This is a genomic window from uncultured Tateyamaria sp. (assembly GCF_947496075.1).
GTDB lineage: Bacteria > Pseudomonadota > Alphaproteobacteria > Rhodobacterales > Rhodobacteraceae > Tateyamaria.
Genome location: NZ_CANMBJ010000007.1, coordinates 1 through 53,195, shown reverse-complemented (window position 1 = coordinate 53,195; position 53,195 = coordinate 1). Strand labels below are relative to the sequence as shown.

Here is a 53,195-nt window from a genome sequence, read left to right as displayed (position 1 = left end):
AAACCGAATCCCGATACCTATCCCAGACAAATCGCGCATTTTCTGCCGAAGAACGGGTTGATTACCTTTCGCTGCAACTAAGCGATGCAGCAATAAGCGGATTTGTGGATTGTACAAAAGCCGAGGCTCAAGGCGGTGTTGTTCTGACACCGAGAAACCCCACAAACCACGACCTGTCAGTTCGGTTTGATTGGCGCTCGCCGCCGGGTATTTCGAAGGAGACAGCGCTTGAAGTGGAAGTCTTGGGAGGTAGACTGACTGCCGAGCCTCCGGCAAATCTACGCGTAGGTAATGACGCATTCACTAGATTTGTTACTCGGGAAGATGGCCAAGATTTACGAGTAAGGGCAGATGCGGGTGGATACACCGATGACATCTATCTTCCCTATACGCCCAAGCTGGAAACGCGCATCATCCAACATACTCATCGGTGGCCCTTTAATGGAGTTGGGTATCGAGTTGCTGATCAAGGCGATGGGCACGGTGAAAGAGCAAGCCCCTGTATCAATAAAAAAACCAAGAATGGTTTCATCCATCTTCGTTCCATAAATGTGGATTTCCAAGCATGGGGTGGCGGTGTCGTTCTGGATGACAGCGTTCAAAAGACAAGGCGAACATATGCGGAGGTTGTGAATGCAACGGCGGACCAGATTTGCCTAAGCATCAGTGTATATCCCCTCACTCGTCCAGGTGGCGACTCTCGAACCTTCGTATATTTCACAGAGTATGAGCTAGAGTTTAGGTTTATTGATTGACCCTTCCTTCGAGCAGGCAGCCAAAGCGGACCTCGACTTACTTGCAGCGAAGGTCAGCTCCGTCCGCATAGTCGACCTTGAACGTGCCCAGCGCAAGCCCTTGGGGTGGTGTCGCATCGAACATTCGGTAGCGTATTATGGTCGCCAAGCACATTCCACAGAAATTCTGTTCGGGGCCAGTCGCCAAAACACCAGCCCGCCGGGACGGGCTTGTGTCGGACCGGCGCCTTCGACTTGAGCCCGGTCTGGTCAGCAAACTGAATGAGTGACGACTTCGTCCGCGATTTGGTCGTACGATGGAAACGATACTGTGCACTTGCGGCGAATGTCAGGTTTGGCGGGCCGCACCGCAGCGTCGGTATTGGGAGATGAATGGCAGGTTTGGGCCGTCTGGCTCGACAATCAGGGCCTCGAACTTAAGAAGGCTCTGGCAGCGCGATATCTCTCGTTTCGCTCAAGCAATAGGTGCGGAAGAAACGAACCGGACGCTTGCGACCGAGCGACAAACATCTGGTTCGCGGTGGTCAGGTCAGTTTATGACGCAAAAGCCAATTTCGTATGACGTTCGACAACATTGTAGTGGCGGACCGAGGAGGATTCGAACCCCCGACCCCTTGATTCGTAGTCAAGTACTCTATCCAGCTGAGCTATCGGTCCACTGTCGGGCGGTTTAGTCCCGTGGTTCGGGGTTTGCAAGAGCTTATCTCGGCAAAAGTGCACCGCAGGTCAGATGTCATCACCTTTCGGCAATCGGATAGAAAAAACTGTCCCCTTGGGCCCCGTTCGGTCCAACTCAAGTGCACCGCCATGCCCGCGCACCAACTCTTGGGCAATGGCTAGACCAAGCCCTGTACCACCCTTTGCAACACCGCCCTGAAATGGCTGAAACAGATGCTCTTGGGCTTTGGGAGGTAGGCCGGGGCCCGTGTCAGAGATCTCGATCCACCAATTGTCAGCATCCTCGTAGGCGGACACATTAATCTCGCCCGGTTTTCCTGTGGCAATGATGGCTTGTCGCGCGTTGCGCACAAGATTTGATACTACGCGGAACAACTGTTCCGGATCTGCACGAAGCGAGAACAGCGGAGGGATGTTTTCACTCAGCGACAGGTCGTGATCACCGACCGCAAGGCGTTCGCTGTCCAATACGTCCGCCACCAGATCATCGAGAGTGAAGATCATAAGCGTGGGGCTGGGTTCCTCGGCCTTCCCAAACGCCAGCGTACTTTCGCACAGGTGCACAGCTCTTGTCATGGAGTTCACCAGCTTTGGCGCCATGCGCCGTACAAGCGGATCTTCAGACGCCTCGATACGGTCCGTAAAAAGCTGTGCTGAGGTCAAGATGTTACGCAAATCATGGCTGATCTTGGACACGGCACTGCCAAGTTGCGCGAGACGATCCTTTTGGCGCAGGGCCGATATGAGTTCCGTCTGCAGGCTGCGCAGGGCCTCCTCGGCCTCGCGCAGTTCAGTCACACCAGCATTCGGCGTAATGATGCGCCGCGCATCTTCTGGTGCCGCAGCATAGCGTTGCATGTGACCGACGACCCCGCGGATCGGCTTCACAAGGATCGCGCGGACAGCAATGAACAACAGCCCTGCGGTTACAATCGAAATAACGGCAGAAAGAACAAGGATGCGGATGCCATAGTCAATCATGGACGCGCGCAACGGCGCCGTTTCCATTGTGACTTCGATCAGAAGCCCGGCTTCGCGGGTTGGCGCCCCTATCACACGGATGACTTCGTTGTCGGGTTCAAGGATGCGCATCAATGCATCGCGTATCAGAACCGGGGCGGTGCCATCCCGCAGGTCGAAGGTGTCATCGATGGGTTGGGGCATCGGTGATGACAACATCAATTGCCGCACTTCATCCCGCCGCAGAACGACGTTGAAAACACCCGCGTTCACCAGCAATTCTTCTTCGAGATCGCTGTCGATCATGTCGTCAGCCAGCAAGGCAAGCGATGCAATCTGGGCGCGTTCGAGGCGGTTCTGCAGATATTCCTCCCGGAACCGCGCAATAGACGGCACAAAGATCAAAACCTCGGCCAGCATCACGAAGATCGTGGTCAGGATAAGGAAGCGGCCAGAGAGAGAGTTCATCATCGTGCTATGTGCTCAGGGAATAAGGCGTTGTACAAGACCTACCACCCGCTTAACCGTGTTGCTTTCAAAAAGGCGCGGACTGAAATAGGCACCGGCAACGCGTTTGTTGACCTCGCCGATGGTCGGATACGGCGACACCATCGCGGCGACTTGGCTCATCTTCATATTGTTTGCAATCACCAGTGACCACAGGTTGATCAACTCACCTGCCTGATGACCGGCAATGGAGGCACCAACAGGTCGTCCCTTAACCACCATAACCTTGATCAAGCCTTCGGTTTTGCGTTCCGCGATCGCCCGGTCGTTGTGATTGTAGTGAAACCGGACAACTTCCAGCTTGTTGCCGTGTGTCTCGCGCGCCTGCGCCTCGGTTGGCCCGACCTGCGCCAGTTCGGGGTCGGTATATGTCGCCCACGGGATATGTGCGGTCTTGGCTTTGGACGGCAACGCAAACAGCAATGACCGGATGATGACCCCGGCATGATAGCCCGCCACATGTGTAAACTGCAGACCGCCTGCGACGTCCCCAACGGCGTGGACGCGGCGGTTTGTTGTGCGCAAGCTATCGTCAACCTTGATCCCCGTGCGGGTGGTTTCGATCCCGGCGGCCTCAAGGTTTAGCTTGTCCGTGTTCGACTTGCGGCCAACAGCCACCAATACATGCGACCCGGTAAACCTGCGGCCATCCTTGGAGTGAAGCGTTACAGCCCCATCTCCACCCTCGACCCTATCGATCAGGGCACCTTCCGCGATCTCAATCCCTTCACCGCGCAGCTTGGTGAGAACCACGTCGGCCATCTCGGGGTCATCCTTGCCCAGCGCCGTGTCCCCTTCGATCACGGTCACCTTGGACCCGAGACGGCAATGCGCTTGCGCCATTTCCATCCCGATGGGGCCACCGCCGATAATCAGCAGATGTTCAGGGCGTTCGCGCAGTTCCCACAAGGTTTCATTTGTCAGATATGGCACTGTATCAATGCCATCAATCGGCGGCACGAAGGGGCTCGAACCCGTGGCAATGACGATACGACGCGCCTTGATGACCGTGTTGCCCGCCTGCACCTCTTTGTCCGAGATGAAGTGACCAAACTCACGGATAACATGCACACCAAGGCCTTCGAAGCGTTCCTGGCTATCGACCGGTTCGATCTGCGCGATCACCTGGTTCACATGGTCCTTGGCGGCAGCATAGTCGATCTGCGGGACGGCATTGGCGACGCCGTAGTCAGCGCTGTGCTCCTGCCCATATGCCATCTTGCCGCTTGCAATCAGCGCCTTCGATGGGACGCAGCCATAGTTCAGGCAATCACCGCCCATCTTATGTCCTTCGAGCAGGACAACCTTGGCCCCCATCTGGACCGCACCAGCCGCAACGGACAACCCGCCTGACCCGGCCCCGATCACCAGGAGATCAGTCTTGATACGTTTCATGGGTTCAAAGACCTTTCTTACCGGTTACAGCCTTGACAACGACGGGCAACAGGGACAGTGCCGCCAGGCCAAGGATAGGCAACAGGACATGCGGTTCAAATATGATGCCAAAATTCGGCGTCTCTCCGCGAGCGAACACTTCGCCCAGACCGGCCCCGACCGATGTGTATACGACTGATCCCGGGATGATGCCTAGAAAGGTGGAGATGACATAGCGGTGCAGCGGTACCTGCATGAAAGCCGGGATCAGGTTGGCAACAAAGAACGGAACGACCGGCACCAAACGGATCACAAACAGCATGGACCACTGGTTTTCATCAATGCCGTCCTTGATCTTTTTGATGGTCCCTTTGGACGCTTCCATGCGTTGACCCAAGGTTTCTCCGAAGCCGTGGCGCGCCGCCAGAAAGATGATCGACGCTCCAATTGTGGCCGCCGTCACAGTGAATATCGATCCAAAGACCGTCCCAAAAAGAAAACCGCCCGTCAGTGTCGCGATACTTGCACCGGGCAGTGAAAACCCCACAATCAGGATATAGATCGCAACATACACCAACGCCGTCATCAGGTAGTTGCCGTCGCGAAACGCAATCAGCGCCTCACGATTGTCTGCTAGGGTCTGAAAGCTAAGGTAGTCGCGCAAAGTAAAGGCGCCAATCGCAGCAACGATCAGAATGCCGATCAGCGGGAGGTTCCGCATCAGGCTGGATTTGCGTGGTTGGCTCGTGTCGGTCATACCAATTCCTCTGAGGCGCTCTTTGCCTTGCGCCATGCGTTGCGGTGGTTGTGACCTGAAAATGCGCCCGTCGCACCTGTCAAAACAGGGTGTTCACGGCCCGTTGAACGGATATGTCCAATTCCGTGAGGTTTTTTGCCGCTCTTGTGCGTCATTGAAACATAGATCGGCCTGCCCGGACCCTTTTGTTGCAATGATGACGAAATTAGGTGTCCAAAGGGTTTACTTGCCCCCCTCGCCGCTTTAGAGGACGGGCTTCGAATACAGCCCCTCCCGAATCCGCGGGACCCGAGGGCCAACAGACCCGGAGCCAATGCGATGAAACGCACCTACCAACCTTCGAACCTCGTGCGCAAGCGGCGCCACGGTTTCCGTGCCCGCATGGCGACCAAAGCTGGCCGCAAAATCCTCAACGCCCGCCGCGCCCGCGGTCGGAAGTCGCTGAGCGCATAAAGCACGCACCCGAAAGGGATGATCATGACCCCGCCGGAGGCCTTTTCGCCCAGCTTTGACGCTGGCGAAGATATGCCGCCGGCGGGGCCATTGCGTTTGGAGACAATGAAAAAGCGGGCAGATTTTCTGCGCGCTGCCCGAGCCAAGCGCGTCGTGATGCCCGGCTTTATTCTTCAGGTGCGCCCGCGGCATGACGATGGCCCAATCCGAATTGGCTTCACGTGCTCAAAGAAGGTTGGCAATGCGATCGCGCGGAACAGGGCCAAACGCCGCTTGCGCGAAGTGGCGCGGCACGTGCTCAGCAACCGGGGGGCACCTGCAACAGACTATGTGTTTGTTGGACGCGCCACAGAAACAGCCACACGACCTTTTGCTGCGCTTATCGACGACTGCAATGCAGCAGTGGACAAGCTGCAATGAGCCCCCTTGCCTTTTGCGTCTCCCTACCCGTCCGTGCCTATCGCCTGCTCTTTTCCCCGTGGGTTGGCTTCAATTGCCGCTACCAGCCTACGTGCAGCGCCTATGCAATGGAAGCGTTGGAAAAACATGGCGCGATCAAAGGAACCTGGATGGCAGCGCGGCGCATCGGGCGGTGCCATCCCTGGGGCGGCGACGGTTACGATCCGGTGCCAGAACGGGACGATCCGTAGGAAAGTGGCCGCTCCGCTGTCCTGGGGGGCGAGGCGGGAGCGGCCTATTTTCCGCCGCGCAATTCGCAGCGGGGTATACACGCCACAAGTTTTGATCTTGAGCGCATCAGTTAGATAGTAACGCCCAGAATGAGTTCCAATACTGTCACTGCTTTTCGAAGGTGATGATGACATCGCCGATGTCGATTCCTGCGCGCTTCATGTACGCACGGTTCAACAAGCGGTCCTCACTCAACAGCCACATCCAGTCATCAAATGTCACACGCAGCGTACCATTCGGAACGGGCAGATCAATCGTGTACTGCCAGTTGAAGGTATCGCCCTTCTCTTGCCCCGTCGCCGTTCCAATCACACCCGGTGCGGTGCCTTCCCAACTGTCCGGTCCTGTTTTTCGCAGCGTCCAAACACGCTGTTCGGTGCTGTTGTCTTCATAGACAAAATCCTCGACCAGAGTGAGCGTCTGTCCATCCCAAGTCCCGTTGATTTCAACAGTGAATCGACGGCGAACAGTGCCGAGAACATCTTGAAACTGGCCGTATGCAGTGACGCGCCCATCAAAGAACTCTTCAAGGTTCAGCTTCCGCTCAGACAAAGCCGCATCATCTATCGACGGCTTACCAGTACAGGCCCCAAGAACCATCAATCCCAAGGCCAAGATTGCCAAGCGCATGACCACACCCCTTTTACATTTTGATATGGATACGCTGCGCAGGCTCTTTTGGTTCACGGTCTGCTTGGTATATGAGGGCGCAATCGCAGCCCAAAGGTGGCCCTATGCTTGACGACAGCGACGACATTCACCCCCTTTTTGCCGGGGCGCCCGCAACAACCGAATTCAAGAAGCTGCGCAAACGGCTCGTGCGGTACGCGCGCGAGGCGATCGAGCAATACGGCATGATCGAACCGGGTGGCAAATGGCTGGTCTGCCTGTCCGGTGGCAAAGACAGCTACACATTGCTGGCCGTTCTCAACGAACTGAAATGGCGCGGGCTTTTGCCTGTCGAATTGCTGGCCTGCAATCTGGATCAGGGTCAGCCCGGCTTTCCTGCAACTGTCCTTCCGGAGTTTCTGGAGCGCATGCAGGTGCCCCATCGGATCGAGTATCAGGACACTTATTCCATCGTTGTCGACAAAGTACCTCAAGGCCGAACCTTCTGCGCCCTGTGTTCACGGCTGCGGCGTGGCAACCTATATCGCATCGCGCGCGAGGAAGGCTGCACCGCAGTTGTGCTGGGCCATCACCGCGACGACATTCTGGAAACCTTTTTCATGAACTTGTTTCACGGCGGGCGCCTTGCCACGATGCCGCCGAAACTTGTGAATGAAGAGGGGGATTTGTTCGTTTACCGCCCCCTCGCCCACGTTGCCGAGGCAGATTGCGAGAAGTTCGCGAAGGCAATGAACTATCCCATCATCCCCTGCGATCTGTGCGGTAGCCAGGACGGGCTGCAAAGACAGCAAGTCAAACAGATCCTCGACGGCTGGGAAGCCAATAGCCCGGGGCGCCGTCAGGTCATGTTCCGGGCGTTGATGAATGCGCGGCCGTCCCATCTGCTGGATCCCAAGCTTTTTGACTTCGCAGGCCTCTTGCGCAGTTCCGAAAAATTTGAAGAAAAAAACGTGAACATTCCCGACCTGCGTTAAGCGCTGACTTACCCCGTTCTCTTATTGCTTGACCAACGTGCGGCCGACGCCGTGGGTATGAACAAGGGGTCAAACATGCAGTTCCGCACGCCAGACAAGCTGAAATTATTGCGCGAACACGCAACGACGATGCTGACTGGTCCCCAGATGCTTGCATTCCTTCCTGCAATGATGCTGGCGGCATTCTGGATTTGGGGTGAAGTCGCATTGATTGCCGTCGCCATCGCATTGCCGGTTGCGTGGTTTGTCTTCGGCGGGGTCGAGGATCTGTTGCGCAAACGCATTGCCCGAAACCTGCAGCCGGGTCTCGTCTCGCAGGATGACTTTGCCGACAAGGTCGATGTGATGCGTGCAGACGCGCCACGCGCCGACCGGAACAGCGCCATCTTCTCGATTGAGCTGGACGACCACACCGCCCTCAGCGAACGGTTCGAACCTGCTGCAACGGACCGTATCCTGAAAGCGGTGGCAGACCGCCTGGTCGCCACTATGAGAGATACAGACATAGTCTGTCGCACCGGCGATTTTCGGTTTTCTCTCTGCCTTGGCGCGGTGCAGCATCTCGATCTGGAAAGCTGTATCCAGATGTGCAGCCGCTACCAGCAGGCCATTGAAGAGCCGATCGCCATCGATGGCACCACGATCTATGTGTCCGTCAGTATCGGCTTCTGCCTGCTGAACCGTGCGCCAGGTGCTACAGGACATGACTGGAGCAATGGTGCGCTCGCGGCCCTGACCGAAGCACAGCGCCGCGGCCCATCTTCCGTGCGCGCCTACTCGACCGAATTGCACTCGCGCCTCAAAAGCCGGGCACATTTGCGCGACGAAGTGGCCGCAGCATTGGAACAAGGGCACATCCAGCCCTGGTTTCAGCCACAAATCTCCACGGATACCGGGAAGGTCGCCGGGTTCGAAGCGCTGGCCCGCTGGATACACCCAGACAAGGGCGCAATTTCTCCAGCTGAATTCCTGCCCGCAATCGAAGATGCAGGGTTATTGGAACGTTTGGCTGAGATCATGATTTATCACAGCTTCACGGCGCTTAAGGCATGGGACTCTGCAGGTCTGAATGTCCCTCACGTTGGGGTTAACTTCAGCGGCTCGGAACTCAACAATCCAAAGCTGGTGGACAAAGTGCGTTGGGAACTCGACCGCTTCGACCTGACACCGGACCGGCTTACGGTCGAGATTCTCGAAACCGTGGTCACAGACAATACGAACGACACGATAACGCGCAACATCAACGCATTAACGAAACTCGGGTGCCGGGTCGATCTGGACGACTTTGGTACAGGTCACGCGTCCATTTCATCCATTCGCCGTTTTGGCGTGGGACGGATCAAGATTGACCGCTCCTTCGTCATGAAGGCTGATCGCGATCCGGAACAACAAAGGATGATCAGTGCCGTTCTGACCATGGCAGAACGCCTGAACATCGAAACGCTGGCTGAAGGTGTTGAAACGGTTGGCGAACACGCCCTTCTGGCACAGCTGGGCTGCGACTATGTGCAGGGCTTTGGCATTGCACGCCCAATGCCGTTTGAAAAAACACTGGATTGGGTGCGCGCCCATGAAAGCAAGGTGCAGGATGCGCCGTCCTTGCCCGTTCGCAGGACGAACTGAGGCGCAAACCGAACGCATCGAGCAATGCACGCATAGAGGGTGCTGAGGTCTTGAAGACGTCGGGCCCGCACCACGCTTGCTGCGCCGCGCCATACCCAGCGCCCGAATCCGCTTGACCTTTGGCCCTGCACTCTGTTGAACCCGTGCAACGTTTCAGACAGCAGGTGGCAGTCCCCGATGGACGATCAGAACAAGAACCTCATTCTTGCAACGGCGCTCAGTTTCCTTGTCATTCTTGTATGGTTTGTGCTGTTTCCCCCGCCAGAACCGGAGGTTCCGCTTGATACAGCGGCCCCAACCACGGCACAGGCGGAAGATCCCGGGACAGTGCCAACGGCACCGGCAATAGGCGACGCGGCCGAACCGGCAACGGAAGTCGCGACAGAGACGGCTGACGCCCCGCGCATCGACATCGAAACACCACGTGTCTCGGGCTCTATATCCCTGCTGGGCGGCCGTATCGACGATCTGCGTCTGAAAGACTACCGGACAAGCCTTCAGCCAGATGCCGACATCGTTCGGATGCTGTCGCCTGTTGGCACGGCGGACGCATATTATGCCGTCTATGGCTGGGCACCCGGCGGCGGGCTCAACGCTGACGCAGTACCGGGTCCCAACACAACCTGGGCCCTGGCCGCAGGCGACACGCTGTCCGTTGGTGAACCCGTTACTCTGACATGGAATAACGGGGATGGATTGGTTTTTGAACGGATCATCAGCATCGATGACCAGTACATGTTCGACATCACCCAATCAGTAACAAATACCAGCGGGGCCGCGGTTCGGGTCGCACCCTATGGCATGTTGACCCGGCATGGAGAGCCATCCGATCTCAAGAACTTCTTCATCTTGCACGAAGGTGCAGTGGCCATGGCGGACGGAGAACTTGCGGAAATCGATTGGGATGAAATCCCCGACGCTGACGTGGACCCGTCCTGGGGTCGCCCGGCGATCGTGACCGAAGGCGTGACGGATGGCTGGGTTGGCTTTACCGACCACTACTGGCAGTCGATCCTGATCCCGACAGGCGTTCAAAGCTTTGACCAAGCACTGACCTACGCCCCCCGCAGTGATGTCTACCGGGCTGTTACCCGACTGCCGACGCAGGATGTGGCAAACGGTGCAACTGTGGCAGTTCAAACACAGCTTTTTGCAGGCGCGAAAGAGTGGGAAACCATTCGCGAATACCAGTCCGGTGGTGTCCAGGGGTTCATCGACAGCATCGACTGGGGTTGGTTCTTTTTCCTGACCAAGCCGATCTTCTGGCTGCTGCACGAGTTGAACAAACTGATCGGCAACATGGGCTGGGCAATCATCGGCCTGACCCTGATCATCAAGGCCGTTTTGGTTCCGCTTGCATATAAATCGTACGTTTCGATGGCGAAGATGAAAGAACTTCAGCCGCAAATGGAGAAACTGAAAGAACAGGCCGGCGACGACAAGCAGAAACTTCAGCAAGGGATGATGGAACTGTACAAGAAGGAAAAGGTAAACCCGGCCGCTGGTTGCCTGCCGATCCTTTTACAAATCCCGATCTTCTTCTCGCTTTACAAAGTGATCTTCGTCACGATCGAATTGCGGCATGCGCCCTTCTTTGGACCATTCCAGGACCTCAGCGCACCTGACCCGACGTCTATCATCAACCTGTTTGGCCTGCTGCCCAACGCAGCACCCGATCCCAACAGCCTGATGGCCCTGGTCTTTATCGGCATCCTGCCGCTTCTACTGGGTATTTCGATGTGGCTACAACAGAAGCTGAATCCGGCACCCACCGACCCCACCCAACAGATGATCTTTGCGTGGATGCCGTGGGTCTTTATGTTCATGCTGGGCAGCTTTGCCAGCGGGCTGGTTGTGTACTGGATCGCCAACAACGTGATCACCTTCACCCAGCAATATTTGATCATGCGCAGTCAGGGGTACAAACCCGATCTGCTGAGCAACATCACCGGCAGCTTCAAGAAGAAAGCAGCCGAGGAACCCAAGAAGTGACAGGCACGCTCGCCCATATTTGGCGGCATCCGATCAAGGGGATCGGTTGCGAGGCCTGTGAGCAGGTCGACCTGACCCCGGAAGAGGCAGTTGTTGGTGATCGGGCCTGGGCACTTCTGAATGCCGAGGCCGAGGACACGGATGATTGGCAACCACGACGCAACTTCTTGCAGGTTGCGTCCGGTCCTGCCTTGGCCGCGGTGGGTGCTGCCAGCACACCGACGGGCGTGGTCCTGACCCATCCCTCTCGCGACCCACTTGATTTTGCCCCATCCACCGAGCCCGCTGCGCTTGGTGCTTGGATCGGGGATTTGTGGCCCGACAACCGGCCCGGTCCCGCAAGGCTGGTCAAGGCTCCACAGCAGGGTATGACAGACGTGCCCTTTGCCTCAGTCTCGATCGGAAACCTGTCTTCGCTGCGCGCCCTCAGTCAGAAGGCTGGCATGCATGTTGATATGAGGCGGTTCCGGATCAATCTATGGCTGGACGACCTGGCGCCATGGGAAGAGATTGACCTGCTTGCAGGCGATATCACCCTCGGGGGTGCAACACTGTCTCCGGTTGAGCCAATTGAACGGTGCAGGGCACCGGACGCCAATCCGCAAACAGGCGCACGGGATATCAGCATGCTGCGCGCGCTTGAAGATGGCTGGAACACACGAAACTTTGGTGTCTATTTCAAGGTCAAGTCGGGCGGAACCGTAGCAATCGGCGACCAATTGTCATGACAGCCCTGCCCTTCCCCATCGCCGAAGAACCGGATCCGCAAACTGCCGAGCGTGGCCGGCTTCTGTTCGCAGGCGAAACAGAGTTTGTTAAAGGCGTCGTAGCCATGTCCGGCCTGCCCCCTGCAGATCGGATGGAAGTGTGCTTTGCCGGGCGGTCAAATGTCGGAAAATCCTCGTTGATCAACGCCTTGACGGGTCGTAAAGGGTTGGCACGTGCGTCAAACACACCCGGTCGCACGCAGGAAATCAACTACTTCACGGCGGGGGATGACCACTATTTGGTCGACCTTCCCGGCTATGGCTATGCGAACGCCCCCCTACCGGTGGTCGAGAAATGGCAACGCCTGCTGAAACAATACCTGTCAGGTCGCCAGACCCTGCGCCGTGCCTTTGTCCTGATCGATGCACGGCATGGGATCAAGAAGGTGGACGAAGAAATTCTGAAACTGCTGGATACATCCGCCGTCACGTTTCAATGCGTGCTGACCAAAACGGACAAGGTCAAAGCCAAGGACAGGGATGCCGTTCTGGCGCAGGTCCGAGCTGCCCTGTCAAAACACCCCGCCGCCTTCCCTGAAATCGTACTGACCAGCAGCGAAAAGGGCGACGGTATTGCATCCCTGCGCGCCATCATCGCAACGCTCGTCTGACGCAGACGATTTTTCGTACGAAAAATCTTGGCCCCGCTCCACGGCTGGGGCAAGACAGAAAACAGCGCAATCATCATAGACCCAAGATGAAGACCCAAGATATGAACCGCGACTGGATCGCCACTGCCCGCACCCTCAGCCAGGCGTTGCCTTACATGCAGCGCTACACCGGGGCCACTGTCGTCATCAAGCTCGGTGGTCACGCCATGGGTTCGGACGAGGCGATGGAAAGCTTCGCCAATGACGTGGTTTTGATGCGGCAAGTGGGTGTAAACCCCGTGATCGTGCACGGTGGCGGGCCGATGATCAACAACATGCTCAAGCGTCTCGATATTCAATCGGAGTTCGTGAACGGCAAGCGTGTGACAGACGCCGCGACCATGGAAGTGGTCGAGATGGTGCTGTCCGGGGTCGTCAACAAGCGCATCGTACAAGCCATTAACCGCGCGGGCGGCAAGGCCGTGGGTCTGTCGGGCAAGGATGCGAACCTGATCAGCTGCGACCAGACGGATGCGGCTCTCGGCCTTGTTGGCACGCCCGCGCAGATGGACCCGACGATCCTGTCGACGCTGTTCGAACAGTCAATGATACCGGTGATCGCGCCTCTTGGCTCCGGCCAAGGCGGAGAGACCTTCAATATAAACGGTGACACGGCCGCAGGCGCTATCGCGGGTGCGCTCAAGGCGGACCGCCTCTTGCTGCTGACCGATGTATCCGGCGTTAAGAATGCGGATGGTGAGGTTGTCACCGAACTTACCGCCGACCAGATCCGTGACCTGACAGCGGATGGCACCATCGCGGGTGGCATGATCCCAAAGACGGAAACCGCGCTCGACGCCATTGCCAGCGGCGTACGCGCCGTCGTTATCCTCGATGGACGCGCCCCGAATGCCTGCCTGCTTGAGCTTTTTACGGACCACGGTGCCGGGTCCATCATCCGCCCCCGCTGACGCAAACGTGTCTGCACGCCGCATTGCGCAACGGCAACCCGGCGGTAGATATGGGGCATGGAAAACGAAACGCTCATTCGCTTTGGTGTCTTCCTCGGTCTGTTTACGCTCTTTGCATTGACCGAAGCCGTGCTGCCGCGCCGGGCACGCACTCAAAGCCGGTCGCGGCGCTGGGTCACCAACTGGGGCATCACTATCGCGAATACGCTGTTCATCCGCGTTATGGCGTTCGTACTGCCAGTGCTGGCTGTTGGCGCGGCGGTTGATGCGGCCAACCAGGGGTGGGGATTGTTCAATGCCCTTTCCCTGCCCACTTGGATCGAGGTTGTCGCGGCTATCCTGATCCTCGACTTCATCATCTGGGCCCAGCATCTCATCACACACAAGGTTCCGCTTTTGTGGCGCCTGCACCGGGTGCACCACGCCGATGTGGACATGGACGTGACCACGGCCATCCGCTTTCATCCCATTGAGATCGGCCTGTCCATGCTGATCAAGATTGGCGCTGTATATCTGCTTGGCCCCGCTGCCGCCGCGGTGATCCTGTTCGAGATCATCCTGAACGGCACTGCCATGTTCAATCATGCCAACATCCGCCTGCCCCTGTGGCTCGACGCCATCGTCCGGCGCTTGCTTGTGACGCCAGACATGCATCGTGTGCACCATTCCGTGCACCGGCATGAACATGACAGCAATTATGGTTTTTCGCTGTCGATCTGGGATCGCATGTTCGGCACCTATATTGCCCAACCCGAAGCCGGGCATGACGACATGCAAGTGGGCCTGGAATGGCAAGATGACCGCCCCTCGAGGCTTGGTTGGTCCCTGTCCTTGCCCTTTGCCCGGAAATGATCCTCAAGGCTGTTTCAGCCGCAGTTGACCCACATGGCTTGATGGTCATGGGGCACACGTCGAACAAGGTTCTCGTCGGCACAGACGCGCATTGGTGGTCTGTCTTCACCCAAAGCACCGAGTATATCGACGCGGCCGAAAACCCCGTCGACACCTGGTCCAAACGCGTTCTGAACGGGATAGCAGACTGTCTTGCGGCAACAGCGCATTTTCCATCCGACGGGCCACCCTATGCCCCCTTCATAGCGTGGGCATTGGACACGGGGCGCTTCTGGCAAAGCCCAACAGGCATGATGATCCATGACCGCGCCGGTCTGATGATTTCGATCCGGGGGGCACTGGAATTCACGCATGCATTCAAAGATGCATCCGAAGGGTCGCGTCCTTGCGATGCATGCACAGATCGCCCCTGTGTTACGGCCTGCCCGGTGGGTGCATTATCTGCCGAAACGGCCTATGATGTGCCTGCCTGTAAGGCGTATCTTGATACGCCTGCCGGTGTTCAATGCATGACCCGGGGCTGCCATGTGCGGCGGGCTTGCCCGGTCAGTCAGAGCTTTGACCGGTCCGATGCCCAAACCGCGTTTCACATGAAAGCCTTTCACCGATGACCCGCACTCTGATCTTGATGCGCCATGCCAAATCAAGCTGGGATCATCCTGCATTGATGGATCACGACCGGCCATTGAACGCGCGGGGCAAGGCCTCTGCACGGGCCATGGGCGATTGGTTGCGGCGGAAGGACCATGTCCCCCAAGCGGCTGTCAGCTCGACCAGTGAGCGGACCGGACAGACCTTTCTGGGGTTGGCGTTTGATATACCGGTGAAGTTTTCGCGCGCCCTGTATCATGCCGGGGCCGAGACAATGATGGCGGTGCTGAAAGAGCAAACGGAACAGGCCGTTCTAGTGCTGGGCCACAACCCCGGCATTGCCGATTTCGCGGAACGGGTGGTGGAGCAACCGCCGGAACACCCGCGCTTTCTGGACTACCCGACCTGTGCAACCGCCATCATCCGCTTTGACGTGGACGGCTGGGCCGAGATTGATTGGCGTGTCGGGCAAGTGGTCGACTTTGCTGTGCCACGTGAGGTGATGGCGGGGTGAGTCGCCCCACGCATTCACCTTGTTTTCATGGAGATTGACGGCTTGAGACAGGGTGTCACCCCCCGTGCAGCATCCGTACACCCCCTGTACACCCCCACCGGGCGGATGTTGGGCGGTTAACGCAACGCACGGTGATCTCGAATGTTTCCGAAATCACCTTAGAACCTCTGATCGAAAATATCCCGAGAGCGCGTAAGCGCGGCAGGGTATTTTCGGTTCCAGACTTTCGGAAACATCCAAAGGCCGCCTGACGGCGACGCGATGCAGTTTTTGATGGGGCTTTGCCCCAAACCCCAAGGTATTTTTAGCCAGAAGAAGGAAGTTGGTTATGCCTCATAACCATCGTCTAGGCTGAGGTCAGGCCGCTCCAGGTTTGCCCGGGCGGCCTTGTAAGGCGGGGGTGTCCCCCGCCCCGCTTGATCAGTGGCCGAGAATCTGGCTGAGGAACAGCTGGGTCCGGGGACTCTGCGGGTTGTTGAAGAACTCTTCGGGTTCGTTCTGTTCCACGATCTGCCCTTCGTCCATGAAGATCACCCGGTTCGCCACCTGACGGGCAAAGCCCATCTCGTGCGTCACGCAGAGCATGGTCATGCCCTCTTCGGCCAGCTCGACCATGGTGTCGAGCACCTCTTTGATCATCTCCGGATCGAGCGCCGAGGTTGGTTCGTCGAACAGCATGATCCTTGGACGCATGCAGAGCGAGCGGGCAATCGCCACGCGCTGCTGCTGACCACCAGACAACTGACCGGGATACTTGTCGGCCTGATCGGGGATTTTCACCTTTTCCAGGAAGTGCATCGCGATCTCTTCGGCTTCCTTCTTGGGCGTTTTGCGCACCCAGATCGGGGCCAACGTGCAGTTTTCAAGGATCGACAGGTGCGGGAACAGGTTGAAGTGCTGGAAGCACATGCCAACCTCGGACCGGATCTTGTCGATATTCTTGACGTCCGAGGACAGCACGGTGCCGTCCACGGTGATCGTACCCTGCTGATGTTCCTCGAGCGCGTTGATGCAGCGGATCAGGGTGGATTTACCAGAGCCCGAAGGCCCGGCGATCACGATCCGTTCGCCTTGATACACCGTCAGGTCGATGTCGCGCAGCACGTGGAATGTCCCGTACCACTTGTTCATCTTGTCGATTGAAATCGCGACTTCGTTTGAGACGTTCATTGCAACTTGTTCAGTCATATCAGCCACTCCTTAGCGGTGATCGGTCGCAAGCTGGCGTTCCAGCCACTGCGAGTATTGAGAGATGCCGTAGCAGACGACAAAGAAGAGAAGCGAGGCAAAGCCCAGAAGTTCCCAATAGACCCCGTTCCATTCGGTGGAGGCGAGGATGGGACCGCGGATCATGCCCAACAGGTCAAACATCGAGATGACCGAGACCAGCACGGTGTCCTTGAACAGACCCACCGCCACGTTCACGATGCCCGGAATCGAGATCTTGAGCGCCTGTGGCAGGATGATCAGCCGCATGGCCTGGGGGTAGTCGAGGCCGAGGCTGTCCGCCGCTTCGTACTGGCCGCGTGGCAGGGCGGCGAGGCCACCCCGGATCACTTCGGCGATGTAGGCCGCCGAGAACATCGTGATCATGATCACAACCCGCAGGAATAGGTCGGTCGTTGTGCCCGGCGGGAAGAAGTACGCCAGCATCACGCTTGCCACGAACAGCAGCGTGATCAGCGGCACGCCGCGAATGAACTCGATAAAGACCACGCAGATCCATTTGATCAGCGGCATGTCCGATTGCCGGCCCAGCGCCAGTGCGATGCCCAGAGGCACCGACAGCGACACACAGGTCACGCCCAGCATCATGTTGAGCATGAAGCCCCCCAGATCGCGGCTGGGCACGGTGCTGAGCAACGCGCCTTCGTTCGCGTTTGCAGGGATCAGCATCCCGCCGATGATCCAGACGACAAACGCCGTCGCGATCCCGCCAAAGAAACCGGCGGCAAAGCTGCCCGTCACAAAGCGTTGGTAGACAAAGTAGCCCGCCACGAACCCGACCAGCGCCAGGATCGGAGTGAGGATCGTGCCACCCCAGATCAGGTAGAAGGCGATGAACGGAAAGAGCGCCGTAAACAACAGCAATTGGCGCGGCAATTTGAAGAACAGCACCGGTGCGGCGGCTGCAAAGAACAGCAGGAAGGTCAACGCTGGGCGCCAGTACTGATCCGCCGGGTATTTGAACCCGAACAGCAGCTGGTTCCACCGCTCGGTCAGGACCGAGAAGCAGCCGCCCGACACGCCGTTCAGCGCTTCGCGGCATTCTGCCAGGCTGGACGTGCCCCAGACGCCATTGGCGATCCACGGCAGTGTGTTGGCGAGGATCAGGTAGATGAAATAGAATGCGGCAATCGTCAGCAGACTATAGAGCGGTGTCGAGAACAGGTTGTCCTTGGCCCATTTGACAGGTCCCGTTGCCGACGCTGGCGGTGGTGAAGGTGGCACTTGTTCGGTGCGCACAAAGGCAGCAGATGTATCTGACATGGCTCAGCGCTCCTTCAACTTAACGGAATTGTTGTAGACGTTCATGATCGCCGAGATGCACAGCGAGATCGTGAGATAGAACAGCATCAGCAGCAGAACGCATTCGATGGCACGCCCGGTCTGGTTCAGGGTGATCCCACCCAGTGTGGCCGTGACATCGGCGTAGCCCACGGCGATGGCCAGCGATGAGTTCTTGGTGATGTTGAGGTATTGCGAGATGAGCGGCGGGATGATGACCCGCAGCGCCTGTGGCAGCACCACAAGGTTCATGATCCGGCCCTGGCGCAGACCCAGCGCGCCTGCGGCTTCAGACTGCCCTTTGGAAATGGCCTGAATACCCGCTCGGACATTTTCCGCGATGAAGGCGCCTGTATAGATCGACAAAGCGAACCACAGGGCGATCAGCGGTCCACCGACCTTGATCCCACCGGAAAAGTTGAAGCCCTTGAGCACCGGATAATCGAGCCCGATCGGCATGCCCATGATGAAATAGACCAGCAGCGTTGGCACAAACAGAATGGCCAGGCTGGGCCAACCCATGGGCAGCAAACGGCCCGTATCGTAGAGCAGTTTGGTGGCATAGCGGCGATAGGCAATCACGCCAACGATTGACAGCAGGAACGTGGCCACAACCAAAAGTGATCCTGCGCCCCACACGGGTGCGGGGATGTAAACGCCGCGGTTGGTAAAGGCGATGGCATCGAACACCATGCTTGCCGCCGGTTCGTCCCCGCGGAACGCCCTTGGCCCCGGCAGGACCGCGATCATGATGGTGAAGATGATGATGATCCAGATCAGCACAGGGATGTTCCGGAAGATCTCCACGTAGAAGGACATCAGCTTGCTGACCAGCCAGTTGTTGGACAGGCGCAGAACCCCGGCGATCACGCCAAAGATGGTAGCCGTCACACAGGCCAGAAAGGCCACAAGCAGCGTGTTCAGGATGCCCACCAGTGCGGCGCGCGCATTGGTCGACTGGCTGCTGTAGTCAATCAGAGTTTGGTTTATGTCATAGCCCGCTGGGGTGCCCAGAAATTGATAGGAAATGTTCAAACCCGCGGCAGCCAGATTGCTGAACAGGTTGCTCATCAAAAAGGCGGCAGACGCGATCAGTACGATCAGGGCAATGAATTGGAATGTGTATGATCTGTACCGCGTGTCGTTCAAAAGCATCGACAGGCGGAACGACTCCTGTGGAGGGTCGGTCATCGTTGTCATGAGGTTTTCCCCGTGGTTCCGGCCTTGTTTTTTGCGCGTCAGTGACGCGGGGCCGGGTTTTCATAACTGTCTGCATTTTCAGGCAGCTGCGCCGCTGTTTTCAGCGATCTTGTGCCCCAGATGCGCAAGGGGCGCAGGGTTTAACCTGCGCCCCTCGGCTTGGTATCTTAGCGGAAGGGCGGGCTGTAAAGCAGGCCGCCATCGGTCCACTGAGCGTTCAGGCCACGGGCCAGACCGATCGGAGTGGCTTCACCGATGTTCTTCTCAAAGATTTCGCCATAGTTGCCGCCGGCGTTGATGGCTTTCATCGCCCAGTCAGCGTCCAGACCCAGCATCTCGCCCAGGGTACCTTCGGTGCCCAGGATACGGTTGATTTCCGGGTTGTCGGTGCCACCGGACATTTCAGAGATATTGGTCGACGTGATACCCAGCTCTTCTGCCGAGATCAGCGCGTTCAGGGTCCAGCGAACCACATCGCCCCACTCGTTGTCGCCGTGACGGACCAGCGGGCCCAGCGGCTCTTTCGAGATGATTTCGGGCAGCAGAACGTGATCACCGGGGGCTTCGAACGTGGCGCGTGTTGCGGCCAGGCCCGATGCGTCGGTGGTGTACACGTCACAAGCACCTGCAAGGTACTGCTGTTGCGCTTCGGCATTGGTTTCGATCGGAACCGGCTCATAGCTGATGTTGTTCGAGCGGAAGAAGTCCGCCAGGTTCAGCTCGGTCGTGGTGCCGGTCTGGATGCAGACGGTTGCGCCGTCCAGATCCTTGGCCGAGGACACGCCCAGATCCTTCGGAACCATGAAGCCTTGGCCGTCGTAGTAGTTCACGCCAACAAAGGTGAACTTGAGGTCCACATCGCGGCTGAACGTCCACGTGGTGTTGCGGGCCAGCATGTCAATTTCGCCCGAAGCCAGCGCGGTGAAGCGCGTCTTGCCGGTTGTGGGCACGAATTCAACTGCGGTGGGATCACCCAGCACAGCAGCAGCCACAGCGCGGCACACAGCCACGTCGAAGCCGTCCCATTCGCCGTTTGCGTCAGGTGCGGCGAAGCCGACCAGACCGGTTGTCACGCCGCAGTTCAGCGTGCCACGTGCTTTCACGTCATCGAGCGTGCCAGCAGCCGCAGCGCCGGCAGCCATGCCAGCGGCGGTCAGCGCGCTAAAGATTACGGTTTTTTTCATTTTTACCTCTTCCTGATTTTCCGCCGTATTTTGGCGGTTCGATCAGCGCAGCCTGAGTGTCCATGCTCCGCCGAAGGCTATCCAGCCGGAGTTGTCCCCAACCAGTGGGCCATAGTTTGGAAGGATTCATCGCAGAACGTCAAGGGCTGCGTCACCAAAAACGATGCATTATTGTGCGGTTTGACAGGCCGCAACATGCCCTAGCGTCAACCATATTTTGCCACATCAAAAAAGGCTTTCGCGTGCAAAAACGACGCTTGCTTGATCTGCGCGACCTCTCGGGCCTCTTCATCCTCACCCCATTGCTCTTCCTGCCAGATTTCATCAAGCCGCGACGCCGCCCAAATTGTGGGCGCCGGGTGCAGGTCTTGAGCGGCGGCAAAACCCAGGATCAGCGATCCAGAGAGGCTGACAAGGTCATGAAAGGCCGCAAGTTCAAACTCAGATAGAACGTGGACCCGTTGAGACAACGATGCGAGCGCTTGCGCATCCTGTGATTCGTGCATCAAACCCGTCCGTGGCTGAAGCCGCGCACCCAAGGTATCAGCGGCCCAATCCAGATAGGGATCCCATTCTGCCACCTGCCTGTCGATCAGCTCCTGTGGCCCATCCGCCCGGTAACACAGCAGGTCCGCATCGCCATAGGCTGCAAGCATATCGGCCACTTCGCTGCGCTGCACGGCCACCTTGTCGATGGCCGCATTGGCGCTGCGGGTGAACGGCATCGACAGCGGGTTCACCGCTTCATCCTGCGCGTTCCATTCGGCCGCGACGGCATCGGCCATCTTTTGCGTCGGCAGGATCAGCCCCGCCTTGGCCGGTGTTTTCACGGCCCGTCCATCCAGCGTAACGGTCCAACCCGTATCCGTCTGTTCAGCTGTCGCCGTTTTCCAGAACCGTTTTTGCTTCCATTCGCTCATGTCAGTCGGTCCATAGCGCGTTCAGCGCATCATCGAGTTCAGAAAAGTCGTTCAAAATGGCGCGGGCACCATCAAGCTGGCTGGGGGCATGGTAGCCCCAGCCGACGCCCAGGAACGGCATGCCTGCCGCATGCGCCATCCGCGCATCAAAGCTGGTGTCGCCGATCATCACGGCGTCTGCCGTTTCCACCCCGGATTCCTCCAGCGCGGCGCGCAGCATCGATGGATGCGGCTTGGACGGATGGAAATCCGCGACCTGCCGGGTCACAAACATGCCGTTAAGCCCGTGGGCTTCGATCAGCCCATCGAGACCGCGCTTGGATTTCCCGGTCGCCACACCCAGCAGGATGTCGTCCTGCGCCTGCAACCGATCAAGTGCCGCCCGTGCACCCGAATAGAGCGGAGAGGATGAAGCCCCCTTTGACAGCCGCAGCTTGGCATAGCTGTCCTTGTAGGCCTCGACCATCCGCGCGTGATCGGCATCCGCGACCAGCGCCTCCATCGCCACGGGCAAGGACAGGCCAACAATGCCCAGGATGTCTTGTCGGGCCGGTGCGTCCAGCCCCACGGCTGCAAAGGCGTCCACCATGCTGGCCACGATGTCCGCCTGGCTGTCGACCAGCGTGCCGTCCACGTCAAAGACTACCAGACGCATCTACAGCGCCTCGAACGGGTCTTCTGCTGCCAGGTCCTCGGTCCAACCGAAGGTGTCCCAGCTTTGCGCCATGTGGTCCGGCAGGGGGGCGGTCACCGTGATGACCTTGCGCGTTTCGGGCTGTTCAAAGCGCATCATGCGCGCGTGCAGGTGCAGTTTTTGCGAGATGATGCCACCGACCTTGGCACCCCAGCCGTCGCCCATGTTTTCCTGGCTCGACCCACCATATTTACCGTCACCGACAATGGGGTGCCCAATCTCGGCCATATGCGCGCGCAGCTGGTGGGTGCGCCCGGTGATCGGCTCCATCGCGACCCACGCCGCACGGGACGCAACGCGGTAGAGCGTGGCGTATATCGTATGTGCCCGCTTGGCCCCGCGCGTGTCGTCGATGTCGCGCGGGTGTACGGCGATCATCTTCTCACCCTCGCCGCTGCGGCCATGGCCCGGCGCCTTGACCAACCCGTACTTGATTTCACCCAAGTAAGGCGTGGGCACACCGGCGACGAGCGCCCAGTAGATCTTGCGCGTTTCGTGATGCCGCATGGCGGCTGTCAGGGACTTGGCCGCAGCCCGGGTGCGCGCCAGCAGCAGGACACCCGATGTGTCCTTGTCCAACCGGTGCACGAGGCGCGGTTTTTCGTCGAGGTCAAACATCAGCGCCTCGGCCAGCCCGTCCACGTGCTTGGTCTGCCCCGATCCCCCTTGGGTCGGAAGGCCGGACGGTTTGTTGATCGCGATGATCTGGTCATCCTTGTAGATCACGCAGTCGCGGATCATCTTGGCGTCCTTGTCCGAGATGCGCGTCTTTTGCACGGGCGGCGCGGGCCGGTCGGGCAAGGGCGGGATACGCACCTTTTGCCCCTCCTCCACGCGGGTCGAGGATTTGACCCTGCCCCCATCCACACGGCATTCGCCCTTGCGACACATCTTTTCGATCATGCCCTGGCTCACCTGCGGAAAGCGCCGCTTCATCCAACGGTCAAGGCGCTGGTCGCCCTCGCCCTCTTCCACGGTGACAGTCTGTACGCCGCTCATGCGAAAACTCCTCGGGCCAGGATGAGGCCAAGGGCCAATGCGCCGACCGACAGGCCGACCGACAGCAGGATATAGAGGCTGGCCGACGCCACCTGTCCGCGTTCGATCAGCGTCATGGTTTCAAGAGAAAAGGCGCTGAACGTGGTGAACCCGCCCAGCACACCGGTCATCACGAAGGGGCTGAGATGGGTCAGCCCCCGATGGGCGGCGGCCACGACAAAGACCCCCATCAGGAAGGAGCCGATGACGTTGACCGTGATGATGGCCAGCGGGAAGTCGGACGGACCCAGTGTGCGCAGCACGGCCACGCCCGTCAGCCAGCGCAGGGATGCGCCGATCGCCCCGCCAAGGGCCACAAGGGAAAGGGTTGAAAACATGCGCGGTCTGTCGTCGGTTCGCCGCAAAGAGTCAAGGTCGGCGGCCTAGCTGTTCCGCTTGGTTCTGAGCCGTGCGAAGTAGTCGAGCCGTTTTTTCAGGTCGCGTTCGAAGCCGCGTTCTACCGGTTGGTAGAGGTCGGGCCGCTCCATCCCGTCAGGAAAGTAGTTCGCCCCCGAAAACCCGTCTTCGGCGTCGTGGTCATAGGCATAGTCCTTGCCATAGCCCTGATCCTTCATCAGCGATGTCGGCGCATTCAGGATGTGTTTGGGCGGCGGGTGCGATCCGGTCTGCTTCGCCGCCCGTCGTGCGCCCTTGTAGGCGACGTAGGCCGCGTTCGATTTGGGCGCGAGGGCGAGGTAAACAAGCGCCTGTGCCAGTGCCAGCTCGCCCTCGGGACTGCCGAGGCGTTCATAGGTTTCCCAGCTTTGCAGGCAGACCGCCTGCGCTTGCGGGTCAGCAAGGCCAATATCTTCGACCGCCATACGCGTGATACGGCGGGCGAGGTAGCGGGGGTCTTCTCCGCCCTCCAGCATCCGGGCGAACCAGTACAGTGATGCATCGGGGTCTGAGCCGCGCACCGATTTGTGCAGGGCCGAGATGAGGTTGTAATGCGCATCGCCCGACTTGTCGTATTGGGCGGCACGGCGCATCAGGCGGGCAGCAAGGGCGGTCTTGTCGAGCTTGCTGTCCACCGTCCAGGCCGTAACCTGTTCGATCAGGTTCAAAAGCGCGCGCCCGTCCCCGTCGGCCATTTCAAGAAGCGCCTCACGCGCAGGCCCGTCGAGCGGGAGTGGTTTGTCCAACTCCTGTTCGGCCCGTTGGGCCAGCAATTCGAGATCCTTGAGGTCGAGCCGTTCCAGCACCAGCACTTGCGCGCGGGACATAACAGCAGCGTTTAGCTCGAAACTGGGATTCTCTGTGGTGGCCCCAACCAGCAGGATCGTCCCATCCTCCATATGCGGCAGGAACCCGTCCTGCTGTGCCTTGTTGAAGCGGTGAATCTCGTCCACGAACAGCAGCGTCCCCTGCCCGTTCTGGCGACGGATCTTGGCCGCCTCGAACACTTTCTTGAGGTCCGGGACACCTGTAAAAATCGCCGAGATTTGGACGAAATGCAGATCCGTCTCATGCGCAAGCAGCCGGGCGATGGTCGTTTTGCCGACGCCGGGTGGGCCCCAGAACACCAGCGAACTCAGCGCGCCCGAGGACAGCATGACGGTCAGCGGCGCCTCTGGCCCCAGCACCTGTGACTGTCCAATGACGTCAGACAGTTTTTGCGGGCGCAACCGGTCGGCCAAAGGCCGTGGTCCCCTGTCTTGCTCCGATGGGGAAGAGGCGAAGAGATCACCCATCTTAGAACCGCAACACGATGCGGCTGTTGCCGCGCACCGCGCGTACGGTGGTGCCACGGCGCGCTTCGGACAGGATGGCCGCAGCCTGCGCAGGGGTCTCAATGTCCTGCCGGTCGATCCGTTGCAGCACATCGCCACGACGCAATCCGACACGACGGCCTATCTGGCCTTCGTCCAGAACCACCACACCGTCCGCCGCGATGGGCAGGTTCAGTTCGGCCAGAACAGCCGGATTGATGCGCGCCAAGGTGAGGCCCGGCAGGCTTGCATCTTCGGAGAGTGTCGTCTCTTCACGCGGCGGGCTGTCTGGCGGTGGGATGAGGGCGACGGTCAACACGTCTTCCTCACCATCGCGCAGGCGGGTCATTGTGGCACTGTCCTGATCGCTGGCAACACTCATGCGGAACAGCATTTCGCCAGGGCTGCCCACGGTCGCGCCATCAACGGCCAGCACCACGTCGCCCACTTCGAACCCGGCCTCGGCCAGCGGGCTGGCCGGGTGCAGACCGGCAAGCATGATGCCACCGGGTCGGTCACGGCCAAGCGTCTCGGCCAGATCGACGTCAACCGCCTGCCCTGTAGCCCCGGCCCATGGCCGAATGAAACGGTCATTGCCGTCCCGCGCCTGTTTAACGAACGCCGCCACAAGATCGGCGGGAATGGCAAAGCCGATCCCGTTCGACCCGCCCGAACGGCTGAGAATGCGGGTGTTGATGCCCAGAAGTTGGCCGCGCATGTCGATCAGCGCACCGCCAGAGTTGCCCGGGTTGATCGGTGCGTCGGTCTGAATGAAATATCCCGCCCCGCGCCCATTGCTGCCGCCCGAGCGTGCAAGCCCCGAAACGATACCAGAGGACACGGTTTGCCCCACCCCAAAGGGGTTGCCGATGGCGAGGGTCAATTCGCCCACCTCAACCGTTTCACTGTCGCGTAAGGATAGAAACGGAAGGTCCTTTGCATCGTCGATCTTGAGGATCGCCAGATCACTTTCCTGATCCCCGAGCAGCACGCGGGCATCATATTCACGCCCGTCATTCAGCACGACCCGGATATCGGTCGCTTGCCCCACCACGTGGTAGTTCGACACGACAATCCCATCCTCACCAAGGATGACGCCGGACCCGAGCGAGTTCTGCACACGCGGTTGAGGTTGCCCGAACCCTTCGAACAAACGTTCGAAGAACGGATCGTCCATGAAGGGCGTGCGCGCACGCGCCTGGGTGACAAAGCGCACATAGATATTCACGACCGCCGGGGCTGTTTCGCGCACCAGCGGCGCAAAACTGAGGGTGATTTCCGACTGGTTTTGCGGCACGCGCGTTTCTGCCTGCGCACCTTGGGCAAACAGGCCAAGCAAAATGATCAAAAACAGGTGTTTCATGGCGTCCTCGTCTGCGTCCGGATATGCGCCCTGCCCCGGACAAATGCAACAGAACTGACCGAACGCAATTCCGGCCCCCAGCTGAGAGATACAATGAGGGCATGCATATATTGCTCGGAGACAGAGCAAAGGAGAACCAAAGAAATGGCAAAACTAGATCGGGGCACCTTGGTCGTCGTGGCTGATGGTGAAAAGGCGCTGTTCCTGCGCAATCTGACAGATCGGCGAAACCCCAAATTCGAAGTGACGGACGTGGAAGCGCAAGAGAACCCTCCGTCCCGCGCGCAATCGACCGACCGGCCCGGGCGCATGAAGGATGGTGGACCGGGTCAATCGTCCGCCCTGGAGGATACGGATTGGCACACCTTGGCCAAGGATCGGTTCGCCAAGGAATTGTCCAACATGTTGTACGCTGAAGCGCACAAGGGCGCATTCGACAAGCTGGTTCTGGTGGCATCACCGCAGGTGCTCGGCGTGCTCCGCGCCGACATGCACATCGAGGTCACGGCCAAGATCGTTGCCGATATCCCCAAGACGCTGACCAATCACCCGGTGCACGAGATCGAGAAAATCGTGAAGGCCGAACTTGGTCTCTTTTGAAACGCAAAACGCCGCCCCGGATCAGGGGGCGGCGTTTCCGCTTCGCTGTGCGCAAAGCCTTATTCTTCGGCAGCGTCTTCTGCTGCGACGCGGGCCTTGTCAGCGGCGCCCTTGGCGTCGCGGTCGCGGTCCACGAATTCGATGATCGCCATGGGCGCCATGTCACCGTAACGGAAGCCAGCCTTCAGAACACGAATGTAGCCGCCTTGGCGCTCGGCGTAGCGCGGGCCAAGGACGTCAAACAGCTTGGCAACGTATTGCTCTTCTTTCAACTTGGACGCGGCCTGACGACGGGCGTGCAGATCACCGCGCTTGGCAAGCGTGATCAGCTTTTCAACGATAGGCTTCAGTTCCTTGGCCTTGGGCAGTGTTGTTTTGATTTGCTCATGTTCGATGAGCGAGCCTGCCATGTTGGCGAACAGAGCCTTGCGGTGCTCATGTGTCCGGTTCAGGCGGCGGTAACCACGTGCGTGACGCATTTTTCTTCTCCAAATCGTGCCCTCTACGGGCTGTTTTGCTTTGTCTGGCCCGCGATGCGTGTCTTGGGCTCTCCTTGGGGCGTTATGCCCGGTCGTCGGGTGGGCGTGACCGCCCACCCTAATGGCTATTAGAAGTTGTCTTCGAACTTCTTGGCCAGATCTTCGATGTTGTCCGGCGGCCAGTCCTCGACATCCATGCCAAGGTGCAGACCCATGCCCGACAGCACTTCCTTGATCTCGTTCAGGGACTTGCGGCCAAAGTTCGGCGTGCGCAACATCTCTGCTTCGGTCTTCTGGATAAGATCACCGATGTAGACGATGTTGTCGTTCTTCAGGCAGTTTGCCGAACGCACGGACAGTTCCAGCTCGTCCACTTTCTTCAGCAGAAGCGGGTTGAACTCGAGGCCATCGTCATCGTCTTGACGGCTTGCCGATTCCGGTTCGTCGAAGTTGACGAAGATGCCCAGCTGGTCCTGCAGGATGCGCGCAGCAAAGGCCACGGCATCGTCAGGGCTGATGGAGCCATCGGTTTCGACCTTCATGGTCAGCTTGTCATAGTCCAGCACCTGGCCCTCCCGGGTGGGCTGCACGTCATAGCTGACCTTCTTGACCGGCGAATAGATCGCATCGATCGGGATCAGACCGATAGGCGCGTCTTCCGGCTTGTTCTTGTCCGCCGACACATAGCCCTTACCGGTATTCACGGTCAGTTCCATGTAGACATCCGCACCATCGTCGAGGTGACAGATGACCAGATCGCGGTTCAGGATCTCGATCCCGGCGCTTTCCGAGATGTCACCAGCCGTCACAACGCCCGGACCCTTGGCAGAAATCGACAGGCGCTTGGGCCCTTCGACTTCCATGCGCAGGCTGACCTGCTTGAGGTTCAGGATGATGTCGGTGACGTCTTCACGCACACCGGCGACGGACGAAAACTCGTGCAATACGTTGTCGATCTGCACAGACGTGATGGCCGCGCCTTGCAGCGACGACATCAGCACGCGGCGCAGCGCGTTGCCCATGGTCAGGCCAAAACCGCGTTCCAGCGGTTCAGCAACAACGGTGGCCTGTCGTGCGGGTTCATTGCCCGGCTTGACGTCAAGCTGCTGCGGCTTGATCAGTTCGGCCCAGTTCTTATGGATCATGCGTCCCTCCATTCCTGTCGACGCGCCATGTCCCAACGCGCGACTCCCGAGGTTTCAAAAAGCAGATTGGGGCCGTGCGAAACACGCGGCCCCAAAAGGTGTTGGATGTCGCTTAGACGCGGCGACGCTTGGGTGGGCGGCAGCCATTGTGGGCAATCGGCGTCACGTCGCGGATCGACGTGATGTTGAAGCCAACAGCAGCCAACGCGCGCAAAGCCGATTCACGACCCGAACCCGGGCCCTGCACTTCGACTTCCAGCGTCTTAACACCGTGGTCCTGAGCTTTCTTGCCAGCATCCTCTGCTGCCATCTGGGCCGCATAGGGTGTCGACTTGCGCGAGCCTTTGAAACCCATGGTGCCAGCAGACGACCATGCGATCGCGTTGCCTTGCACGTCCGAGATCAGGATCTTGGTGTTGTTGAACGAAGAGTTCACATGCGCCACGCCTGCGGCGATGTTCTTGGAGACCTTTTTCTTGGCTCCACGGCGGGTATCACGTGCCATTGGTGCGTCTCCTTATTTCTTCTTGCCGGCAATGGCCTTTGCGGGGCCTTTGCGGGTGCGAGCGTTGGTGTGTGTGCGCTGACCACGGACGGGCAGGTTGCGACGGTGGCGCAGGCCACGGTAGCAGCCCAGGTCCATCAGGCGCTTGATGTTCATCTGTGTCTCACGACGCAGGTCACCCTCGACGGTAAAGTTCTCGTCGATGTGCTCGCGGATTTTCAGAACTTCAGCATCGCTGAGTTCGTTCACACGGCGGCTGGCATCGATACCAACTGCTTCGCAGATTTTCTGAGCTGAGGTGTTGCCGATACCCGTGATATAGGTCAGGGCGATCGGAACGCGTTTGGCTGTGGGGATGTTGACCCCTGCAATACGTGCCACTTGGGCTTTCCTTTCGTTGCGAGCCCGTCATTCCAGGCCCTTTTTTCACAACATAAGGCCCAAGGATTTTGCCCCCGGGCCTGCAGCTGATCAGGTGATCCGACCGGACGCGTTCCGGTCTTTGATTCTCGTTAGAGATGGCGTGAGATAGGCCTTGTTTTGTGGGACGTCAAGAGTGGTTTAAGCAATCTGCTCTGCATGGGCTGGTTCGATCCCTTCCGGCCAGTCTGCCTCATCGGCATGTGCGCGCAAAAGGGCAGCAAACCGGGCCGTGTCCTGCGCGGGCCAGCCATGCCCCAGGCCGGTTGCGCGGCAGGCTTGGGCATGTGGCAGTGCCGCGCAGATCGCCGATTGCCCGTCCAGGATCAGGCGGTGTTCCTTGCTGCCGGCTGCAACCAGCACGCGCGTCGACACCCGGTCCAGACCGGCAGGCGGCGTGAACGCAACAACATCACAGGTGGCACGTGCAAAGGCACGGGGCCGGGTTTGGACAGCACCCGCCACATATGGTTCCATCAGATCGGGCGACACACCCATGGCCGTCGCATTGCGCCTTGCCAGAAAGGGCCGCGTGATAAACGGGGCCATGGCCCAACTTATCACCCGCATCATCCGCGGGTTCGGCATGTCACCCTGATGAATGCCGCTGAGCAACGCGTGTTGAAACCGGTCGGGCGCGAGCGCAAGCATCGTCAGGCCCACATAGGCCCCCAGCGACACGGCCGCGATGCCGGTCACGGAGTCTGGCAATGTATCAAGCACGGCCTGCGCAGTATCCGTGATGCTGCGCCAGGGTACATCGCGGCTGCCGCCATGGCCGGGCAGGTCCACCAGGAGGGACCGGGTGTCGGGCAGGTGCGCAGCGACCGGCGCAAACACGTCTGCCGACATTGCGACGCCAGGCAGAAACGCAAAGGCCGGCGCATGCGCCGGCCCCATCGCAGTAACGTTCAGCGCCACGCTATTTGACAACGGCAGCGATCGCCGCCTTTACATCGGCGATCTCGCCCAGCCCATTGATCTTCGCCAACTGGCCCTTGGCATAGTAATAGCCGATCAGCGGAGAGGTCTTCTTGTAGTATTCCATAAGGCGGGTCTTGAGGCTTTCCTCGTTGTCGTCCGCCCGACGCTTGAACTGGTTTTCGGCGCCGCAGTTGGTGCACTTGCCGTCCGACGGGATCGGCTTGGTATTGTCGTTATAGACCTCACCGCATGCGCCACATGTCGAACGCGCAACGATGCGGGCGACAAGCGCCTCGTCATCCACTTCCATCTCGATCACAGCGTCCAGGGTCTCGCCCTTCTCCGCCAGCAGATCGGCCAACGCATCGGCCTGCGCCAAGGTGCGGGGGAAACCGTCAAAGATGAAGCCATTGGCCTTCACTGTCTCAAGCTGTTCGCGGATCAGACCAATGACGATCTCGTCCGTGACAAGTGCGCCGCGGGCCATGACGTCGGCCACGATCTGGCCCATCTCGGTCCCACTGTCCTTGGCAGCGCGCAACATGTCGCCTGTCGACAATTGCACCATGCCCCGTTCTTCAACCAGAAAACGCGCCTGCGTTCCCTTGCCCGCGCCCGGCGGGCCCAAGAGAATAATGTTCATCAGCTGTCCCCTCCCTGGACCGCCTTAGCGACGGACAGGGCTCCTTTTGCGGCGGGTCTTGTTGCCCTTACCGCGCAGTTGCGATTTCTCGATCAAGCCTTCGTACTGGTGAGCCAACAGGTGGCTTTGTACTTGCTGGATCGTGTCCATGGTCACAGATACCACAATCAGCACGGATGTCCCGCCAAAGTAGAACGGAATGGCGAACTCACCGCGCAGAATTTCGGGCAGCAGACAGACCAGCGCCAGGTAGGCCGAACCCAGAACCAGCACGCGGTTGACCACGTATTCGAGGTATTCAGCGGTTTTCTTACCGGGGCGAATACCAGGGACAAAGCCGTTCTGGTTCTTGAGGTTGTCGGCTACGTCATCGGGTTTGAAGCTGACGTTGAACGTATAGAAATAGGCAAAGAAGACGATCATCGCTGCAAAGAACAGCAGGTACAGAGGCTGACCGGGGCCAAAGTTGGCCAAGAGCCACGACATGATCGGGCTGGTCGAGTTGCCAGAGAAGGTCGAGATCGTCACGGGCAGCAGCAGCAGCGACGAGGCAAAGATCGCAGGGATCACGCCCGCAGGGTTCACCTTGACCGGCAGGTGCGAGGACCCACCGTCATAAACCTTCATCCCCACCTGACGGCGCGGATACTGGATGTGGATCTTGCGCAGCGCGCGCTCCATGAACACCACGAAGGTGATGGTCACCACGACCATCAATATCACACCCACGATGATCGCAGGGCTCAACGCACCCGAGCGACCGCTCGCAAAGAACTGCGCCAGCGCCGCAGGCACCTCGGCAATGATGCCGACAAAGATGATCAGTGAAATACCGTTGCCGATGCCGCGTGCGGTGATCTGCTCACCCAGCCACATCAGGAACATGGTGCCACCCACCAGCGTGATCAGGCACGACATGCGGAAGAACATGCCCGGATCGGTCACCAGATCGCCGGATTCCAGCGATACAGCAAGGCCATAGGCCTGCAAGGTCGCCAGTGCCACCGTGCCGTAGCGGGTGTATTGGTTGATCTTCTTGCGCCCCTGTTCGCCCTCTTTCTTGAGTTGCTCAAGCTTGGGCACCATCGAGGTCAGAAGCTGCACGATGATCGAGGCCGAGATGTAAGGCATGATGCCAAGGGCAAAGATGCCCATCCGGCCCAGCGCACCACCGGTGAACATGCTGACCATGCCGCCAATGCCTTGGCCTGCACTTTCCATGAACTCCCGCAGGGCAGCCCCGTCGATGCCGGGCACCGGGATAAAGGTGCCAAGGCGGTAGACGATCAGCAGACCGAGGGTGAACAGGATGCGGTTGCGCAGGTCGGTGGCCTTACCAAGAGCGCTCCAGCTCGTGTTGGCGGCCATATTCTCGACGGCAGATACCATGCGGGTGTGTTCCTTTATGGCGAAACGCCGCCCAAACCGTTTTCCGGCGGGCGGCGTAGGAAAAACTAGAGACTATGTAAGCCGCATATTCGCGGCTCACAAGGCGTCAAACTGGCTTACTCGGCGGCCGCCGCGGCTGTGGTCAACGACCCACCCGCTTTTTCAACGGCTTCGACGGCCGATTTGGACGCGCCGGTCACAGCAAGTTCAACTTTCGAGGTGATCTCACCTTTGGCCAGAACGCGGATACCGTCAAGCTTGCGGCGCACGAGGCCCGAAGCAATCAGCGCATCTTCGTCGATGGCTTTTTTCGCGTCGATCTTGCCGGCGTCGATGAATTTCTGGATCAGGCCCAGGTTCACAACGGCAAATGCCTTGCGGTTCGGCTTGTTGAAGCCACGCTTGGGCAGACGTTGGTAGAGGGGCATTTGCCCGCCTTCGTAGCCGTTGATGGCCACACCCGAACGAGATTTCTGACCTTTGATACCACGGCCACCCATCTTACCGGTGCCGGAGCCAGGACCACGGCCCACGCGCTTGCGGGGCTTGGTTGCGCCAGGATTGTCGCGCAGTTCATGCAGTTTCATATCGCTTCTCCTTGCCGGATGTGCCCCACGAAGCGTGAACAGGACAACCGCGGCGTTTCTTGGTTTTGATTCTCGTGGCGCAAGACGCCACCGGGGGCGTATAGACCCAGCACCCGGACGGATCAAGCCCCGTCCACCTCATCCATGGGCCGTACATCTGCGGCGCACAGCCTCTACACCTCGCCGCGACGGCCCATTTTGCACGCGGTACCGCAAGATTTTGATTCACAGACCAGAATTTGGCCGATAGAGGTGAAAATCACATAACAAAAAACAGCCCTCGCAACGGGGGCGCGCAGTCAACAGGCCATCGGAGACGCACAAAGTGCTCCAAGACTTTCTTCAGCATCCCGGTGTTGTGCACCGCGCGGGCATCGCCGCGGCGGTTCTGAGCGTCTATGCGTTCTGGCCTTACATCCGTGACATACTGACAAACCGGACCCGGCCCGAACGCGCGTCCTGGCTGATCTGGGCCGTGCTAAGTGCCGTGTCCCTGCTAAGCCAGATCTATGAAGGGGCTGACGGATCACTGGGTTTTGCCATCGCGCAAACGGCGGGCACGGTCATCATCTGTGGCCTGACCTTCTGGAAAACCACCGGCCTGCGGTTCAAGACCGACGACAGCCAGGTGCTGACCGCCACCGCCGTGGGCATCTGGCTGTGGGCGGAAATGGAAAGTGCGGCCTATTCCCTGTTCGTCACGATAACCATGTCGATGATGGGTGGGCTTCTGACCATGCAGAAGGCCTTTCTCGATCCCAAATCCGAAACATGGGCAACATGGGCCGCCTTCTTCGTGTCGGCAGCGCTGGCCGTTGTGGCGATTGGCGGGGCGGACTGGCTGCTCTTGGCGTATCCGCTTTATGTCATGGTCCTGTCAGGTGGCATCATGCTGTGCATGGGCGCGGGTCACGTATGGGCGGCGCGACGTGCCCCTACCCTGCCCGACGCCCCTCACCAGCAGCTGACCCTGTCCGTCATGTCGTTTCAACGGACGGGTTCACCCAGCGTGTCGGAGTAAACGGCCGCGCAATCGCACGTTCCAACAGTTCAAGCCGGTCTTGTCCATAAAAGACCTCACCCTCCAGCACATATGTTGGCGATCCGAAAACACTGGCAGCCAGGGCCGCCTGACTATTGGCTGCATATTGGGCCGCAACCTCTTCGGATCGTGCCCGCGCAAGCAAATCGTCCGCGTCATGCCCCAGACCTTTGGCAAGTGCACGCAGCGTCAGTACATCTGACAGGTCCGCATCGTCGCGCCAATGCGCCTCAAGGATCGCATGGGCCATGGCGTCCACCTGGTCACCGCGGTCACCAAGGGCGAGGATGATGCCACTGGCCAATGTGTAGTCTGCGTCATGATAAGTCGGGCGGAACGACACCACCGGCACATCGCGCAATTCGGCCCACCGCTCGATCTCGCGGCCAAAGAAGTAATCCACATGCGCCTGCGTGCGCGCCCGGAAGGGCAGACTGCCCTGCGCCTCGACCACCGGGGACAACGCAATGGGGCGGTGCACAAGGGTTAGACCATGGGTGGCACATATCTGCATGACCTTGGCGGAGCCAAGATAGGCAAAGGCGGAATGGGCGGAGTAGTAGTAGGTGAGGTCTGTCATGCGACGCAGGCTAGGCGTCAAATCCATGTTCCACAACGCTTGCGACATTGCTTTTGGTTTGCGGGTGGTGCCATCCTGCCGTCGATGATTGCCCTCCGTCCCCTGATGATGGCCACTGCACTTGCGGCCACCCTGCCCACGATGCTGTCCGCGACGGGATGCGCCCGGGATGCAATGCTGGTGTTTGACGGCTCGGCATCCATGGATGAGCTCAGCTTCGATGTCTCGCGCAAGACCCGGATCGTGGATGCCCGCACGGCGCTGCGGGATGCCCTGCCCGACATCACACCGTTTCGCCGGGTTGGTCTGCTGACCTACGGGCCCGGTGCAAGTGCCGACAGTTGCGCCAATATCGACCTGCGCTTTGGTCCACGGGCCGATGCGGCAGCCGCCATTGTGGATCAGATCGACACCCTGCAACCCAAAGGGCTGACAGCTCTGGCCGCGTCCGTTCGGGCCGCCGCCGATGCGCTCGATCACCGGAACCGGTCGGGTATCGTCGTGTTGGTCACGGATGGCAACGAAACCTGCGGCGGGCGCCCCTGCGCCCTGGGCACCGCGCTCGCCAAAGAGGCAGCGGACCTGACCGTGCATGTCATCGGCTTCCAGGTGGTCGTGGACTTCTTCAGCTGGGACAACCCCGAGCAGGTGGATGTGGGCGCAGGCAACACGGTCGCCAAATGCCTCGCCGATCGGACGGGCGGGCTCTATGTCTCGACGGATACGGTGGACGAGTTGGCGGACGCACTGCGCGCAACATTGGGCTGTGCGTTGATCGGGTCCGTCCCTCCGGCACCGATCCCTCCGTTCAGTGCCTTCGAAACATCAACCGCCCCACGCCGTCAGACATGAACCAACACTGACTGTCGGCCTGGCCTTCGAGGACGGACCCAAAAGGGGTGATGCCCTTCCAGTAAATCGCACGTCCCTGCGCCTACTCCACCCAAACGGGAAGGTATGGAAAACCGGACTGGCGTGAAACGCGCGGGTCGGGTCTACTCCCCCCATAACACTTCAGCCGAACCACATTATCGGCATCCGCAATTTATTTTTTAAGGAACCGCGCCCGGTCAAACCGGGCGCGCATTTCAGGACACCTACGGTATTGTTTGACGTCATCTTTCAGGATCCCAACCTGCTATGGCTGATCGGGATCGCATCCGCATTGCTCAGCACCTATGCCTATCTGCCCTATGTCTTCGACACCCTGTCGGGTCGGACACGGCCGCAACGCGCGTCATGGATGATCTGGTCTGTTTTGGGCAGCATCGCGCTGGCGTCCCAGATCTACGAAGGGGCCAGCGCATCGCTCTGGTTCGCAGCCATACAGGTGGGCGGCACAGTGCTGATTTTCATTCTGTCGCTCAAGCACGGAACCGGAGGCTTCCTGAACCGCTCAGATGCCTGCGTGCTGGCCGCAGCCGCCGTGGGCGTGCTGGCCTGGGCGCTGACCGAAACAGCTGTCTACGCGCTGGCCATCACGATCACCATTTCAATGATGGGCGGGGCCATCACGGTGACCAAGGCCTTTCGCAGCCCCGAGACCGAAACACTGACCACGTGGTCGGCGTCCTTTGTTGCGGCCACACTCGCCATCGTCGCCGTGGGTGGTCTGGACTGGGTGCTGCTGGCCTATCCGCTGTACCTTTGGGTCCTGAACGGGGCCATTGTCCTAGCCATCCTGCTGGGGCGTGCCCATCAGGCGCGCGCACCAATCTTTGTCCCACGCCATACGAAAAACGCCGCGCAGGTCCTGCGCGGCGTCTAAGTTCAGTAGGATCTTGCGATCCGTCCGGGGCGTTTAGCCCTTCTCTTCGATGATCTCGACCATGTGAGGGATCGAGTTGATCATGCCGCGCACGGAAGGGGTGTCTTCCAGCTCGCGGGTTTTGTGCATCTTGTTCAAGCCCAGGCCGATCAGGGTCGCGCGTTGTTTCGCGGGACGACGGATGGGGGAGCCGATCTGCTTGACGACGATTGTCTTAGCCATGGAACTCAGGCCTCCTCGGTTGCCGCTTCGGCAGCGGGTGCTTCATCGCGCTTGGGCAGGATGTCCGAGACTTTCTTGCCACGACGCTGCGCAACACCACGGGGCGACTGCTCTTTGCGCAGGCCGTCCATTGTGGCGCGGATCATGTTGTAAGGGTTCTGCGAGCCGATGGATTTGGACACAACGTCCTTCACACCCAGCATTTCAAATACGGCACGCATCGGACCACCGGCGATGATACCAGTACCCTCAGGGGCGGTGCGCATGACGACCTTGCCGGCGCCGTGGCGACCTTCCATGTCGTGGTGCAGCGTCCGACCTTCGCGCAGTTGCACGCGGATCATCTGGCGCTTGGCTTGCTCGGTGGCTTTGCGAATGGCCTCGGGGACCTCTTTCGCTTTACCTTTGCCAAAGCCGACGCGGCCCTTCTGGTCGCCAACAACGACAAGAGCGGCGAAACCAAAGCGCTTACCACCCTTCACGGTTTTCGACACACGGTTGATCGCAACCAGGCGATCTGCAAATTCCGGTGCCTCGTCGCGGTCGCGACGGTTGCCCCGGCGGTTATCACGTTCTGCCATCAGAACATCCTTTGAATTGGTGGCTTGCGCCAGTTCTACTCAATCCTGGTGGACCGGAATGGTCCCCGGATCATCGGAGGGGCGTCGCCGCCCCTCTCAGGGTCTTAGATCTTCAGACCGCCTTCACGCGCAGCGTCGGCCAGAGCCTTCACCTTGCCATGAAAGAGGAAACCACCGCGGTCGAAATATGCTTCGTCCACACCAGCTTTCTTCGCGCGCTCGGCAATCGCAGTGCCCACCTTGGTGGCGGCTTCCACGTTGTTCTTGCCCACGACGCCCAGATCCTTTTCCAGGGTCGAAGCCGAGGCCAGGGTCACGCCGTTCACATCGTCGATCAGCTGCACGCTGATGTTCTTGTTGGAACGGTGCACGCTCAGGCGGGGACGCCCGGCGTTGACCTTGCGAAGTTTGTTCCGGACGCGCAGGCGGCGCTTGAGGAACAGGGTCCGTTTGCTGTTTGCCATCTGTCTGGTCCTTACTTCTTCTTGCCTTCCTTACGGAAGATGAACTCGCCCTTGTAGCGGATGCCTTTGCCCTTGTAGGGCTCGGGCTTGCGCCACTCGCGGATTTTCGCGGCCACTTCGCCGACCTGTTGCTGGTCGATACCTTCGACAACAATCTCGGTCTGCTTGGGCGCGGTCACTGTGACACCCTCGGGTGCTACGAAATCCACATCGTGGGACAGGCCAAGGTTCAGTTTCAGGGTGTTGCCCTGCATCTGCGCCCGGTAACCCACACCTTGGATCTCCAGCTCTTTCTTGAACCCTTCGGTCACGCCGGTCACGCAGTTCTGCACCTGCGTGCGGGACATGCCCCACTGCTGGCGCGCGCGCTTGGACTTGCCGCGGGGCACGATGGTAACAACGTTGTCCTCAACATTGAGGGTCACGTCGTCGGTGGCGGTGAAGCTGCGGGTCCCCTTGGGGCCTTTCACTTCGATCGTCTGACCGGAGACGGATGCGGAGACACCCGAGGGCAGATCGACCGGTTTTTTACCAATACGAGACATCTGCTGTTCTCCTTAGAAGATCGTGCAAAGCACTTCGCCGCCAACATTCTGGCTGCGTGCGTTTGCATCCGACATCACGCCCTTGGAGGTGGAGACAATCGACACACCCAGACCCTGACGGACCTGCGGGATGTCGCCCACACCCATGTACACACGACGGCCGGGCTTGGACACGCGCTTAAGCTCGCGGATCACAGGCTCGCCTTCATAGTACTTGAGGCTGATTTCGATGGCCGGGTGGCCGTTGGCACCGGTGGTTTCTTCGAAGCCACGGATGTAACCCTCGTCCGCCAGCACTTCCAGAACGCGCACACGCAGTTTGGACGCAGGCGTCTCAACCACGGATTTGCCACGCATTTGGCTGTTACGGATGCGGGTGAGCATATCGCCGATAGGATCGTTCATAACTTATCTCTCCCTTACCAGCTCGATTTCACCATGCCGGGGATCTGGCCTTGCGAGCCAAGGTCCCGCAGCGCGATCCGGCTGATCTTCAGCTTGCGATAATACGCATGCGGACGACCGGTCAGCTGGCAGCGGTTGTGAAGACGCGTGGCCGAGCTGTTGCGGGGCAGTTTTGCCAGCTTCAGCGAGGCGCGGAAACGCTCTTCCATCGGTTTGGTTTCGTCGCTGATGATTGCTTTAAGCTCCGCACGCTTGGCGGCGTACTTCTTCACCAGCTTCTCGCGCTTCACTTCGCGCGCGATCATGGATTTTTTAGCCATATCTTTTTCCTCTGCGCTTACGAGTTGAAGGGCATGTTGAAATGCTTCAGCAAGGATTTTGCCTCGGCATCGGTTTCGGCAGTCGTGGTGATCACGATGTCCATCCCCCAGGTCTCGTCGACTTTGTCAAAGTCGATCTCGGGGAAGACGATGTGCTCTTTCATGCCCATGGCATAGTTGCCACGGCCATCAAAGGAGCTACCGGAGACGCCGCGGAAGTCGCGGACGCGGGGCAGCGCGATGGTGACCAGACGGTCCAGGAATTCATACATGCGGTCGCCGCGCAGGGTGACTTTGGCACCCAAGGGCATGTCCTCACGCACCCGGAAACCCGCGATGGATTTCTTGGCTTTCGTGGTCAATGCCTTTTGACCGGCGATGGCGGTCAGGTCTTCCTGTGCGGATTTGGCTTTCTTGCTGTCACGGACAGCTTCAGCACCGCAGCCGATGTTCAGAACGATCTTGTCCAGACGCGGGATCTGCATGTCGTTCTTGTAGCCGAATTCCTCTTTCATGGCAGCGCGGATGCTGTCCTTGAACTGGGCCTTCAGGCGCGGGGTGTAGTTTGCTGTGTCAAGCATCAGATCACGTCCCCTGTTGTCTTGGCAAAGCGCACTTTCTTGTCGCCGTCCATTTTGAAACCAACGCGGGTGGGTTTGCCATTCGCGTCCAGCAGGGCCAGGTTGCTCAGGTCGACAGGCATCGCTTTGGGGATGCGGCCGCCTTGGCTTTCCTGGCTTTGACGTGTGGCGCGGATCGCGATGTTCACACCATCAACAACTGCTTTGTTGGCAGATGGGTTCACGGAAGAAATGGTGCCTTCCTTGCCCTTGTCCTTGCCCGTAAGCACGACGACCTTGTCGCCTTTTTTCAGTTTCGCAGCCATCAGAGCACCTCCGGAGCCAGCGAGATGATTTTCATGAAGTTCTTGCCGCGCAGCTCACGAACGACGGGCCCAAAGATACGGGTGCCGACGGGCTCGTTGTTGTTATTCAGAATAACGGCTGCGTTGCGGTCGAAGCGGATGGCGGTGCCATCTTCACGACGCACTTCTTTGGCGGTGCGTACGACGACGGCCTTGCGGACGTCACCTTTCTTTACGCGACCACGTGGGATGGCTTCCTTGACCGACACGACAATGACGTCGCCGACGGATGCGTATTTACGCTTGGAACCACCCAGAACCTTGATGCACTGAACGCGGCGCGCGCCGCTGTTGTCAGCAACATCCAGGTTTGTCTGCATCTGGATCATTTGGTGTCTCCCGACCTTTGGGGGGCTGATGCGTTCGCCTGATCCCCAGGGTTTCGATTAATGCGCGAAAGCGCTGGGGGCTTAGGCCTCCAGCACCTCCCAGCGTTTTGTCTTCGATTTCGGCGCGCATTCAATGATGCGAACGGTGTCACCGACCTTGAAGGCATTCTTTTCATCGTGCGCCCGGTACTTCTTGGACTTACGAATGGTCTTTTTCAGAACCGGGTGCGTAAAGCGGCGCTCGACGGACACGGTGACTGTTTGGGCATTTGCGTCGGAAGTCACGACGCCAGACAGGATACGCTTTGGCATTTCGTGCTCTCCTTATTCGGCCGCTTTGGCGGCTTGTTCGTTGAGGATCGTCTTGACGCGCGCAGCGTCACGACGGACCGAGCGCAGACGCGCCGGGTTCTCAAGCTGACCTGTGGCCTGCTGGAAACGCAGGTTAAAGGCTTCTTTCTTCAGATTTGCCAGCTCATCACGCAGCTGGTCCGGGGTTTTATCCCGAAGTTCCTGGGCGTTCATCGCCATTTTCCTTTTCAACATCACGAGGGTGCCGCCAAAGACGTGACACCGATTCCCGTGGAGTGGGTGAATAGAGGGGCCGTATATGGGGGCAATGCGCTTATGGCAAGGGGGTTTTGACACTTTCGCAACACTGCATAGCCACACGGCTCTGCACCTAATTGACACTATTTGGCGTCACCTCATACCGTACACTAAAAAATTAGAAGGGAAATGGTATGGGTGCTCTGGCGCTGTTGGCCCTGTTCGGAATGGCAGGCGCGCTCGTGGTCTTCAGCAATGATGAAGACGATGACACGACCGAGCCAGCGGATGACGAGGTTGAAGGGACGGAACTCGATATCTCCACAAGCGGTTCGTTCACCGGTACAGACGGCAACGATACAGTGTCCATTACGGGTGGCACGAATGACGTATCACTCGAAACCGGCGCAGGTGACGACATGATCCTAGGATCTGGAACCCTCGCGTTTGATGCATTCCAAGCCTCGGTTTCTACTGGTGCTGGAGACGACTTGATCGACTTGAACCTCGACAGTTCATCAGTTCATGGAGGTGATGGTAACGACACGATCACTGTGCGCGGTGCAGGTTCTGACGTTTTTGGTGATGCAGGCGATGATCTGATCGACATCACATCTGACGGTGACGTGATGAATGCCTATGGCGGCGAAGGCAATGACACGCTTCAATCGGGACCGCCTGGAACCGCACCATACAATTCAAGCGCCAGTGACAACTTGAATCTTTACGGAGGCGATGGAGACGACCTGATTTATGTGAACGGACCGAGCAGCAGTACCACGGGCTTTGTCGAAGTGGGTCATGGAGGCGCCGGTAACGATACAATCGTGATGACAAGCGTTCGCGCAGTTTCGAGCGAAGACCCAGGCTTAGCCGACGATATCGTCGCTTCAGGCGGCGAAGGCGAAGATACGTTTGTGATCCGCACACATGAAACGATAGCCACAGGTAGCAGTATGGTCGTCGAAAATGTCGATCAAAATGGGTTTCCACAAGGTAGCAACTCTCGTTTGGGATTGTTCAGGATCGAAGACTTTGAGAACGGTGTGGACACCCTTTCAATTGATGCAGATGCGGTTACCGATAGCAGCACGTTGGCCGAGGCACGCCTGGAGGAAGTAGTGAACCGCTCCGGCACAACGGACACGCAATTGATCCTTGTCTATGAAACCGCGGATCAGCAAACCGAAGAAATCACTGTGACGCTTTCCGGTGCGACCGATGTCACGTGGAATGATGTGGAGTTTGTGGGGGATCAGGTGCCAGCCTTGACACCGATTGCGTAGTCGATGCCACGCGATCTCGCACTGGCTCAATGGTGCGTTCCGCGATATTGAGCCGAAATGAAAATCACATCCCTCTTCGCCACCCGCCTCTATCACGCGCCCCTCTCCGAATTTGACCCCAAGGTCGACCCGGACGAGCTGGAACAACACTGCTACGCCATCGCCGAGGATGACGAGGCAGGCCACGGCTGGTGTGAGGCCGAAGGCTATCCCGGCTACACCTCCTATGCCTCGCTGGACGACCTGCCCTGGCGCTTCCCGATCTTCGCCGATCTGGTCAAGGCGCTCGACGCACACGTCGCGGCGTTCGCCAAGGAACTGGCCTTCGATCTGGGCGACAAGGCGCTGAAGCTCGACAGCATCTGGATCAACATCCTGCCCGAGGGCGGCATCCACACCGGCCACATCCACCCCCACTCGGTGATCTCCGGCACGACCTACGTGGCGATGCCCGACGGCACCAGCGCGCTGAAACTCGAAGACCCGCGCCTGCCAATGATGATGGCCTCACCGGGCCGCACCAAGGACGCGCCCGAGGATTTGCAGCAGTTCCACTACGCCAAACCATCCGTGGGCGATGTGCTGCTCTGGGAAAGCTGGTTGCGGCACGAGGTGCCCATGAATATGGCCGAGGACGAACGCGTGTCGGTCAGCTTCAACTACGGCTGGGAATAGGATCACGAAACTGTCAGCCCAAGTCCGCGAACCAGACTGGCCACAACCCAAGGTCGAACATATTCTCTGAAAACAGTACTTTGATTTCGGAGGACGACCTTTATGCCCCTATCGCGCTTTGCCCTGTCAACGACCGCCCTGCTCGTTTCACCCTCGCTGCTTCTCGCAGAGGGCGGCCCCGTCAGCGATGACGTGATCGCCGCCCAACGCGCGGCCTTGGCAGCCGAGACTGCGGGCAAGGGATACGGCCCACAGGCACCACGCGATCTCAATACGCTGACTGGCGACAATGCCCGCACATTCGAGACCGCGCCCGCATATGCACAGATGAACCTGTGCAACATCCACTTCCACGAAGGGGCCGAGCATTCGGGCGGTGAATTCACCACCTATATCGGCAACGGCGATGGCAAGGGCTACAACACCGGCTTTGCTTATGACGGCGAACTGACCGAGGCTGAACTTGCCCCCGTCGACTACCCCGTCGGACCCGTAGGCAAGAACGGCGCGCTGGAACCGGGCGACACGATCGAAGTCCACTACGTCCACACCACCGCACTGGTAGACCCCGGCCCCACCCTCGCCTCGTGCCTGAGCGAGGCGATCATCAACCCACAGCTGCGCGTGGAAACGCAGGTGTTCGTGCTGGTGAATGACGAAACCGCCGCCGATTTCGTGGACCTGACCGAGGTCGGTATGGTGGACGGCTACCATCAAGCGCTGAACATCCCCTCCGATACCGGCACGCCCATCACCTATGCAGGCTCGACCACCGGCCCCAGCTACAACGAGAAAGGCTCGCCCATCCAGGTGTCTTGGAGCGTCCGACCCCGAGTGCAAAAGGTCCATATCGGCAGCATCGCGGCATGGTTCGCGGACAATATCTTTGATGAGCGCAAAGGGCACGGCGTGCGCAATCTGGTGATCAACCCGGACCTGATTTCGAACATCGATAGCTAAGGGGGATGGCGGACCACAGGTCCGCCTTACATTCCGTCACACGCTTTGGGATAAACTGTCGTCCAAGGCGCCATGCGCGTGCGGTCGATGGTGGCATTAAGACGGGTGTTGCAGAGGAAAAACGATCCGTACCGTCGAACCTTGGATGGAGGTGAGCGGCGAACCGAAATGCGCCCATGGACAAAGCTCAATCGCGCAAGCGCCCTATTTCGGCGTCTCGGCTGCCTTCTTGGCCGCCTTTTCCTCTTTCGTCAGTTTGTTGCCCCACTGGTTGTTGGACAGGCCCAGCCCGTCCGGCATCGGCTTAGTCTTGCCCTTTTTGACCTCGCCGCCCTTGTCAAGGAACGCTTTGATCAGGTCTTCGTCGGTGGTCGGCTTGGGGACGTGTTTCATGGTCTGAGCCTCTCGATGCTGTTGAGAACACCTTAACGGCATCGCGGCGGATAGCTACCGCCAGACTCAGGAAACATTTTCTGTTCACATAGCGATGTGACGAACGCCAAAGGGAAGGCGGATTTAAGAGCCGACCAAATGGCAGTTTCAGCCGAGCATGTGCGGAAGCCGGGGGATGATCGGCCACACTGTGCCAAGCCGCGCCACCGACAGGCCATGGTCTATCAATCCCAGTGATGCGCTGTCGTTTCCACGTTTCCAGACATGTATACGAAAAACTCTATTCATCGCAGCACCAAGCCCCGCCATCGGCAGGCCACGGTCTGTCGACCCAACCCCTGTTCTGCAATGCTTTATGGCAGCCAAGTACATCTTCGATCCGAGCGACGCGCTGACATCACCCAATCGACAGGCCCGGGGGTGGCCTGTCCCTTCTCGGCAGATTTGGCGCTGCCAAATCACCTGTCAGGCTATGGATGGCGCGGCGGTCGGCGGCCTTGATTCCGCACTTCGTAATTTGCTCGAACGTGCGGAACCCTGGACGATCGGGCGCCGGTCGGGCTGGATGCCCGGCTGGGATCTATCGAATGAGTTGTTACTTCGGAAAAAACAGACGGCTGTGCTCCGCAACAAGATCGATAACCTTCCCATCACGTTCGGACCAAAGAATGTGGAATCTGTCAGACAGAATTCCTCCAAATCTATCCTTTGTTCCATCGGCCCCAAAAACAAGGCAATCGTCGGCTGCGCACTGAAGCTTCTCAACGTGACCGTGGAAGCTCATACCCAACCAAGGCCACTGTGTATGCGTACCCAGTGCCACCCAATCACCACCTTTTCTGACCGACACATCAAAATCGTGCCGCTCAAGAAGCGAATGAAGTTTTTCTGCATTTCCTTCTGTTTCGAAGTTTGTGGGAATTTGGAGCAAAGCCCGATTGGGGGTCAGCGCAAGCAGTGCTGCCAAAACAAATGCTAATACGCAGATGACCAGGAAACTGTTTTTGATTGTTTTGAACAAAGCCCACTCCAAACTGCTGGAAAGATATGGGTCCTTTTCAAGAAGAAAACCCCGACGCTCTCACGCTGGGCTCTGAATTCTCACCGTAGGGCGGGCTTCATCCCGCCACCACGTCACAAAACGTCCGGAGCAATTACGAGCGCCTTGATCGGCAGCTTCAAACGAACAACCCAAGCTCAGGTCAATCCAGCCACAACCAGTTTTCGTTGGACCTTATCCGCTTCTCCAGCTCGTCCCAACGCGCGGTGTACTCGCCCTCCAAATCAATTCGCCGCGCAAAACAAACGTCCTCCAGAAGCTCACTCTTTTTATCAATCGTGGCTATCAACCCTGAGGGCCATTCATGATCCAACAGGTCAAAATCCTCCAACATGAACTTCAGCAAAAATCGACGAATGTCTTCGTCCTTTGGCGCAAGCCTGAAACTCTCCTTCAGAAAGTCTGTTCTATGGGTCCCCGGATCGCCCACGTGCAACAGGTTCTGGTACAGTCGCCCCAGCCAAAACGCTCCCCTGGGATTGCCAGCACTGCGCCAACGAACAAGTGTCGGATAAACGAGCTCAGCAAAAATCTCGTGTCGGATCCTGTCGCAATCCAACGGAAGCCGCATCAAATACGCATGAACCCAACGGCCAATTTCGTCCGATGACTGAAAGCTATCGATGAACAGGCCAATGCTGGTCTTTGCACGATCCTTAAAACCGGCTTCCAGATTTTGCGAATACTCATGCCAGTGGCGAAGTTCCATATCCAGACAAAACATCGTTGAACACAAAAAGAAAACCCCCGACACTCTCGTGCCGGGGGCTCTCAGATTTCTACCGGGTGCCGCTACGATTGTGCCATTGGCACAATCACCGCGCACGGATTGCGCCCCGATGGGGCGCAATCGGTTTACCAGTCTTCGCGGACGATAACGCGTGTCTTGATCGGCAGCTTCATCGCCGCCAGACGCAGCGCTTCGCGGGCCACATCATCATTCACACCATCGATCTCGAACATCACGCGGCCGGGTTTGACCTTGGCCGCCCAACGGTCGACCGAGCCCTTACCTTTACCCATCCGCACTTCGATCGGCTTGGCGGTCACTGGCACGTCGGGGAAGATCCGGATCCAGACCCGGCCCTGACGTTTCATGTGACGCGTCATCGCACGACGTGCAGCTTCGATCTGACGGGCGGTGACCCGCTCGGGCTGGAGCGCCTTCAGGCCGTAGGTGCCAAAGTTCAGGTCGGACCCGCCCTTTGCCTTGCCCTTGATCGAGCCTTTGAACTGCTTACGGAACTTCGTACGCTTTGGTTGAAGCATCTCTACTCTCCTTTAGCGACGGCCACCGGCACCACGTGGGGCCGGACCGTCCTGGAGTTCTTGTGCCTTGCGGTCACGCGCAGCGGGGTCGTGTTCCATGATCTCGCCTTTGAAGATCCAGGTCTTGATCCCGATGATGCCATAGGCGGTTTCCGCCTCGACATGTGCGTAATCGATGTCAGCACGCAGGGTGTGAAGGGGCACACGGCCCTCACGGTACCACTCGGTGCGGGCAATCTCTGCCCCACCCAGACGACCGGCAACGTTCACGCGGATGCCCAAGGCCCCCATACGCATTGCGTTCTGCACGGCGCGTTTCATGGCACGGCGGAAGGACACACGACGTTCCAGCTGCTGTGCGATGCTTTCACCAACCAGTGCCGCGTCCAGCTCGGGCTTGCGCACTTCAACGATGTTGAGATGCAGCTCGCTGTCAGTCAGCTTGGCCAGCTTCTTGCGCAGACCTTCGATGTCCGCACCTTTCTTGCCGATGATGACACCAGGACGTGCTGTGTGGATCGTCACGCGGCACTTCTTGTGTGGACGCTCGATGATCACGCGGGCCACACCGGCCTGCTTGCACTCGGTCTTGATGAACTCACGGATTTTCAGATCTTCCAGCAGAAGATCACCGTAATCCTTGGTGTCGGCATACCAGCGGCTGTCCCAGGTGCGGTTCACCTGCAGGCGCATGCCAATCGGATTGACTTTGTTACCCATCAGGCTTGCTCCTCGACTTGACGCACTTTGATCGTGATTTCAGCGAACGGCTTCATGATCTTGCCGAAACGGCCGCGCGCCCGGGGGCGCCCACGCTTCATGGTCAGGTTCTTGCCAACCCAGGCTTCCGCGACGATCAGCTCGTCAACGTCCAGGTTGTGGTTGTTTTCAGCATTGGCGATGGCCGATTGCAGGCACTTCTTGACGTCCTGCGCGATCCGCTTTTTCGAGAAGGTCAGGTCCGTCAGGGCCTTGTCGACTTTCTTGCCACGGATCATCTGGGCAACCAGGTTCAGCTTCTGCGGAGACGTACGCAACATGCGCGTCTTCGCCATCGCCTCGTTGTCCGCCACGCGGCGTGGATTCTTATCCTTGCTCATTTGCGTTTCGCCTTCTTGTCAGCGGCGTGACCGTAATAGGTCCGCGTGGGCGAATATTCCCCGAACTTCTGGCCGATCATCTCTTCGGACACGTTCACGGGAATATGCTTGTGGCCGTTGTACACACCAAAGGTCAGACCCACGAACTGGGGCAGAATGGTGGACCGACGGGACCAGATCTTGATGACTTCGTTGCGACCGCTCTCGCGTGCCGCTTCCGCTTTCTTCAGCACATAGCTGTCGACAAACGGGCCTTTCCAGACTGAACGAGACATATCTTAACGCCCCTTCTTCTTGGCGTGACGCGAGCGGATGATCAGCTTTTGCGACGCTTTGTTCTTGTTGCGGGTACGGGCACCCTTGGTCGGCTTGCCCCATGGGGACACAGGGTGACGACCACCCGAGGTCCGGCCTTCACCACCACCATGGGGGTGATCGATCGGGTTCATAACGACACCACGCACAGACGGGCGAATGCCCTTGTGACGCATGCGGCCCGCTTTACCGTAGTTCTGGTTGCTGTTGTCGGGGTTCGACACGGCACCAACGGTGGCCTTGCACTCCTGGCGGACCAGACGCAGCTCGCCCGAGCTGAGGCGGATCTGAGCGTAGCCACCATCGCGACCCACGAACTGGGCGTAAGTACCAGCGGCACGCGCGATCTGACCACCCTTGCCGGGCTTCAGTTCGATGTTGTGCACGATTGTCCCGATAGGCATCCCCGAGAACGGCATGGTGTTGCCGGGCTTGATGTCTGCCTTCATGCTCGAGATGATCTTGTCCCCGACGGCCAGACGCTGCGGAGCGAGAACATATGCCTGCTCGCCGTCTTCGTATTTCACCAGCGCGATGAACGCGGTCCGGTTGGGGTCATATTCGATGCGTTCGACCGTGGCCGCCACATCCATCTTGTTCCGACGAAAATCGACGATCCGATACAGACGCTTTGCGCCCCCGCCTTTGCGGCGCATCGTGATCCGTCCGGTGTTGTTGCGGCCACCATTCTTGGTGAGACCTTCGGTTAGCGCCTTGACGGGGCGCCCCTTCCACAGCTCCGAACGGTCGATCAGAACCAGCCCACGCTGGCCCGGCGTCGTCGGCTTATACGACTTGAGTGCCATGTTACTGTCTTCCGTTTTGCTAAACGACGGTTGGTCCGATGACCCCCGCCTATGGTTATAGGCCCCCGAAGGTGCCCGGTAGTATGCTCAAACGAGCAACGGCAAAGCCCCGGACGAATCCGGGGCCTTGCGGATGGGGTCGTTTAGGCCAGCGAGGTGGTGGGGTCAACCCGTAGGGTGGGCATTCTGCCCACCATCCAACGCACACAACCGGGCGAACCCAGAGCCGGACGCGCGCCTGACCGTGGGCTGGCGTAGCAACGATGGAACAGCGCACTTTACGACAGCCAAGCACATCCCCAGATTTCCACGGGCAGTGCGACGTAACCATAGCGCCAGCCCGCCGGGACGGTCAGGCGCTCGCCCGGCGCCTGCGGCTTGATTCCGGGCGATCAGTTTTGACCGGCATCTCTTTCAACAATGCACAGAGTGCTAGCAGAATCTGCATCGCCGATCTCAACAACCCGATCCTTGTACATCAGAACACCTAAACCATGCTCTTCCTCCCAATCACAGTAGAAGTCATATCCAACATAAGGTGAGCCAGACCGCTCAATCTGATGTATGTGAATTGTATGCAATTGGATGATGGAACAAAGGTCATCCTTGTGATTGATCGACGGCGGTTTAGGCCAATGGGGATCCCCATTTATGGCGTATTCGAACTCTTGGCAGATCTTCGGATATCCATGAAACAAACCATTTAAGACAGCTTGGGCCTGTTCGACATGAAAATCTTCAAATGCCTTGATCAACGCCAATTCGTTTTGATCTAGAGATTGTTCGCCTCGGCCTTCCGGCGCAAAAAGAACTTGTACTGTTCCCAAGGCGCGTTTCTTTGGATCTATTTCGCCAAATTGCTCTTCGCTGGTGCTGAAACCTGCCCAGACCGGAAAGGTTTCTTCGGCAATCCAGAAAAATTCGTCGAACTCAAAGTCCAAGGTTATGCCTCTCTATTGCCTTTGCCCATCTTCAACAACTTGAGGGAAACAGCAAGAAACACACGATCCGGATCAATTCCCGCCCCCATGGCCGCCGCCCTGACGGCCTTCAACCCCGCCACCGCACAAGCGTGGATGGAGATCACAATCTAGTGCACCTGCTTTGCCATGGACTGGGTGCAAAAGGACTTCGCCGCGCAGCCCTTCAAAAATGCGCCTTGGCCTCGTCCGGTTTACCCGCTGCAATAGCCAGCAAACCACCCACGGCACAAAACCCGATCGGGAACATCGTGAAGACACCAAATCCAAAGGCGTGATACATCAATCCTGCGGCAGCCAGCAGAAACAGTCCTCCCCACAATGCCCTGATCTTCGCCATGGCGCCTCCGGCAATGGCCAGCAATGGGGCGACAAAGCTGCTGATGCGCACCAGTTGTTCATTGTCAAACGTGCCAAACACCTCACCGACCTCACCGTGGGCACGCACAACCTCGCTATAACCATAGCCGAAAAAGCCGACGACCATCGCGATCAATCCACCAATGATCCCAAGCACAAGCGCTGCATTCCGCATAGCGTTACCGTCTCCAAACTGTACCGGAGTGATATATACTTCCGTCAGGCAAACAAAAGCCACGGCCGCATACCCTGCTTGCGCCTTCCCAACGCTGGTCGCGCACTGTCGGGCACCTGCACCCATCAGTGACCAGCTTTGACTTCGGCTTGGTTGACGGCTTGCGAACCGACCGAGGCCGTGAGCTTGCCCCCTCGCACAGCCAACAGATCGCGCCAAAACGATCCAGATCAATGCGCGCCCCCGCAAACCCGCTACACTGTGCCCATACCTTGCAGCAAAGGACACCCCATGCCCAAATCCACACCGCCCAAGATCAGCCCCGCCCCCATGGCCGCCGCCCTGACGGCCTTCAACCCGGCCACGGCCCAAGCGTGGATGGAGATCACAACCGAATGCACCCGCTTTGCCATGGACCGGGTCCAAAAGGACTTCGCCGCGCAGCGCGCCATGATGGCCTGCACGTCTCCCACCGAACTGATGACGCTGCAATCCAGCTATTGCCGGGACGCGGCACAGGAATATGCGGATCAGGCCACCCGAATGGTCGAAATGATGACCAGGGCCACCGCACAGGTGACCGAAGGCATCGCCTCCCCCACCTCTCGCAAATATGACGACATCCCGCTCTGAGATCAGGCCCCCGCCTGTCCCAAGGCCCGCGCGTTCCCCTGCGCCATAGGGCGGGGTTCACCCCGCCTCGCCCGGGCCAATGCTCCATCGGACGTCAATCACCGAGGTGTCCGCAGCCCCCTGCGTCCAGCCCCAAACCGTTAACACTCCCCTAACCCGCCGCTGTAACCCATTGATTTCGCGTCACCCGCTTTCTGTCCCACCATGGGACACGAAAAAACCCCGACCGCTCACGCAGCCGGGGTTCCCATTTTTTTCCGTAGGGCGGGGGTTTCCCGCCACCCCGATCAAAGACCGGTCGATACGTCGATCGTGTTGCCTTCTTCCAGCGTCACATAGGCCTTTTTCACGTCCTTGCGCTTGCCCAACTGGCCGCGGAAACGCTTGACCTTACCCTTGGTGATGGTCGTGTTCACGGCCTTCACCTTCACACCAAAGAGCGCCTCAACGGCCTCCTTGATCTGGGGCTTGTTGCTGTCAATCGCCACTTCAAAGACCACCGCGCCGTTCTCGGACGTCATGGTTGCCTTTTCCGTGATGATCGGCTTGCGGATCACGTCGTAATGTTCTGCCTTGGCACTCATTTCAAACGAGCCTCCAGTGCTTCGACACCCGCCTTCGTGATCACCAGGATGTCACGCTTCAGGATGTCATATACGTTTGCACCCATCGTCGGCAGGATATCCAGACCTTCGATGTTGCGCGATGCTTTCAGGAAGTCTTCGTTGACCGAAGCCCCGTCAATCACCAGCGCACGCTTCCAGCCCAGGTCCTTGACCTGCTTGGCCAGAGCGGCGGTTTTGCCAGCCGATGCTGCATCCTCGATGATCACCAGCTCGCCTGCCTTGGCCTTCGCCGACAGGGCGTGCTTGAGACCAAGCTTGCGGAACTTCTTGGGCAGGTCGTGGCCGTGCGAACGTGGCGTCGGACCCTTATAGATACCACCCTTGCGGAAGATCGGCGCATTGCGGTCACCATGGCGTGCGCCGCCGGTGCCCTTCTGGCGATAGATCTTCTTGGTCGAGTAGCTGGTTTCCGAGCGCGTCTTGACCTTGTGGGTGCCAGCTTGCGCGTTGTTGCGCTGCCAGCGGACCATGCGGTGCAGAATATCGGCGCGGGGCTCAAGACCGAACAGGTCCTCGCTCAGCTCGACAGATCCGGCTTTGCCGCCGTCCAGTTTGATCACGTCAAGTTTCATGCTTCACCACCTTCCGCGGGTGCTTCTTCCGCCGGTGCTTCGGTTACAGCCGCCGATTTCAGCGCAGCCGGAAACGGCACGCCATCGGGCAGTTTCTTCTTCACGGCATCCTTGACCGTCACCCAGCCGCCTTTGGAGCCAGGTACAGCGCCCTTGATCATGATCAGGCCGCGATCTGCGTCCGTCTTCACGACTTCCAGGTTCTGAGTGGTCACGCGGGCCGCACCCATGTGGCCAGCCATCTTCTTGCCTTTGAACACCTTGCCGGGGTCCTGACATTGGCCGGTCGAGCCGTGCGAACGGTGGCTGATCGACACACCGTGCGAGGCGCGCAGACCACCGAAGTTGTGGCGTTTCATGGCACCGGCAAAGCCTTTACCGATGGATGTGCCGGATACGTCGACCTTCTGACCTTCCAGGAAATGCTCGGCCGAGATTTCCTCGCCCACACCAATCAGGTTGTCTTCGGTCACGCGGAACTCAACGAGCTTCCGCTTGGGTTCGACTTTCTGGGCTGCAAAGTGACCGCGCATCGCCTTCGAGACGCGCTTTACTTTGGGGCTGCCGGCACCAAGGGTCACGGCCGTGTAGCCATCCTTGTCCGAGGTCCGGTTGCCCACAACCTGCAGACCGTCCAGTTGAAGAACGGTCACAGGGATCTGCTTGCCGTCTTCCATGAACAGCCGGGTCATGCCGACTTTCTTTGCGAGAATTCCAGAGCGCATATTCATACCCTCCTTACGATTGCAGCTTGATCTCGACATCCACACCAGCGGCAAGGTCGAGCTTCATCAGCGCGTCCACGGTCTGGGGGGTCGGATCAACGATGTCGAGGAGACGCTTGTGCGTGCGGATCTCGAACTGGTCACGGGATTTCTTGTCAACGTGCGGACCGCGCAGAACAGTGAACTTTTCGATCTTGTTCGGCAACGGGATTGGGCCGCGCACGGACGCACCGGTACGTTTGGCGGTGTTGACGATTTCCTGTGTGGACGCATCCAGCACACGATAGTCAAACGCCTTCAGCCGAATGCGAATGTTTTGGCTTTGAATGGCCATTTTCGTGTTCCCTTACTCGGGCTTCCAACGGAGAGGAGGAGCATCGACCACCGACACCCCTCGTCGCGTCTTGTTTTTCTGTGTGGGCGGGGGTCTGACCCCGCCTCACGGGTGGCATGGCGGGATCAAACCCCGCCCTACCGCACGATTAGTCAGTGATTTTGGACACGACGCCGGCGCCGACGGTGCGGCCGCCTTCGCGGATCGCGA

At 58.9% G+C, this 53,195-nt stretch carries 69 protein-coding genes and 1 tRNA gene (1 of these 70 running past the window's edge); 21 read left to right on the top strand and 49 right to left on the bottom strand.

Going from position 1 to position 53,195, the window contains the following annotated elements; genetic code table 11:
- Positions 1 to 755, top strand: the 3' portion of a protein-coding gene (locus tag Q1A51_RS23025) for a hypothetical protein (protein ID WP_299606091.1). 238 nt of this gene lie to the left of the window's left edge; only the last 755 of its 993 coding nucleotides appear in the window; its start codon lies off the left edge, out of view; it ends in the stop codon at positions 753 to 755.
- A gap of 580 nt (positions 756 to 1,335) precedes the next feature.
- Here Q1A51_RS23025 and Q1A51_RS23020 read toward each other — a convergent pair.
- The 4 genes from Q1A51_RS23020 to Q1A51_RS23005 all read right to left on the bottom strand — a co-directional run bounded on the left by Q1A51_RS23020 (position 1,336) and on the right by Q1A51_RS23005 (position 5,031).
- Positions 1,336 to 1,412, bottom strand: a tRNA-Arg gene (locus Q1A51_RS23020).
- A 69-nt stretch (positions 1,413 to 1,481) separates the two neighbouring features.
- A complete protein-coding gene (locus Q1A51_RS23015; protein WP_299606089.1) occupies positions 1,482 to 2,864 on the bottom strand; it encodes a HAMP domain-containing sensor histidine kinase in 1,383 nt (460 codons plus the stop codon).
- Between the two features lie 12 nt (positions 2,865 to 2,876).
- Entirely contained in the window at positions 2,877 to 4,295 is a 1,419-nt protein-coding gene (locus tag Q1A51_RS23010; RefSeq protein WP_299606086.1) for an FAD-dependent oxidoreductase, read from the bottom strand.
- 4 nt (positions 4,296 to 4,299) lie between these two features.
- Positions 4,300 to 5,031 carry a TVP38/TMEM64 family protein gene (locus Q1A51_RS23005; protein WP_299606084.1) on the bottom strand — a complete coding sequence of 244 codons (732 nt, stop codon included), beginning with the start codon at positions 5,029 to 5,031 and terminating at the stop codon, positions 4,300 to 4,302.
- A 318-nt stretch (positions 5,032 to 5,349) separates the two neighbouring features.
- Between Q1A51_RS23005 and rpmH the strand changes: the two genes are divergently transcribed.
- From rpmH to yidD, 3 genes are read left to right on the top strand one after another with little or no spacing between them, the layout of a single operon-like run.
- Positions 5,350 to 5,484 carry a 50S ribosomal protein L34 gene (gene rpmH / locus Q1A51_RS23000; RefSeq protein WP_005980833.1) on the top strand — a complete coding sequence of 45 codons (135 nt, stop codon included), beginning with the start codon at positions 5,350 to 5,352 and terminating at the stop codon, positions 5,482 to 5,484.
- Between the two features lie 24 nt (positions 5,485 to 5,508).
- On the top strand, positions 5,509 to 5,904 hold the full coding sequence (gene rnpA, locus Q1A51_RS22995) for a ribonuclease P protein component (protein ID WP_299606082.1): 396 nt from the start codon (positions 5,509 to 5,511) through the stop codon (positions 5,902 to 5,904).
- Positions 5,901 to 6,134 carry a membrane protein insertion efficiency factor YidD gene (yidD, locus tag Q1A51_RS22990; protein ID WP_299210951.1) on the top strand — a complete coding sequence of 78 codons (234 nt, stop codon included), beginning with the start codon at positions 5,901 to 5,903 and terminating at the stop codon, positions 6,132 to 6,134. Before rnpA ends, yidD begins: the two co-directional genes overlap by 4 nt.
- A gap of 145 nt (positions 6,135 to 6,279) precedes the next feature.
- On the opposite strand, the gene Q1A51_RS22985 is transcribed toward yidD, so the two are convergent.
- Entirely contained in the window at positions 6,280 to 6,804 is a 525-nt protein-coding gene (locus Q1A51_RS22985; RefSeq protein ID WP_299606079.1) for a DUF3833 domain-containing protein, read from the bottom strand.
- 104 nt (positions 6,805 to 6,908) lie between these two features.
- Here Q1A51_RS22985 and ttcA point away from each other — a divergent pair, with 104 nt between their 5' ends.
- From ttcA to Q1A51_RS22940, 9 genes are all read left to right on the top strand, one after another.
- Complete coding sequence (ttcA, locus tag Q1A51_RS22980; RefSeq protein ID WP_299210946.1) at positions 6,909 to 7,778, top strand: tRNA 2-thiocytidine(32) synthetase TtcA; 870 nt, start codon at positions 6,909 to 6,911, stop codon at positions 7,776 to 7,778.
- A gap of 57 nt (positions 7,779 to 7,835) precedes the next feature.
- Positions 7,836 to 9,401 carry a bifunctional diguanylate cyclase/phosphodiesterase gene (locus Q1A51_RS22975; RefSeq protein WP_366141886.1) on the top strand — a complete coding sequence of 522 codons (1,566 nt, stop codon included), beginning with the start codon at positions 7,836 to 7,838 and terminating at the stop codon, positions 9,399 to 9,401.
- A gap of 177 nt (positions 9,402 to 9,578) precedes the next feature.
- The gene (yidC, locus tag Q1A51_RS22970) at positions 9,579 to 11,393 is read left to right on the top strand and encodes a membrane protein insertase YidC (protein WP_299606076.1); all 1,815 of its coding nucleotides are present in this window, start codon (positions 9,579 to 9,581) and stop codon (positions 11,391 to 11,393) included.
- The gene (locus tag Q1A51_RS22965; RefSeq protein ID WP_299606073.1) at positions 11,390 to 12,121 is read left to right on the top strand and encodes an MOSC domain-containing protein; all 732 of its coding nucleotides are present in this window, start codon (positions 11,390 to 11,392) and stop codon (positions 12,119 to 12,121) included. The genes yidC and Q1A51_RS22965 overlap by 4 nt, the downstream gene beginning before the upstream one ends.
- The gene (yihA, locus tag Q1A51_RS22960; protein WP_299606070.1) at positions 12,118 to 12,771 is read left to right on the top strand and encodes a ribosome biogenesis GTP-binding protein YihA/YsxC; all 654 of its coding nucleotides are present in this window, start codon (positions 12,118 to 12,120) and stop codon (positions 12,769 to 12,771) included. Before Q1A51_RS22965 ends, yihA begins: the two co-directional genes overlap by 4 nt.
- Before the next feature lie 86 nt (positions 12,772 to 12,857).
- Positions 12,858 to 13,721 (top strand): acetylglutamate kinase, encoded by an 864-nt coding sequence (gene argB, locus Q1A51_RS22955; RefSeq protein WP_299606068.1) that lies wholly within the window; start codon positions 12,858 to 12,860, stop codon positions 13,719 to 13,721.
- 57 nt (positions 13,722 to 13,778) lie between these two features.
- The gene (locus Q1A51_RS22950) at positions 13,779 to 14,573 is read left to right on the top strand and encodes a sterol desaturase family protein (protein WP_299606066.1); all 795 of its coding nucleotides are present in this window, start codon (positions 13,779 to 13,781) and stop codon (positions 14,571 to 14,573) included.
- On the top strand, positions 14,570 to 15,184 hold the full coding sequence (locus Q1A51_RS22945; RefSeq protein WP_299606064.1) for a ferredoxin: 615 nt from the start codon (positions 14,570 to 14,572) through the stop codon (positions 15,182 to 15,184). Before Q1A51_RS22950 ends, Q1A51_RS22945 begins: the two co-directional genes overlap by 4 nt.
- On the top strand, positions 15,181 to 15,678 hold the full coding sequence (locus Q1A51_RS22940) for a histidine phosphatase family protein (protein WP_299606061.1): 498 nt from the start codon (positions 15,181 to 15,183) through the stop codon (positions 15,676 to 15,678). Before Q1A51_RS22945 ends, Q1A51_RS22940 begins: the two co-directional genes overlap by 4 nt.
- Before the next feature lie 420 nt (positions 15,679 to 16,098).
- On the opposite strand, the gene Q1A51_RS22935 is transcribed toward Q1A51_RS22940, so the two are convergent.
- From Q1A51_RS22935 to Q1A51_RS22890, 10 genes are all read right to left on the bottom strand, one after another.
- Positions 16,099 to 16,866 carry an amino acid ABC transporter ATP-binding protein gene (locus tag Q1A51_RS22935; RefSeq protein ID WP_299210922.1) on the bottom strand — a complete coding sequence of 256 codons (768 nt, stop codon included), beginning with the start codon at positions 16,864 to 16,866 and terminating at the stop codon, positions 16,099 to 16,101.
- A gap of 12 nt (positions 16,867 to 16,878) precedes the next feature.
- Positions 16,879 to 18,168, bottom strand: a complete 1,290-nt coding sequence (locus tag Q1A51_RS22930; RefSeq protein ID WP_299606058.1) for an amino acid ABC transporter permease — start codon at positions 18,166 to 18,168, stop codon at positions 16,879 to 16,881.
- Between the two features lie 3 nt (positions 18,169 to 18,171).
- Positions 18,172 to 19,386 carry an ABC transporter permease subunit gene (locus Q1A51_RS22925; protein WP_299210916.1) on the bottom strand — a complete coding sequence of 405 codons (1,215 nt, stop codon included), beginning with the start codon at positions 19,384 to 19,386 and terminating at the stop codon, positions 18,172 to 18,174.
- Between the two features lie 167 nt (positions 19,387 to 19,553).
- Positions 19,554 to 20,570 (bottom strand): amino acid ABC transporter substrate-binding protein, encoded by a 1,017-nt coding sequence (locus Q1A51_RS22920; RefSeq protein WP_299210913.1) that lies wholly within the window; start codon positions 20,568 to 20,570, stop codon positions 19,554 to 19,556.
- A gap of 206 nt (positions 20,571 to 20,776) precedes the next feature.
- Positions 20,777 to 21,490 (bottom strand): ATP12 family protein, encoded by a 714-nt coding sequence (locus Q1A51_RS22915; RefSeq protein WP_299210910.1) that lies wholly within the window; start codon positions 21,488 to 21,490, stop codon positions 20,777 to 20,779.
- A gap of 1 nt (position 21,491) precedes the next feature.
- A complete protein-coding gene (locus Q1A51_RS22910; protein WP_299606053.1) occupies positions 21,492 to 22,145 on the bottom strand; it encodes an HAD-IA family hydrolase in 654 nt (217 codons plus the stop codon).
- Positions 22,146 to 23,183 (bottom strand): RluA family pseudouridine synthase, encoded by a 1,038-nt coding sequence (locus tag Q1A51_RS22905; protein ID WP_299606051.1) that lies wholly within the window; start codon positions 23,181 to 23,183, stop codon positions 22,146 to 22,148.
- Entirely contained in the window at positions 23,180 to 23,560 is a 381-nt protein-coding gene (gene crcB, locus Q1A51_RS22900) for a fluoride efflux transporter CrcB (RefSeq protein ID WP_299606049.1), read from the bottom strand. Before crcB ends, Q1A51_RS22905 begins: the two co-directional genes overlap by 4 nt.
- 45 nt (positions 23,561 to 23,605) lie before the next feature.
- Positions 23,606 to 24,913, bottom strand: coding sequence for a replication-associated recombination protein A (locus Q1A51_RS22895; protein WP_299606046.1), 1,308 nt, complete (start codon positions 24,911 to 24,913; stop codon positions 23,606 to 23,608).
- A 1-nt stretch (position 24,914) separates the two neighbouring features.
- A complete protein-coding gene (locus Q1A51_RS22890; protein ID WP_299606043.1) occupies positions 24,915 to 26,294 on the bottom strand; it encodes a trypsin-like peptidase domain-containing protein in 1,380 nt (459 codons plus the stop codon).
- 144 nt (positions 26,295 to 26,438) lie between these two features.
- On the opposite strand from Q1A51_RS22890, the gene Q1A51_RS22885 reads away from it, so the two are divergent.
- Positions 26,439 to 26,894, top strand: a complete 456-nt coding sequence (locus tag Q1A51_RS22885) for a host attachment family protein (protein WP_299210891.1) — start codon at positions 26,439 to 26,441, stop codon at positions 26,892 to 26,894.
- 59 nt (positions 26,895 to 26,953) lie between these two features.
- On the opposite strand, the gene rplQ is transcribed toward Q1A51_RS22885, so the two are convergent.
- From rplQ to rplO, 8 genes are all read right to left on the bottom strand, one after another.
- Positions 26,954 to 27,373 carry a 50S ribosomal protein L17 gene (gene rplQ / locus Q1A51_RS22880; RefSeq protein ID WP_299210888.1) on the bottom strand — a complete coding sequence of 140 codons (420 nt, stop codon included), beginning with the start codon at positions 27,371 to 27,373 and terminating at the stop codon, positions 26,954 to 26,956.
- Positions 27,374 to 27,501: 128 nt separating this feature from the next.
- Positions 27,502 to 28,518: a DNA-directed RNA polymerase subunit alpha gene (locus Q1A51_RS22875; protein ID WP_039688716.1), complete on the bottom strand. Its 1,017-nt coding sequence runs from the start codon at positions 28,516 to 28,518 to the stop codon at positions 27,502 to 27,504.
- 112 nt (positions 28,519 to 28,630) lie between these two features.
- Positions 28,631 to 29,023, bottom strand: a complete 393-nt coding sequence (gene rpsK / locus Q1A51_RS22870; RefSeq protein WP_299210882.1) for a 30S ribosomal protein S11 — start codon at positions 29,021 to 29,023, stop codon at positions 28,631 to 28,633.
- A 12-nt stretch (positions 29,024 to 29,035) separates the two neighbouring features.
- Positions 29,036 to 29,404 (bottom strand): 30S ribosomal protein S13, encoded by a 369-nt coding sequence (gene rpsM, locus Q1A51_RS22865; RefSeq protein WP_299210879.1) that lies wholly within the window; start codon positions 29,402 to 29,404, stop codon positions 29,036 to 29,038.
- Between the two features lie 180 nt (positions 29,405 to 29,584).
- Positions 29,585 to 30,343, bottom strand: a complete 759-nt coding sequence (locus Q1A51_RS22860) for an alpha/beta fold hydrolase (RefSeq protein WP_299210985.1) — start codon at positions 30,341 to 30,343, stop codon at positions 29,585 to 29,587.
- 22 nt (positions 30,344 to 30,365) lie between these two features.
- A complete protein-coding gene (locus tag Q1A51_RS22855; protein WP_299606040.1) occupies positions 30,366 to 31,010 on the bottom strand; it encodes an adenylate kinase in 645 nt (214 codons plus the stop codon).
- A gap of 24 nt (positions 31,011 to 31,034) precedes the next feature.
- On the bottom strand, positions 31,035 to 32,399 hold the full coding sequence (gene secY, locus Q1A51_RS22850; protein WP_299210873.1) for a preprotein translocase subunit SecY: 1,365 nt from the start codon (positions 32,397 to 32,399) through the stop codon (positions 31,035 to 31,037).
- A gap of 116 nt (positions 32,400 to 32,515) precedes the next feature.
- Positions 32,516 to 32,986, bottom strand: coding sequence for a 50S ribosomal protein L15 (gene rplO / locus Q1A51_RS22845; protein ID WP_299210870.1), 471 nt, complete (start codon positions 32,984 to 32,986; stop codon positions 32,516 to 32,518).
- A gap of 325 nt (positions 32,987 to 33,311) precedes the next feature.
- On the opposite strand from rplO, the gene Q1A51_RS22840 reads away from it, so the two are divergent.
- Positions 33,312 to 34,007 (top strand): hypothetical protein, encoded by a 696-nt coding sequence (locus Q1A51_RS22840; RefSeq protein WP_299606037.1) that lies wholly within the window; start codon positions 33,312 to 33,314, stop codon positions 34,005 to 34,007.
- On the opposite strand, the gene Q1A51_RS22835 is transcribed toward Q1A51_RS22840, so the two are convergent.
- The gene (locus tag Q1A51_RS22835) at positions 33,964 to 34,608 is read right to left on the bottom strand and encodes a DsbA family protein (RefSeq protein WP_299606034.1); all 645 of its coding nucleotides are present in this window, start codon (positions 34,606 to 34,608) and stop codon (positions 33,964 to 33,966) included. The two genes, Q1A51_RS22840 and Q1A51_RS22835, sit on opposite strands and share 44 nt — an antisense overlap.
- 105 nt (positions 34,609 to 34,713) lie before the next feature.
- On the opposite strand from Q1A51_RS22835, the gene Q1A51_RS22830 reads away from it, so the two are divergent.
- Both Q1A51_RS22830 and Q1A51_RS22825 read left to right on the top strand, forming a co-directional pair.
- The gene (locus Q1A51_RS22830) at positions 34,714 to 35,460 is read left to right on the top strand and encodes a VWA domain-containing protein (protein ID WP_299606031.1); all 747 of its coding nucleotides are present in this window, start codon (positions 34,714 to 34,716) and stop codon (positions 35,458 to 35,460) included.
- A 253-nt stretch (positions 35,461 to 35,713) separates the two neighbouring features.
- Positions 35,714 to 36,376 carry a hypothetical protein gene (locus Q1A51_RS22825; protein WP_299606029.1) on the top strand — a complete coding sequence of 221 codons (663 nt, stop codon included), beginning with the start codon at positions 35,714 to 35,716 and terminating at the stop codon, positions 36,374 to 36,376.
- 33 nt (positions 36,377 to 36,409) lie between these two features.
- Here Q1A51_RS22825 and rpmD read toward each other — a convergent pair whose 3' ends face one another.
- The 11 genes from rpmD to rpmC all read right to left on the bottom strand — a co-directional run bounded on the left by rpmD (position 36,410) and on the right by rpmC (position 40,692).
- Positions 36,410 to 36,598: a 50S ribosomal protein L30 gene (gene rpmD, locus Q1A51_RS22820; RefSeq protein WP_290557777.1), complete on the bottom strand. Its 189-nt coding sequence runs from the start codon at positions 36,596 to 36,598 to the stop codon at positions 36,410 to 36,412.
- A 5-nt stretch (positions 36,599 to 36,603) separates the two neighbouring features.
- Complete coding sequence (gene rpsE / locus Q1A51_RS22815) at positions 36,604 to 37,179, bottom strand: 30S ribosomal protein S5 (protein ID WP_299210855.1); 576 nt, start codon at positions 37,177 to 37,179, stop codon at positions 36,604 to 36,606.
- A gap of 104 nt (positions 37,180 to 37,283) precedes the next feature.
- Positions 37,284 to 37,643, bottom strand: coding sequence for a 50S ribosomal protein L18 (gene rplR, locus Q1A51_RS22810; RefSeq protein WP_299210852.1), 360 nt, complete (start codon positions 37,641 to 37,643; stop codon positions 37,284 to 37,286).
- Positions 37,644 to 37,654: 11 nt separating this feature from the next.
- Complete coding sequence (gene rplF, locus Q1A51_RS22805) at positions 37,655 to 38,188, bottom strand: 50S ribosomal protein L6 (protein ID WP_299606027.1); 534 nt, start codon at positions 38,186 to 38,188, stop codon at positions 37,655 to 37,657.
- A gap of 12 nt (positions 38,189 to 38,200) precedes the next feature.
- A complete protein-coding gene (rpsH, locus tag Q1A51_RS22800) occupies positions 38,201 to 38,593 on the bottom strand; it encodes a 30S ribosomal protein S8 (RefSeq protein ID WP_299606024.1) in 393 nt (130 codons plus the stop codon).
- Between the two features lie 14 nt (positions 38,594 to 38,607).
- The gene (gene rpsN, locus Q1A51_RS22795; protein ID WP_299210843.1) at positions 38,608 to 38,913 is read right to left on the bottom strand and encodes a 30S ribosomal protein S14; all 306 of its coding nucleotides are present in this window, start codon (positions 38,911 to 38,913) and stop codon (positions 38,608 to 38,610) included.
- A gap of 17 nt (positions 38,914 to 38,930) precedes the next feature.
- Positions 38,931 to 39,494: a 50S ribosomal protein L5 gene (gene rplE / locus Q1A51_RS22790; protein ID WP_299210840.1), complete on the bottom strand. Its 564-nt coding sequence runs from the start codon at positions 39,492 to 39,494 to the stop codon at positions 38,931 to 38,933.
- Positions 39,494 to 39,799, bottom strand: coding sequence for a 50S ribosomal protein L24 (gene rplX / locus Q1A51_RS22785; RefSeq protein WP_299210837.1), 306 nt, complete (start codon positions 39,797 to 39,799; stop codon positions 39,494 to 39,496). The genes rplE and rplX overlap by 1 nt, the downstream gene beginning before the upstream one ends.
- Positions 39,799 to 40,167, bottom strand: a complete 369-nt coding sequence (rplN, locus tag Q1A51_RS22780) for a 50S ribosomal protein L14 (RefSeq protein ID WP_299210834.1) — start codon at positions 40,165 to 40,167, stop codon at positions 39,799 to 39,801. Before rplN ends, rplX begins: the two co-directional genes overlap by 1 nt.
- An 81-nt stretch (positions 40,168 to 40,248) precedes the next feature.
- A complete protein-coding gene (gene rpsQ / locus Q1A51_RS22775) occupies positions 40,249 to 40,479 on the bottom strand; it encodes a 30S ribosomal protein S17 (protein ID WP_189371453.1) in 231 nt (76 codons plus the stop codon).
- Positions 40,480 to 40,491: 12 nt separating this feature from the next.
- Positions 40,492 to 40,692, bottom strand: coding sequence for a 50S ribosomal protein L29 (rpmC, locus tag Q1A51_RS22770; protein WP_076630311.1), 201 nt, complete (start codon positions 40,690 to 40,692; stop codon positions 40,492 to 40,494).
- 218 nt (positions 40,693 to 40,910) lie between these two features.
- On the opposite strand from rpmC, the gene Q1A51_RS22765 reads away from it, so the two are divergent.
- From Q1A51_RS22765 to Q1A51_RS22755, 3 genes are all read left to right on the top strand, one after another.
- On the top strand, positions 40,911 to 42,002 hold the full coding sequence (locus Q1A51_RS22765; RefSeq protein ID WP_299606021.1) for a hypothetical protein: 1,092 nt from the start codon (positions 40,911 to 40,913) through the stop codon (positions 42,000 to 42,002).
- A 57-nt stretch (positions 42,003 to 42,059) separates the two neighbouring features.
- Positions 42,060 to 42,677, top strand: coding sequence for a TIGR02466 family protein (locus Q1A51_RS22760; protein ID WP_299606019.1), 618 nt, complete (start codon positions 42,060 to 42,062; stop codon positions 42,675 to 42,677).
- A 102-nt stretch (positions 42,678 to 42,779) separates the two neighbouring features.
- Positions 42,780 to 43,637 carry a delta-class carbonic anhydrase gene (locus tag Q1A51_RS22755; protein ID WP_299606017.1) on the top strand — a complete coding sequence of 286 codons (858 nt, stop codon included), beginning with the start codon at positions 42,780 to 42,782 and terminating at the stop codon, positions 43,635 to 43,637.
- A 204-nt stretch (positions 43,638 to 43,841) separates the two neighbouring features.
- Here the strand turns inward: Q1A51_RS22755 and Q1A51_RS22750 are convergent, their stop codons facing one another.
- The 10 genes from Q1A51_RS22750 to Q1A51_RS22705 form a co-directional block, all read right to left on the bottom strand.
- On the bottom strand, positions 43,842 to 44,030 hold the full coding sequence (locus Q1A51_RS22750) for a hypothetical protein (RefSeq protein WP_299210822.1): 189 nt from the start codon (positions 44,028 to 44,030) through the stop codon (positions 43,842 to 43,844).
- Positions 44,031 to 44,625: 595 nt separating this feature from the next.
- Positions 44,626 to 45,051, bottom strand: a complete 426-nt coding sequence (locus Q1A51_RS22745; RefSeq protein ID WP_299606014.1) for a hypothetical protein — start codon at positions 45,049 to 45,051, stop codon at positions 44,626 to 44,628.
- 181 nt (positions 45,052 to 45,232) lie between these two features.
- The gene (locus Q1A51_RS22740; protein WP_299606011.1) at positions 45,233 to 45,799 is read right to left on the bottom strand and encodes a hypothetical protein; all 567 of its coding nucleotides are present in this window, start codon (positions 45,797 to 45,799) and stop codon (positions 45,233 to 45,235) included.
- A gap of 146 nt (positions 45,800 to 45,945) precedes the next feature.
- Entirely contained in the window at positions 45,946 to 46,359 is a 414-nt protein-coding gene (gene rplP / locus Q1A51_RS22735) for a 50S ribosomal protein L16 (protein ID WP_299210814.1), read from the bottom strand.
- A gap of 12 nt (positions 46,360 to 46,371) precedes the next feature.
- Positions 46,372 to 47,079: a 30S ribosomal protein S3 gene (gene rpsC, locus Q1A51_RS22730; RefSeq protein WP_299210811.1), complete on the bottom strand. Its 708-nt coding sequence runs from the start codon at positions 47,077 to 47,079 to the stop codon at positions 46,372 to 46,374.
- Positions 47,079 to 47,459 carry a 50S ribosomal protein L22 gene (gene rplV, locus Q1A51_RS22725; protein ID WP_299210808.1) on the bottom strand — a complete coding sequence of 127 codons (381 nt, stop codon included), beginning with the start codon at positions 47,457 to 47,459 and terminating at the stop codon, positions 47,079 to 47,081. The genes rpsC and rplV overlap by 1 nt, the downstream gene beginning before the upstream one ends.
- The gene (gene rpsS, locus Q1A51_RS22720) at positions 47,456 to 47,734 is read right to left on the bottom strand and encodes a 30S ribosomal protein S19 (protein WP_108838857.1); all 279 of its coding nucleotides are present in this window, start codon (positions 47,732 to 47,734) and stop codon (positions 47,456 to 47,458) included. Before rpsS ends, rplV begins: the two co-directional genes overlap by 4 nt.
- 3 nt (positions 47,735 to 47,737) lie before the next feature.
- Positions 47,738 to 48,580: a 50S ribosomal protein L2 gene (rplB, locus tag Q1A51_RS22715; RefSeq protein WP_299210805.1), complete on the bottom strand. Its 843-nt coding sequence runs from the start codon at positions 48,578 to 48,580 to the stop codon at positions 47,738 to 47,740.
- Positions 48,581 to 48,972: 392 nt separating this feature from the next.
- Entirely contained in the window at positions 48,973 to 49,521 is a 549-nt protein-coding gene (locus tag Q1A51_RS22710; RefSeq protein WP_299606008.1) for a hypothetical protein, read from the bottom strand.
- 205 nt (positions 49,522 to 49,726) lie between these two features.
- Positions 49,727 to 50,095: a hypothetical protein gene (locus Q1A51_RS22705; protein ID WP_299606006.1), complete on the bottom strand. Its 369-nt coding sequence runs from the start codon at positions 50,093 to 50,095 to the stop codon at positions 49,727 to 49,729.
- Between the two features lie 291 nt (positions 50,096 to 50,386).
- Between Q1A51_RS22705 and Q1A51_RS22700 the strand changes: the two genes are divergently transcribed.
- On the top strand, positions 50,387 to 50,728 hold the full coding sequence (locus Q1A51_RS22700) for a phasin family protein (protein ID WP_299606003.1): 342 nt from the start codon (positions 50,387 to 50,389) through the stop codon (positions 50,726 to 50,728).
- 287 nt (positions 50,729 to 51,015) lie between these two features.
- Here the strand turns inward: Q1A51_RS22700 and Q1A51_RS22695 are convergent, their stop codons facing one another.
- Genes Q1A51_RS22695 through rpsJ form a run of 4 tightly spaced genes read right to left on the bottom strand, consistent with a single transcriptional unit; the run spans position 51,016 to position 52,979 of the window.
- Entirely contained in the window at positions 51,016 to 51,312 is a 297-nt protein-coding gene (locus Q1A51_RS22695) for a 50S ribosomal protein L23 (RefSeq protein WP_299606000.1), read from the bottom strand.
- Positions 51,309 to 51,926, bottom strand: a complete 618-nt coding sequence (gene rplD / locus Q1A51_RS22690) for a 50S ribosomal protein L4 (protein ID WP_299210793.1) — start codon at positions 51,924 to 51,926, stop codon at positions 51,309 to 51,311. Before rplD ends, Q1A51_RS22695 begins: the two co-directional genes overlap by 4 nt.
- The gene (rplC, locus tag Q1A51_RS22685) at positions 51,923 to 52,651 is read right to left on the bottom strand and encodes a 50S ribosomal protein L3 (RefSeq protein ID WP_189371478.1); all 729 of its coding nucleotides are present in this window, start codon (positions 52,649 to 52,651) and stop codon (positions 51,923 to 51,925) included. The genes rplD and rplC overlap by 4 nt, the downstream gene beginning before the upstream one ends.
- Positions 52,652 to 52,664: 13 nt before the next feature.
- Entirely contained in the window at positions 52,665 to 52,979 is a 315-nt protein-coding gene (gene rpsJ / locus Q1A51_RS22680) for a 30S ribosomal protein S10 (RefSeq protein WP_108838874.1), read from the bottom strand.
- Positions 52,980 to 53,195 lie beyond the last annotated feature (216 nt).

Coding starts and splice junctions, on each gene's coding strand:
- Q1A51_RS23015 (WP_299606089.1), bottom strand. CDS start 2,864: ATGATGAACTCTCTCTCTGGCCGCTTCCTTATCCTGACCACGATCTTC.
- Q1A51_RS23010 (WP_299606086.1), bottom strand. CDS start 4,295: ATGAAACGTATCAAGACTGATCTCCTGGTGATCGGGGCCGGGTCAGGC.
- Q1A51_RS23005 (WP_299606084.1), bottom strand. CDS start 5,031: ATGACCGACACGAGCCAACCACGCAAATCCAGCCTGATGCGGAACCTC.
- rpmH (WP_005980833.1), top strand. CDS start 5,350: ATGAAACGCACCTACCAACCTTCGAACCTCGTGCGCAAGCGGCGCCAC.
- rnpA (WP_299606082.1), top strand. CDS start 5,509: ATGACCCCGCCGGAGGCCTTTTCGCCCAGCTTTGACGCTGGCGAAGAT.
- yidD (WP_299210951.1), top strand. CDS start 5,901: ATGAGCCCCCTTGCCTTTTGCGTCTCCCTACCCGTCCGTGCCTATCGC.
- Q1A51_RS22985 (WP_299606079.1), bottom strand. CDS start 6,804: ATGCGCTTGGCAATCTTGGCCTTGGGATTGATGGTTCTTGGGGCCTGT.
- ttcA (WP_299210946.1), top strand. CDS start 6,909: ATGCTTGACGACAGCGACGACATTCACCCCCTTTTTGCCGGGGCGCCC.
- Q1A51_RS22975 (WP_366141886.1), top strand. CDS start 7,836: ATGAACAAGGGGTCAAACATGCAGTTCCGCACGCCAGACAAGCTGAAA.
- yidC (WP_299606076.1), top strand. CDS start 9,579: ATGGACGATCAGAACAAGAACCTCATTCTTGCAACGGCGCTCAGTTTC.
- yihA (WP_299606070.1), top strand. CDS start 12,118: ATGACAGCCCTGCCCTTCCCCATCGCCGAAGAACCGGATCCGCAAACT.
- argB (WP_299606068.1), top strand. CDS start 12,858: ATGAAGACCCAAGATATGAACCGCGACTGGATCGCCACTGCCCGCACC.
- Q1A51_RS22950 (WP_299606066.1), top strand. CDS start 13,779: ATGGAAAACGAAACGCTCATTCGCTTTGGTGTCTTCCTCGGTCTGTTT.
- Q1A51_RS22945 (WP_299606064.1), top strand. CDS start 14,570: ATGATCCTCAAGGCTGTTTCAGCCGCAGTTGACCCACATGGCTTGATG.
- Q1A51_RS22940 (WP_299606061.1), top strand. CDS start 15,181: ATGACCCGCACTCTGATCTTGATGCGCCATGCCAAATCAAGCTGGGAT.
- Q1A51_RS22935 (WP_299210922.1), bottom strand. CDS start 16,866: ATGACTGAACAAGTTGCAATGAACGTCTCAAACGAAGTCGCGATTTCA.
- Q1A51_RS22930 (WP_299606058.1), bottom strand. CDS start 18,168: ATGTCAGATACATCTGCTGCCTTTGTGCGCACCGAACAAGTGCCACCT.
- Q1A51_RS22925 (WP_299210916.1), bottom strand. CDS start 19,386: ATGACAACGATGACCGACCCTCCACAGGAGTCGTTCCGCCTGTCGATG.
- Q1A51_RS22920 (WP_299210913.1), bottom strand. CDS start 20,570: ATGAAAAAAACCGTAATCTTTAGCGCGCTGACCGCCGCTGGCATGGCT.
- Q1A51_RS22915 (WP_299210910.1), bottom strand. CDS start 21,490: ATGAGCGAATGGAAGCAAAAACGGTTCTGGAAAACGGCGACAGCTGAA.
- Q1A51_RS22910 (WP_299606053.1), bottom strand. CDS start 22,145: ATGCGTCTGGTAGTCTTTGACGTGGACGGCACGCTGGTCGACAGCCAG.
- Q1A51_RS22905 (WP_299606051.1), bottom strand. CDS start 23,183: ATGAGCGGCGTACAGACTGTCACCGTGGAAGAGGGCGAGGGCGACCAG.
- crcB (WP_299606049.1), bottom strand. CDS start 23,560: ATGTTTTCAACCCTTTCCCTTGTGGCCCTTGGCGGGGCGATCGGCGCA.
- Q1A51_RS22895 (WP_299606046.1), bottom strand. CDS start 24,913: ATGGGTGATCTCTTCGCCTCTTCCCCATCGGAGCAAGACAGGGGACCA.
- Q1A51_RS22890 (WP_299606043.1), bottom strand. CDS start 26,294: ATGAAACACCTGTTTTTGATCATTTTGCTTGGCCTGTTTGCCCAAGGT.
- Q1A51_RS22885 (WP_299210891.1), top strand. CDS start 26,439: ATGGCAAAACTAGATCGGGGCACCTTGGTCGTCGTGGCTGATGGTGAA.
- rplQ (WP_299210888.1), bottom strand. CDS start 27,373: ATGCGTCACGCACGTGGTTACCGCCGCCTGAACCGGACACATGAGCAC.
- Q1A51_RS22875 (WP_039688716.1), bottom strand. CDS start 28,518: ATGATCCATAAGAACTGGGCCGAACTGATCAAGCCGCAGCAGCTTGAC.
- rpsK (WP_299210882.1), bottom strand. CDS start 29,023: ATGGCACGTGATACCCGCCGTGGAGCCAAGAAAAAGGTCTCCAAGAAC.
- Q1A51_RS22860 (WP_299210985.1), bottom strand. CDS start 30,343: ATGGGGCCGGCGCATGCGCCGGCCTTTGCGTTTCTGCCTGGCGTCGCA.
- Q1A51_RS22855 (WP_299606040.1), bottom strand. CDS start 31,010: ATGAACATTATTCTCTTGGGCCCGCCGGGCGCGGGCAAGGGAACGCAG.
- secY (WP_299210873.1), bottom strand. CDS start 32,399: ATGGTATCTGCCGTCGAGAATATGGCCGCCAACACGAGCTGGAGCGCT.
- rplO (WP_299210870.1), bottom strand. CDS start 32,986: ATGAAACTGCATGAACTGCGCGACAATCCTGGCGCAACCAAGCCCCGC.
- Q1A51_RS22835 (WP_299606034.1), bottom strand. CDS start 34,608: ATGACAGACCTCACCTACTACTACTCCGCCCATTCCGCCTTTGCCTAT.
- Q1A51_RS22830 (WP_299606031.1), top strand. CDS start 34,714: ATGATGGCCACTGCACTTGCGGCCACCCTGCCCACGATGCTGTCCGCG.
- rpmD (WP_290557777.1), bottom strand. CDS start 36,598: ATGGCTAAGACAATCGTCGTCAAGCAGATCGGCTCCCCCATCCGTCGT.
- rpsE (WP_299210855.1), bottom strand. CDS start 37,179: ATGGCAGAACGTGATAACCGCCGGGGCAACCGTCGCGACCGCGACGAG.
- rplR (WP_299210852.1), bottom strand. CDS start 37,643: ATGGCAAACAGCAAACGGACCCTGTTCCTCAAGCGCCGCCTGCGCGTC.
- rplF (WP_299606027.1), bottom strand. CDS start 38,188: ATGTCTCGTATTGGTAAAAAACCGGTCGATCTGCCCTCGGGTGTCTCC.
- rpsH (WP_299606024.1), bottom strand. CDS start 38,593: ATGAACGATCCTATCGGCGATATGCTCACCCGCATCCGTAACAGCCAA.
- rpsN (WP_299210843.1), bottom strand. CDS start 38,913: ATGGCTAAAAAATCCATGATCGCGCGCGAAGTGAAGCGCGAGAAGCTG.
- rplE (WP_299210840.1), bottom strand. CDS start 39,494: ATGCTTGACACAGCAAACTACACCCCGCGCCTGAAGGCCCAGTTCAAG.
- rplX (WP_299210837.1), bottom strand. CDS start 39,799: ATGGCTGCGAAACTGAAAAAAGGCGACAAGGTCGTCGTGCTTACGGGC.
- rplN (WP_299210834.1), bottom strand. CDS start 40,167: ATGATCCAGATGCAGACAAACCTGGATGTTGCTGACAACAGCGGCGCG.
- rpsQ (WP_189371453.1), bottom strand. CDS start 40,479: ATGCCAAAGCGTATCCTGTCTGGCGTCGTGACTTCCGACGCAAATGCC.
- rpmC (WP_076630311.1), bottom strand. CDS start 40,692: ATGAACGCCCAGGAACTTCGGGATAAAACCCCGGACCAGCTGCGTGAT.
- Q1A51_RS22765 (WP_299606021.1), top strand. CDS start 40,911: ATGGGTGCTCTGGCGCTGTTGGCCCTGTTCGGAATGGCAGGCGCGCTC.
- Q1A51_RS22760 (WP_299606019.1), top strand. CDS start 42,060: ATGAAAATCACATCCCTCTTCGCCACCCGCCTCTATCACGCGCCCCTC.
- Q1A51_RS22755 (WP_299606017.1), top strand. CDS start 42,780: ATGCCCCTATCGCGCTTTGCCCTGTCAACGACCGCCCTGCTCGTTTCA.
- Q1A51_RS22750 (WP_299210822.1), bottom strand. CDS start 44,030: ATGAAACACGTCCCCAAGCCGACCACCGACGAAGACCTGATCAAAGCG.
- Q1A51_RS22740 (WP_299606011.1), bottom strand. CDS start 45,799: ATGGAACTTCGCCACTGGCATGAGTATTCGCAAAATCTGGAAGCCGGT.
- rplP (WP_299210814.1), bottom strand. CDS start 46,359: ATGCTTCAACCAAAGCGTACGAAGTTCCGTAAGCAGTTCAAAGGCTCG.
- rpsC (WP_299210811.1), bottom strand. CDS start 47,079: ATGGGTAACAAAGTCAATCCGATTGGCATGCGCCTGCAGGTGAACCGC.
- rplV (WP_299210808.1), bottom strand. CDS start 47,459: ATGAGCAAGGATAAGAATCCACGCCGCGTGGCGGACAACGAGGCGATG.
- rpsS (WP_108838857.1), bottom strand. CDS start 47,734: ATGTCTCGTTCAGTCTGGAAAGGCCCGTTTGTCGACAGCTATGTGCTG.
- rplB (WP_299210805.1), bottom strand. CDS start 48,580: ATGGCACTCAAGTCGTATAAGCCGACGACGCCGGGCCAGCGTGGGCTG.
- Q1A51_RS22705 (WP_299606006.1), bottom strand. CDS start 50,095: ATGCGGAATGCAGCGCTTGTGCTTGGGATCATTGGTGGATTGATCGCG.
- Q1A51_RS22700 (WP_299606003.1), top strand. CDS start 50,387: ATGCCCAAATCCACACCGCCCAAGATCAGCCCCGCCCCCATGGCCGCC.
- Q1A51_RS22695 (WP_299606000.1), bottom strand. CDS start 51,312: ATGAGTGCCAAGGCAGAACATTACGACGTGATCCGCAAGCCGATCATC.
- rplD (WP_299210793.1), bottom strand. CDS start 51,926: ATGAAACTTGACGTGATCAAACTGGACGGCGGCAAAGCCGGATCTGTC.
- rplC (WP_189371478.1), bottom strand. CDS start 52,651: ATGCGCTCTGGAATTCTCGCAAAGAAAGTCGGCATGACCCGGCTGTTC.